This is a genomic window from Lactobacillus apis (genome assembly GCF_003150935.1).
Taxonomy (GTDB): domain Bacteria; phylum Bacillota; class Bacilli; order Lactobacillales; family Lactobacillaceae; genus Lactobacillus; species Lactobacillus apis.
This window is the reverse complement of sequence record NZ_CP029476.1, coordinates 1,187,335-1,245,005: the sequence shown is the minus strand read 5'-3', so window position 1 is coordinate 1,245,005 and position 57,671 is coordinate 1,187,335. Positions and strand designations below refer to the sequence as shown.

Genomic DNA, 57,671 nt, shown 5'->3' with positions numbered 1-57,671 from the left:
GTATGCAGATATTCCAATTTCAAATGGAATTGTGGTTAAGCTGTGGAAATTATTATTTGAATTGCAACCACATGACACTTTGGGTGGAAGTGTTACTGATAATGTTGCAGTTGACATGGAGCACCGGATTAAGCAAGCAAACGAGATTACTGATGGTGTGGAAAACTATATTAAGAAGAGAGTTGCACAACGGCTAAATCTGTCTGATCACGATGTTATTGTCTTTAATACTGATCCATACGAGTTTAATGGACGCAAAACAGTTGAAGTAGTTAGTCAAAGTAGTCAAGTTAAATTCCCAGCAGAGAATAAGGCTGTGATTGTGGGCAAAGAAGAAGTTAAATCGCGTCCACATATTATGCAGTTAACGCCAAACGGCTATGAATTTAAGGATGAACCAGGCTACTTTAAGCTCAAGGTCAGTCTAGAAGTAAAAATGGCTGGTTTAGGTTATCAAGTGCTGCATTTCGAGGATAGTGATCAGGCAGTAGATGAGTTCCAGAGCATAAGTGGAAAATCAATTGGTAATCATAGGGTTCAACTGGCCTTTGAAGATGGGGCTTTTTATTTAAGCACTAAATACAAGACATTCAATGATGTTATTAGTATTTATGATCAAGCTAATGATGGTGATACCTATGATTTCTCGCCACTTCGAGGGGATGAAGAGAAGCGACTTGATTGGAATGGAACAATCAAAAAAGAAGTTGCTGATGGAATTGAAAGATTGATTCTAACTGGCACATGGCAGTTACCGTTTGATTTGGAAGACCGGGTTGATGGCGAAGCGCCTAAAACAGCTGATGTCAGTTACCAATTAATTTTAACGATAGCAGCCATTTCGGATGTGATTTCAGCCAAATTAACGATTGATAATCAGGCTTTGTCGCACCGCTTACGCTTGCGTCTAAAAACTGGTATTACGACCAAGACGGCACACGCGCAGATTCAAGGTGGTTTTAGTCAAACAGAAAATGAAGCGATTGATGACAATTGGAACGATGAATTTGTTGAAAAACCAGTTAACATTTATATTTTTGACCGTGCAGTCGGGTTACATGATAAGCAAGACGGTCTCTATTTCTTTGGAACTGGTCAAAAGGAATATGAAAAAGTTGACGATTCCCTATATATCACGCTTATGGCAACTACGGGACAACTGGGTAAATCAGACTTATTGTGGCGTCCTGGACGTGCATCTGGAGACACAACTTCTGTTGGCCATATCATGATGCCAACGCCATTAGCTCAAGAAACTGGAATTAATGAGTTCTCGTTTGGTTTGTATGCCCCAAGTAATGCTGAGCTTGCAGAAAATAAACTGACAAAAGTAATCAGCGATTGGTATGCACCATCTGTTAGTTACCAGATGCAAAAATATAATCTCTTTGTTAATCGTCTTGATAACAAGTTATGGGATATTGAATTTTCACCAAAATTAACCAAGATTGAACAAACTGAATCTTGGCTAAATATCAAGCAAAATGTTGAAGTTTCAGCACTGTATCCTGCATACACAATTAAAAACAACTTGGTTCTCCGTCTTTCAAATCTGACAGCAGAAGTAGTTGATGTTTCTTATCTAAAGGACGCTGGCTTTACTGTAGTGAACGGTTTGGAAGAGATAATTGACCAGGATTACCAAATTGCCCCTTATGATATGTTGACCTTGATCAAGAAAATATAGCAGTTTGTAACTTATATAACTAAATGAGAAGAAGTGAATGTATGAAACTATCTTATAAACGATTGGGAATAATCCTCGAATTTTTATTAAATAATTCCGCCAACCGCTACGTTTCTGCCTCCTTTTTAGCTCAAAAGTGCAATGTAAGTACGAGGACAATTAGATCCGATATTCAAGCATTAAACCGTGAATTAAGCAGTTTGCAAGTTGAAATAAAAAATAAGCGAGGCGAGGGCTTTTACCTAAGTGATTTTGATAAAAAAACTGAGCAAAAGCTAACGGAATTAGCGCGAAGTGATTTGCCTGCCTCAAGTTCAGGTGAGCGAATTGCTGAAGTTGAGCAGTACTTATTGGTTAATAGTCGTGTTAAATTAGATGATCTGACAGAGAAGCTGTTTATCAGTGATAATACCTTCTTCACATACTTGGTAACAATTAAGAAAGAGTTCAGTGATTTTGGACTACGAGTTGTGAAAGATGGAGATGAGTATTATGTTGACGGCTCTGAATCTGCCAAACGCAATTTTATTATTAGTAAACTTATTAATAAGAAGTCGAATAGCTATATCGTTGACTTTACAGAACGCGAGAAGAGTATTTTTGCTAACTTAGATTTGAACTTGTTAAAAGAAACGGTGCATGGTTTTTTACGTCATTATAGTTACCACTTATCGGATATTAATACTAAAAACATTATCTTGCATCTTGCCTTAGCAATCTCGAGAATTAAGATGGGTTACCGGATAGAGACTGGTAATTCGGTGGAAATTAAGCCTCCGGCTCAGAGCGCTATTCAAAAACTGTTTCAAAAATTGGAAGCAGAATTCCAAGTGGAGTTCAATCAAGTAGAAGCCAATGACCTAATTTATCATTTTGCTTTGAATTATCCTGAATGTGTAAGTGAAAATGATCACGTTAGTATAAAGGACAATATTAATAGTGCCATTACGATTTTTTTGGAAAATATCAAAAAAGAGTTTGCAATCGATTTATTAGATGATCGTGAACTGCGGGTTAATTTGACGCAACACTTAACCAATCTAGTGAAAATTAAGACGGTTAATGGTAATCGGAAGAATCCGTTGTTAAACGTCATATTGTCTACTTTTCCCTATGCGTATGAGATTACGGCTTATTCAGCACCAATTTTGGAGCACATGCTCAATTTAAAATTGAATGACGATGAGCTATCCTTCATTACGCTACATATAGGTGCCTCGATTGAGCGGCAGGGAAATCTTTCGTCTCAAAAAAACGCTGCATTAATTTGCGGGAATGGAATTTCCACAGCTGCACTTGTACGCGCAAAATTGCAAACTCAATTTGCTTCCTTTTTAAACATTACGGGAACTTATACCTATGATGAGTATCTAGCAGGTAAAGCAAGTGGTAATGACTTTCTCATTTCGATGGTACCTTTGACTGATGCCAAGGTACCGGTGATTCAAATTGATTTAACTAATTTTCACAATGATATCTTACAACTGTCTGAATATTTGAAGTCACTTAATAATCCATACCGCGCGATTAATAAGCTGTTTGATGAGGAAAATATCTACTTAGTGCAAGAACCGTTATCCAAAGCGCAATTACTCGATATGCTAATTAAAAACTTAGAGCGTAAAAAAATTGTTAACAAAGATTTCAAACAACGTGTAGACGAACGAGAAAAGATGTATTCAACCGCAATTGGTGGAAAAATAGCTATCCCGCATTCCTTAGGCTATGCTACGAAAAAATCAAAGGTATCATTTGCTCGCTTAGATAAACCAATCAAATGGGACGAAAAAAATGAAGTTAAATATGTATTTCTCTTGGCAATTGCTCGTCAAGACTATCTAAGTGTCCAGAAATTATTTGACTTCATTGTTGATTTACAAACTAATCTGACTTTTCGCAAAATTATTGATAAGAGCTCGAGTCCCAAAGAAATTAAGCACGCAATTAGTTCATTAATTAAATCAAGTTACTGATAGTACAAAAATTAATTGATCAGCGAAACGAACTGTTTTAGCAGTTCGTTTTTTGCTAGTTTTAAGTCAAATTGTTCTATACTGAACTTGTAAATAAGCTTGAAGTTAAAGGGTTTTGTCATAGCAATCGGCCTCAACTAAGACTATATTTTTAAAAACTATAGCCAAACTAAATGCTCTTGAGTGAAGAATTACACAATGGTAGAATTGTGCGACAAGGAGATGAAGCAATGAAATTAGAAAAAGCAATGACAATTTTAGGATGGGTTGCCTCTGTGACGGCAATTATTATGTATGTGTCCTACATTCCACAAATTATTAGTAATCTGAATGGAGTTAAAGGCAATCCAATCCAGCCACTCGCTACAGCAATTAATACGCTACTATGGGTTATTTACGGGCTCTTTAAAGAAGAGCGTGATATTCCAATAGCTGCCTGCAATGCCATCGGCTTTGTTTTCGGCTTAATTGCGTTTTTCACTGCTCTATAAGAGTTTAAATATTGAAAGGTCATTCCTACTTTAGGGATGACCTTTTTTCATACTCATATATATACTATTGATAGGAAGTATTCATAGTGACATCACTGACTGAACATCAATACAAGAAAGGCATTTTTCAGTGAACATGTCAGTATTTTAATTATACCAATTGGTTAATATACTTAAAGCAAAGTAAACAAGTGTGTTATATTTTATATAAAGTTAAGAAAGAGACTATTCAGTTCCTAAGATTCTCATTTCTTCTTTGCTGAGGTTTTTTATGAAAAATATGGAAAAGGAAATCATAGAGCAAATTATTTCAAGTAATCCAGAGAAAAATACTGATAGTCACGTGAATATTAGAGAGCCGCTAGTTGATCAAACCGAGGAAAACGTCTCTGTAAATAATGATGTGCGAAAATCAATAGCATATAACGTAGCCTTGACAACACGCAAGGGTATAGTTTCTTACTTTGAAACTAATTCAATGGTAGAAGGAAGCAGGGCCGAATTGATAAGTTCAACTGGTAAAGGTGACGAAGACCATGACTTAAGTGGTTATGGGCTAGACCAAGAGAAACAATTGTCCACTTTCGATAGTCATTCAAAAGGAAGTGGCGAACAAAAAACTTCAGTTAATATTCAATCACCAAAACAATTAATTGATTTGGATAGATCAGTTCCTATAGAAGTTGATTCGTTTACTAAGTTAGCAGAGGTTTGGAATGATTCGAAAATTTGGTAGAGATATCAGCTAAGCACCTCAATTTTATTTTTGTAAAAATATATAAATTTAACATATAAAAGAAAAGCATCTAGCTAATTTAATGAAGTGCCCCTAGATTTGTCCTGATTTTGGGGTTCCTATCATAAAGTTCGGTGCTTTTTAGTTAAGTCCAATCTTTTAAATCACTACTTGTATAAAAGCTTGAACAATTATTTTATCGATTCACTTTTAAGTCGAAATTAAGTAACGCGGATAACTTTATCTGGAACAACAATAAAGTTATCGGTTATAAAACGCCTTTAATTAAGGATTATAATAAATAACAACTATATAAACTAATCATAAAATTTTGATTGGCATGTACTTGCTGAACTGACGGTTATTCTAACACTAACTGGTTTAAAAAACAGTTAATAAAAATACAAGAACTTCTTTATGTCGAACTATAAATATGATAAGCTATATTTGTTATATATTAATATAGGATAATTGGAGAGTATAATTTGAAAAGAGACTTAAAACTAGGTGAAGAGACTAAGAACACAAATTATAAGATGCACAAGAGTAAGAAGAGCTGGCTAGTCAGCTATTCCTTACTTACTTTTATGCTAGGTGGAATTTATCTGGATAGCCAAGCTGGCACTCCAGTTAAAGCGGCTGAAATTGACCCCCAAGTTGGACAAAAGGGAGTAGATCAAAATCTACAGCAGTCGGTGGAAGCAGAGTCTATTGACAGTGCAAAGCAAAATGCTGTAGCTACAATAGATGTGGCTGCAACTACTTCAAAGGATAAAATTAGTTCAGATCAGAATCTTTCGAGTAGTGACAAGGCTATACAGTTAAATAGGGTTGCTGTAGTTGTTGCTCAAGCAAAAGCTAGTGTGAAGGGGGCTAATAGTTTGGCAGATATTAATGCTGTCTTGACGCAAGCTACTAATGCCATTAGTGCATGTTATCGTGCTGGTGTTGCTAATACATCGATTAAGAAAACTAAACAGAGCCTCCAAAAAACACCGACTATTAATAAGGATAAGAAACCACTTGCTAAAAAAGTAAGTGTTTCAACATATGAAGGTTTAAATTCATTCTTTAAGTCAGGTGAAACACCAATTGTTACTAGCTCTGAAAAATCATCTTCAACTGACGAAGTGGTTAAGGATGAAAATGATGTGATTGCAAGTGATCAAGCTGAAGAAACAGCAGAAGTAGCTTCAAGCCCGATTGCATCTGATGCAACTGCTAATGCAAATGATTCTGTGTTACCAAAAAATGCAAATCAAAATGTTGCGCAGGCGGGAGTGACTCCAAGAGCTGATATAGCTAGTAAAGCAGGTACTTACGATAGTGCTCAACTTCTCTCGCAAGGTTACGAAAGCGGACAGTTTCCAACAATGGATGCCAATTATGCTTCATCAAGAACTGGAAAAAATAAAAAGGATAATGAAAAGTATATAGATACATCTAATGATATTTCTCTCCTTCCTCAAATAACAAATCCAGATGCATTTAAGCAAAAAGTTGCAACTGTTTCGACTTTTGAGGATTTGGTAGCGGCTTGGGCTGATAATAGGGTGACTTATATTGATATTGTTTCTGACATTGCTAATAAAGATAACAAATTCCAACTCGATAGGAGAAGCGGAAGAAGCGCAAATGTAATAGTAAATGGTAATGGACATAGAATTGATATGGGAGCAGCCTATTTCAATTCAGATGCAACTGAATATTCCTTTACATTTGTTTTAACAAACGCCAACTTCACTCAAAACGTAAGCGATGATCCATATAAAAGGGGATCTCTAGTTAAATTTTTGGGAGATTATAATTTGGGTGGAGCGCCTAATGGTACGCTCTGCTTTAATAATATTACATTGAAGTCTGGCAATATGGATCCTAAAAAGATGGCTTGGGATGTTGTAAAAGCCGAAGGAGCTACTGCTCACTTTTCTGGTAAAAATTATTTTGAAATTGGTGGCGTCATTAACCGCGATGGCCTTAAAAAAGTGGAATTTGCTAATGATGCTTCGGTAACCGTTAAATCCGGCAGCTCGCGGGATCTAGAACTAGGTGTATTTAATATGAGTTCTGGTGGTGCTGGTGAGTTTTCTTTAGGAGATAGATCTACATTCACAATTTACGATGAGGGAGCGAGTCTTAAAACATCACCTGTTCACGGTGCTACCAAAAAGTGGAAGGCTGGCAACGACGTTACTTGGAATCAACATGGTTGGGGAAGCTTTATTTGTGCAGAGGACTCAGGCAGATCAGATTTAGTTTTTGGAAAGAGATTCACCTTAAATCACGACATTATGACTACAAATCCAGTGTCTACAATTGATGGGTTTAGTTTGTACGAAAGTGAATTAATCCCAGGAGGTAGCCCAAGCCATGCACCAAAAATCTTCTTTAGTGAAGGGGCTTCCATAAATGTAAAGTCAAAGGCTGTTTCTGCTCCCATATTTAATCTTTACGGTGCTGCTGATCAGACGGTACACTCTAAACTGGATCTGAATATGCCGCAATACCCTAATCAAGATTTGGAGAACTATCCAAAAAATTATGATGTTAAGCTTAATATTGCTTTAGACTATATACCGGTATTAGAAATTAATAACCCACGGAATTTGAATTTATCTTATTGTGATGAAAATGGGAATCCGCTAACTCCTTCTGCACCAATAATCCGAACAACTATGGAAGGTCCAGGAGCACCAGGAGTATTTATACTGAATGGCGTGGCGCAACCTTTAAATATTTGGACCGGCAGTAATGTAAGTGCAACTCCTGATGACACCATTAATAAATTTGATAAGCTGAGAATGTGGAAAGATGCTACTCTATATGACGCCGCAGGGAGTGCAACTTCTGTTTCGAGTTTGTTCAAAAATACTCGAGCAATACGGCTTAATAATAATGATTTCTCTGATCTTGGATCAGCTGCTGTTCAATATGTCGATCAAAATGGAGCAGTAATTAAGACCGTGAATATGTCATTTTCGGATAATAATTATGTTGGTCAGAGGCTGCTTCTCCTAGATACTAAATACGTTGTAGATGAAATGCCTCAAGGCTATGTACTGCCCACTGCGGGGCAACTTTATCCAGGTGCTAAAGAAAAAGTAGACCGAATGATAACCGATAAAGACGGTCAAGGTTGGCTTGCATATGTTCCTGGAAGGACCCCAACCAGTGCAACAACTCCAGATCGAGTTTATACTATATATGTTTGGGGTGCTCCACAGACGGTGAATGTTCAGTTTGTGGATATCAATCATAAAGAACGCGGTCCACTTAGCCCCTCGAAGCGGTATTTGTCGTATAAAGACGTGACCCAATCTGCCAATACTGGCAACGTTATAGACTGGACAAGTGAATGGTCAGTTAGTCAACTCCAGTCTGTCTGTCCAAAGGGATATCATCTTTATATCGAAAAAGATGGGGAGGATGTTCAGCCCAAGAGTACCACTGTTGGTGTAGATAATCCAACTGTCACAATATATGTCGAAGGTGATGAAAAAACTGTAGATGTGACATATAGAGAACTAGTTGAAAAGATAAGCCTTTCCCCTTCAAATCCGGTTAAAATTACCGGAAGGGTTGGTGACACGATTGCCATACCTGATGCACCTGCCATGCCCGGATACATCTTTACTAAAGTTACGAATACTAATTCTAGTGGTCCAAATATAGAGACTATTGATATAGGTATAAGCAATCCACAAATTACATATTGGTATATTAATCTTGTACCGTATCAAGATAGCATCGCACAGGCGGGAGAAAATGCCAAAATTGCGATTAATAGTGATAATACTCTTACGCAAGATGAGAAAACTGACCACATTAGAGAGATTGATAAAATATATAGTAAGTACATTGATAAATTAAAAACTGTAAAAACAGTTGATCAGTGTGATCAAGCAGTAAGCGACGCAAAAAGCGAATTCCAGAATATTGTTGACCAAACAGGCTTACCGTTAGAAACCCAGAAGCAAAATGCTAAGGACAAAATAGATCAAGCTGTTGCAGCAGTTAAGGAAGTAATAGACACTGATAAAAACCTCACTTCAGCTGAAAAGGCAGATATATGGTCAGAACTAAGCGGATCAACGGCTACAAGTGCTAAAGATGCGATTGATGCTGCGACAAATGCGGATGAAATAATTGCAGCCTTAGAAAAAGGGATAAATGATGTCCAATCATATACGCCAGAAATGACACTGGAAAAGAGGAAGGAAAAAGCCAAAGCAGAACTGTCTGGATTGACACAATCGGTCAAGAACACAATTAACTCTGATTCTACTCTGTCTGCCGATGAAAAAGCAGCGCAAAAAGCAGCAATAGATAGTGATGTTCAACAAGGAACTGAAGAAATTGCTAATGCAAAAGATGCTGATGAGGTAGTTAAGCTTCTTGAAGATTGGATAAACCAAATTAAGTCAGAGTACAAACCAGGTGGTAATGGTTCTGGCTCCAATGGCTCCGGCTCCAATGGTTCAGACTCGAACGGCTCAGATTCGAACGGTTCCGGCTCCAATGGCTCCGACTCGAATGGTTCAGATTCCAATGGCTCCGACTCTAATGGTTCAGGTTCAAATGGTTCAGATTCGAACGGTTCTGGCTCCAACGGCTCCGGTTCGAACGGCTCAGACTCGAATGGCTCCGGCTCCAACGGCTCAGGTTCAAATAGCTCTGACTCCAACGGCTCAGAATCCAACGGTTCAGGTTCAAATGGCTCTGACTCAAACGGTTCAGAATCAAATGGTTCAGGTTCAAACGGCTCAGAATCCAACGGTTCTGACTCAAACGGCTCCGAATCAAATGGCTCCGGCTCCAACGGTTCAGGTTCAAACGGCTCAGAATCCAACGGTTCGGAATCCAACGGTTCAGGTTCAAACGGCTCTGACTCCAATGGCTCAGGCTCCAACGGTTCTGGTTCAAATGGCTCAAGCTCAAATGGTTCAGGCTCCAACGGTTCAGGTTCAAACGGCTCAGACTCGAACGGTTCCGGTTCAAATGGCTCAGGCTCCAACGGTTCCGGCTCAAATGGCTCAGACTCGAACGGTTCCGGCTCCAACGGCTCAGGCTCCAACGGTTCCGGCTCAAATGGTTCTGACTCGAACGGTTCCGGTTCAAACAGCTCAGACTCGAACGGTTCCGGCTCCAACGGTTCCGGCTCAAATGGCTCAGACTCGAACGGTTCCGGCTCAAATGGTTCTGACTCAAATGGCTCAAACGGTTCCGGTTCAAACGATTCTGACTCAAATGGCTCAGGCTCGAACAGCTCAGGCTCAAATGGCTCAGGCTCGAATGGTTCCGAATCCAACGGCTCAGACTCAAATGGCTCCGGCTCAAATGGCTCAGACTCAAACGGTTCAGGTTCCAACGGTTCCGGCTCAAATGGCTCAGACTCGAACGGTTCAGGTTCAAACGGCTCAGACTCAAATGGCTCAGACTCAAATGGCTCCGGCTCAAATGGTTCAGGTTCCAACGGCTCAGACTCGAACGGCTCAGACTCAAATGGCTCTGACTCCAACGGCTCAGGCTCCAACGGTTCTGACTCAAATGGCTCCGGCTCAAATGGCTCAGGCTCGAACGGCTCAGGTTCAAATGGTTCCGGCTCCAACGGCTCCGGTTCAAATGGTTCTGACTCCAACGGCTCAGGCTCAAATGGTTCCGACTCCAACGGCTCCGGTTCCAACGGTTCTGATTCAAGTGGTTCCGGCTCCAACGACTCAGGTTCCAACGGTTCTGACTCGAACGGTTCTGGCTCCAACGGCTCCGGTTCAAATGGTTCTGATTCAAACGGCTCAGGCTCGAACGGTTCCGGCTCAAATGGCTCAGGCTCAAATGGTTCTGATTCAAATGACTCAGGTTCAAATGGTTCAGACTCAAATGGCTCAGGCTCCAACGGTTCCAACGGCTCAGATTCAAACGGCTCAGGCTCAAATGGCTCAGGCTCAAATGGTTCCGGTTCAAATGGCTCTGACTCCAACGGCTCAGACTCAAATGGCTCAGGCTCCAACGGTTCCGGCTCCAACGGTTCTGACTCCAATGGCTCTGACTCGAACGGCTCAGGTTCAAATGGCTCAGGCTCCAACGGTTCTGACTCGAACGGCTCCGGTTCAAATGGCTCAGGTTCCAACAGTTCAGGTTCCAACGGCTCCGGCTCAAATGGCTCAGGCTCCAACGGTTCCGGCTCAAATGGCTCAGACTCAAATGGCTCAGGCTCCAACGGTTCTGACTCCAACGGTTCCGGTTCAAATGGTTCTGAATCAAACGGTTCCGGCTCCAACGGTTCAGGTTCCAACGGCTCCGGCTCAAATGGTTCAGGTTCAAATGGCTCAGGCTCCAACGGCTCCGGCTCAAATGGCTCTGACTCCAACGGCTCAGGTTCGAACGGTTCCGGTTCAAATGGTTCAGACTCAAACGGCTCAGACTCAAATGGCTCAGGCTCAAATGGTTCAGGATCCAACGGCTCCGGCTCCAACGGTTCCGGTTCAAATGGTTCAGGATCAAACGGCTCCGGCTCCAACGGTTCCGGTTCAAATGGCTCAAGCTCCAACGACTCTGACTCAAATGGCTCAGGCTCCAACGGCTCCGGCTCGAACGGCTCCGGCTCGAACGGCTCAAGCTCCAACGGTTCCGGTTCAAATGGCTCTGACTCCAACGGCTCAGGCTCCAACGGCTCAGGCTCGAACGGTTCCGGTTCAAATGGCTCAGGTTCCAACGGCTCAGATTCAAATGGATCTGGCTCGAACGGTTCAGGATCAAACGGCTCTGACTCAAATGGTTCAGGTTCCAACAGTTCCGGTTCAAATGGTTCCGGCTCTAACGGCTCCGGCTCCAACGGTTCCGGCTCAAATGGCTCAGGCTCCAACGGCTCAAGCTCCAACGGTTCAGGTTCAAATGGCTCAGACTCCAACGGCTCAGGCTCGAACGGCTCAGGCTCCAATGGCTCAGGCTCCAATGGCTCCAGCTCGAACGGTTCAGGTTCAAATGGCTCAGACTCAAATGGTTCTGACTCCAACGGCTCAGGCTCAAACGGCTCAGACTCAAATGGTTCAGGCTCAAATGGTTCTGACTCGAACGGTTCAGGCTCAAACGGCTCCGAATCAAATGGCTCAGGTTCAAATGGTTCCGAATCAAACGGTTCAGGCTCAAACGGCTCAGGCTCAAATGGCTCCGAATCAAATGGTTCCGGTTCAAACGGCTCTGACTCCAACGGCTCAGGCTCAAATGGCTCCGAATCAAATGGTTCCGAATCAAACGGTTCTGACTCGAACGGTTCCGGTTCAAATGGCTCCGAATCAAATGGTTCTGACTCAAACGGCTCAGGCTCCAACGGCTCAGAATTAAATGGTTCTGACTCGAACGGTTCAGGCTCAAACGGCTCCGAATCAAATGGTTCTGACTCGAACGGTTCCGGTTCAAATGGTTCCGAATCAAACGGCTCAGGCTCAAATGGCTCCGAATCAAATGGCTCAGGCTCCAACGGTTCTGACTCGAACGGTTCCGGTTCAAATGGCTCCGAATCAAATGGTTCAGACTCAAACGGCTCAGGCTCCAACGGCTCAGAATCAAATGGTTCTGACTCGAACGGTTCAGGCTCAAATGGCTCCGAATCCAACGGTTCTGACTCGAATGGTTCAGGCTCAAACGGCTCAGAATCAAATGGCTCCGGTTCAAACGGCTCCGAATCAAATGGCTCCGGCTCAAACGGCTCAGAATCCAACGGTTCTGACTCGAATGGTTCAGGCTCAAACGGCTCAGAATCAAATGGTTCTGACTCGAACGGTTCAGGCTCAAATGGCTCTGACTCAAATGGTTCCGGTTCCAACGGCTCTGACTCAAACGGCTCCGGCTCAAATGGCTCCGAATCAAATGGTTCTGACTCAAACGGCTCAGGCTCAAACGGCTCAGAATCAAATGGTTCTGACTCGAACGGTTCAGGCTCAAATGGCTCTGACTCAAATGGTTCCGGTTCCAACGGCTCTGACTCAAACGGCTCAGGCTCAAATGGCTCCGAATCAAATGGCTCAGAATCCAACGGTTCTGACTCGAACGGTTCCGGTTCAAATGGCTCCGAATCAAATGGTTCTGACTCGAACGGTTCCGGTTCAAATGGTTCCGAATCAAACGGTTCTGACTCGAACGGTTCCGGTTCAAATGGCTCCGAATCAAATGGCTCCGAATCAAATGGTTCTGACTCAAACGGCTCAGGCTCAAACGGCTCAGAATCAAATGGTTCTGACTCAAACGGCTCAGGCTCAAATGGCTCCGAATCAAATGGTTCTGACTCAAACGGCTCAGGCTCAAACGGCTCAGAATCAAATGGTTCTGACTCGAACGGTTCAGGCTCAAATGGCTCTGACTCAAATGGTTCCGGTTCCAACGGCTCTGACTCAAACGGCTCAGGCTCAAATGGCTCCGAATCAAATGGCTCAGAATCCAACGGTTCTGACTCGAACGGTTCCGGTTCAAATGGCTCCGAATCAAATGGTTCTGACTCGAACGGTTCCGGTTCAAATGGTTCCGAATCAAACGGTTCTGACTCGAACGGTTCCGGTTCAAATGGCTCCGAATCAAATGGTTCTGACTCAAACGGCTCAGGCTCCAACGGCTCAGAATCAAATGGTTCTGACTCGAACGGTTCAGGCTCAAACGGCTCAGGTTCAAATAGCTCAGAATCAAATGGTTCCGAATCAAACGGTTCAGGCTCCAACGGCTCAGAATCAAACGGTTCAGGCTCAAATGGCTCTGACTCAAATGGTTCAGGCTCTAACGGTTCTGACTCAAACGGCTCAGGCTCAAATGGTTCTGACTCGAACGGTTCAGGCTCCAACGGCTCAGGCTCAAATGGCTCTGACTCAAATGGTTCAGGCTCAAATGGCTCAGGTTCAAATGGCTCCGGCTCCAACGGCTCCGGCTCCAACGGCTCAGACTCAAATGGTTCAGGCTCAAACGGCTCAGGCTCCAACGGCTCTGACTCAAATGGTTCAGGCTCAAACGGTTCCGGCTCTAACGGTTCAGGTTCAAATGGCTCCGGTTCAAATAGCTCTGACTCAAATGGTTCCGAATCAAACGGTTCAGGTTCAAATGGCTCAGGCTCAAATGGTTCTGACTCGAACGGTTCAGGCTCAAATGGCTCAGAATCCAACGGTTCTGACTCGAATGGTTCAGGCTCAAATGGCTCCGGTTCCAACGGTTCTGACTCGAACGGTTCAGGTTCAAATGGCTCCGAATCAAATGGTTCAGGCTCCAACGGTTCAGGCTCAAATGGCTCTGACTCAAATGGTTCCGGTTCAAACGGCTCTGACTCAAACGGCTCAGGCTCAAATGGCTCCGAATCAAATGGCTCAGGCTCCAACGGTTCTGACTCGAACGGTTCCGGTTCAAATGGCTCCGAATCAAATGGTTCTGACTCAAATGGCTCCGAATCAAATGGCTCAGGCTCCAACGGTTCTGACTCGAACGGTTCCGGTTCAAATGGCTCCGAATCAAATGGTTCTGACTCAAACGGCTCAGGCTCAAACGGCTCAGAATCAAATGGTTCTGACTCGAACGGTTCAGGCTCAAACGGTTCCGGCTCTAACGGTTCAGGTTCAAATGGCTCAGGTTCAAATAGCTCTGACTCAAATGGTTCCGAATCAAACGGTTCAGGTTCAAATGGCTCAGGCTCAAATGGTTCTGACTCGAACGGTTCAGGCTCAAATGGCTCAGAATCCAACGGTTCTGACTCGAATGGTTCAGGCTCAAATGGCTCCGGTTCCAACGGTTCTGACTCGAACGGTTCAGGTTCAAATGGCTCCGAATCAAATGGTTCAGGCTCCAACGGTTCAGGCTCAAATGGCTCTGACTCAAATGGTTCCGGTTCAAACGGCTCTGACTCAAACGGCTCAGGCTCAAATGGCTCCGAATCAAATGGCTCAGGCTCCAACGGTTCTGACTCGAACGGTTCCGGTTCAAATGGCTCCGAATCAAATGGTTCTGACTCAAACGGCTCAGGCTCAAACGGCTCAGAATCAAATGGTTCTGACTCGAACGGTTCAGGCTCAAATGGCTCAGAATCCAACGGTTCTGACTCGAATGGTTCAGGCTCAAATGGTTCCGGTTCCAACGGTTCTGACTCGAACGGTTCCGGTGCAAATGGCTCCGAATCAAATGGTTCTGACTCGAACGGTTCCGGTTCAAATGGTTCCGAATCAAACGGTTCTGACTCGAACGGTTCCGGTTCAAATGGTTCCGAATCAAACGGTTCAGGTTCAAATGGCTCCGAATCAAATGGTTCAGGCTCCAACGGTTCAGGCTCAAATGGCTCTGACTCAAACGGCTCAGGCTCAAATGGCTCCGAATCAAATGGCTCAGGCTCCAACGGTTCTGACTCGAACGGTTCCGGTTCAAATGGCTCCGAATCAAATGGTTCTGACTCAAACGGCTCAGGCTCAAACGGCTCAGGCTCAAATGGTTCTGACTCGAACGGTTCAGGCTCAAATGGCTCAGAATCCAACGGTTCTGACTCGAATGGCTCAGGTTCAAATAGCTCAGAATCAAATGGTTCCGAATCAAACGGTTCAGGCTCTAACGGCTCAGAATCAAACGGTTCAGGCTCAAATGGCTCTGACTCAAATGGTTCAGGCTCTAACGGTTCTGACTCAAACGGCTCAGGCTCAAATGGTTCTGACTCGAACGGTTCCGGTTCAAATGGCTCCGAATCAAATGGTTCTGACTCAAACGGCTCAGGCTCAAACGGCTCAGAATCAAATGGTTCCGAATCAAACGGTTCAGGCTCCAACGGCTCAGAATCAAACGGTTCAGGCTCAAATGGCTCTGACTCAAATGGTTCAGGCTCTAACGGTTCTGACTCAAACGGCTCAGGCTCAAATGGTTCTGACTCGAACGGTTCAGGCTCCAACGGCTCCGGCTCAAATGGCTCTGACTCGAACGGTTCAGGCTCAAATGGCTCAGAATCCAACGGTTCTGACTCGAATGGCTCAGGTTCAAATAGCTCAGAATCAAATGGTTCCGAATCAAACGGTTCAGGCTCCAACGGCTCAGAATCAAACGGTTCAGGCTCTAACGGTTCTGACTCCAACGGCTCAGGCTCAAATGGTTCTGACTCGAACGGTTCCGGCTCAAATGGCTCTGACTCAAATGGTTCAGGCTCAAATGGCTCAGGTTCAAATGGCTCCGGCTCCAACGGCTCCGGCTCCAACGGCTCTGACTCAAATGGTTCCGGCTCCAACGGCTCTGACTCAAATGGTTCCGGCTCCAACGGCTCTGAATCCAATGGTTCCGGCTCAAACGGTTCCGGCTCAAACGGTTCAGGTTCAAATGGCTCAGGTTCAAATAGCTCTGACTCAAATGGTTCCGAATCAAACGGTTCAGGTTCAAATGGCTCAGGCTCAAATGGTTCTGACTCGAACGGTTCCGGCTCCAACGGCTCAGGCTCAAATGGTTCAGGTTCAAATGGCTCCGAATCAAATGGTTCAGGCTCCAACGGTTCCGGCTCAAATGGCTCTGACTCAAATGGTTCCGGTTCAAACGGCTCTGACTCAAACGGCTCAGGCTCAAATGGCTCCGAATCAAATGGCTCAGGCTCCAACGGTTCTGACTCGAACGGTTCCGGTTCAAACGGCTCTGACTCAAATGGCTCAGGTTCCAACGGTTCTGACTCCAATGGCTCTGACTCCAACGGCTCAGGCTCCAACGGCTCAGGCTCCAACGGCTCAGGTTCCAACGGTTCCGGCTCCAACGGTTCCGGCTCGAATGGCTCAGGTTCCAACGGTTCCGGCTCCAACGGTTCTGACTCAAACGGCTCAGGCTCAAATGGTTCCGGTTCAAACGGCTCTGACTCAAATGGCTCAGGCTCAAATGGTTCAGGTTCCAACGGTTCCGGTTCAAATGGCTCTGACTCAAACGGCTCAGGCTCCAACGGTTCCGGTTCAAATGGCTCTGAATCCAACGGCTCAGGCTCAAATGGTTCAGGCTCCAACGGTTCAGGTTCCAACGGCTCTGACTCAAATGGTTCCGGCTCCAACGGCTCAGGCTCAAATGGTTCCGGCTCCAACGGTTCAGGTTCCAACGGCTCTGACTCAAATGGTTCCGGCTCAAACGGCTCAGGTTCAAATGGCTCTGAATCCAACGGCTCAGGCTCAAATGGTTCAGGCTCCAACGGTTCAGGTTCCAACGGCTCTGACTCAAACGGCTCAGGCTCAAATGGTTCCGGCTCCAACGGCTCAGGCTCAAATGGTTCCGGTTCAAACGGCTCTGACTCAAATGGCTCAGGCTCCAACGGTTCCGGTTCAAACGGCTCAGGTTCGAACGGTTCAGGTTCAAATGGCTCAGGTTCGAACGGTTCCGGTTCAAATGGCTCTGAATCCAACGGCTCAGGCTCAAATGGTTCCGGCTCCAACGGTTCAGGTTCCAACGGCTCTGACTCAAATGGTTCCGGCTCCAACGGCTCAGGTTCAAATGGCTCTGAATCCAACGGCTCAGGCTCAAATGGTTCCGGCTCCAACGGTTCAGGTTCCAACGGCTCTGACTCAAATGGTTCCGGCTCCAACGGCTCAGGTTCAAATGGCTCTGACTCCAACGGCTCAGGCTCAAATGGTTCCGGCTCCAACGGTTCAGGTTCCAACGGCTCTGACTCAAACGGCTCAGGCTCAAATGGTTCCGGCTCCAACGGCTCAGGCTCAAATGGTTCCGGTTCCAACGGCTCTGACTCAAATGGCTCAGGCTCGAACGGTTCCGGTTCAAACGGCTCAGGTTCGAACGGTTCAGGTTCAAATGGCTCAGGCTCCAACGGTTCCGGTTCAAACGGCTCTGACTCAAATGGCTCAGGTTCAAATGGCTCAGGTTCAAATGGCTCAGGCTCCAACGGTTCTGACTCCAACGGCTCAAGCTCCAATGGCTCTGACTCCAACGGCTCAGGCTCCAACGGCTCAGGCTCCAACGGCTCAGGTTCCAACGGTTCCGGCTCCAACGGTTCCGGCTCGAATGGCTCAGGTTCAAACGGTTCCGGCTCCAACGGTTCTGACTCAAACGGCTCAGGCTCAAATGGTTCCGGTTCAAACGGCTCTGACTCAAATGGCTCAGGTTCAAATGGCTCAGGTTCAAATGGCTCAGGCTCCAACGGTTCTGACTCCAACGGCTCAAGCTCCAATGGCTCTGACTCCAACGGCTCAGGCTCCAACGGCTCAGGCTCCAACGGCTCAGGTTCCAACGGTTCCGGCTCCAACGGTTCCGGCTCGAATGGCTCAGGTTCAAACGGTTCCGGCTCCAACGGTTCTGACTCAAACGGCTCAGGCTCAAATGGTTCCGGTTCAAACGGCTCTGACTCAAATGGCTCAGGCTCGAACGGTTCCGGTTCAAATGGCTCTGACTCTAACGGCTCAGGCTCCAACGGCTCAGGCTCCAACGGCTCAGGTTCCAACGGTTCCGGCTCCAACGGCTCTGACTCGAACGGCTCAGGTTCAAATGGCTCCGGCTCAAATGGCTCTGACTCGAACGGCTCTGACTCAAATGGCTCAGGTTCAAATGGCTCTGACTCGAATGGCTCAGGCTCAAATGGCTCAGGCTCGAACGGTTCCGGCTCAAATGGCTCCGGCTCCAACGGTTCCGACTCAAATGGCTCCGGCTCAAATGGTTCAGGCTCAAATGGTTCAGGTTCAAATGGCTCAGGCTCAAATGGTTCAGGCTCCAACGGCTCAGGCTCCAACGGCTCTGACTCAAATGGCTCCGGCTCGAACGGTTCCGAATCCAACGGCTCCGGTTCAAACGGCTCTGACTCAAATGGTTCAGGCTCGAATGGCTCAGGCTCAAATGGCTCCGAATCCAACGGTTCCGGCTCGAACGGTTCCAACGGCTCTAACTCCAATGGCTCAGGCTCGAACGGTTCCGGCTCCAACGGCTCTGACTCAAACGGTTCCGACTCAAACGGCTCAGGCTCAAATGGTTCCGGTTCAAATGGCTCCGAATCCAACGGCTCAGGTTCAAATGGTTCAGGCTCCAATGGCTCAGGCTCCAACGGCTCAGGCTCCAACGGCTCTGACTCAAATGGTTCCGGCTCGAATGGCTCAGGCTCGAACGGTTCCGGCTCCAACGGCTCGGGTTCAAATGGATCTGGCTCGAACGGTTCCGGCTCGAACGGTTCTGACTCAAACGGTTCCGGCTCCAACGGCTCAGGCTCAAATGGTTCCGGCTCCAACGGTTCAGGTTCCAACGGCTCTAACTCCAATGGCTCAGGCTCGAACGGTTCCGGCTCCAACGGCTCTGACTCAAACGGTTCCGACTCAAACGGCTCAGGCTCAAATGGTTCCGGTTCAAACGGTTCAGGCTCAAATGGCTCCGGCTCCAACGGTTCAGGTTCTAACGGCTCAGAATCAAATGGTTCAGGTTCAAACGGTTCCGGCTCAAATGGCTCAGGTTCCAATGGTTCCGGTTCAAACGGTTCTGACTCAAATGGCTCAGCTTCAAACGGTTCCGGTTCAAATGGCTCCGGCTCCAACGGCTCAGACTCAAACGGCTCAGGCTCCAACGGTTCCGGTTCAAATGGTTCCGGCTCAAATGGCTCCGGCTCCAACGGTTCCGGCTCAAATGGCTCCGGCTCCAACGGTTCCGGCTCAAATGGCTCCGGCTCCAACGGTTCCGGCTCAAATGGCTCCGGCTCCAACGGTTCTGACTCCAATGGCTCTGACTCGAACGGCTCCGGTTCGAACGGTTCAGGTTCCAACGGCTCAGAATCAAATGGCTCCGGTTCCAACGGCTCAGGCTCCAACGGCTCAGGCTCAAATGGTTCAGGCTCAAACGGTTCCGGCTCCAACGGCTCAGGCTCAAATGGTTCCGGCTCCAACGGTTCCGGCTCAAATGGTTCAGGCTCAAATGGTTCAGGCTCAAACGGTTCCGGTTCCAACGGCTCAGAATCAAATGGCTCAGGCTCAAATGGTTCCGGCTCGAACGGTTCCAACGGCTCAGACTCGAACGGTTCCGGCTCGAACGGTTCCGGCTCCAACGGCTCAGAATCAAATGGCTCAGGCTCCAACGGCTCAGGCTCAAATGGCTCCGGCTCCAACGGCTCAGGCTCAAATGGCTCCGGCTCGAACGGTTCTGACTCAAATGGCTCCGGCTCAAATGGCTCAGGTTCAAACGGTTCCGGCTCAAATGGTTCCGGCTCAAATGGCTCAGGCTCGAACGGTTCCGGTACTACTACCGGTGAAGGTAGCGCAGCTGAAAACGCAAGTGAAGCAGTTGAAAGGAAACTTACTCACAATGCCTACTTCTATGATAAAGACGGTAAGCGTGCAAACCTACTAGTTGCAAAGAGAGGTTCATTAATTTCAACTTTTGGAACCAAAAAGATCGGCAAACGTGAATTCTACTTAACTAATAATGGAATGTACGTAGCTGTGAATAACTTTAGAGCACAAAAACGTACTTTGAAGAAACCAGCCTTTGTTTACAATAAAGATGGTAAAAGAGTAGGAACTAATGTACTCAAGAAGAACACTAGGATTGGTACATACGGAGATCCAGTGATAATTCATGGTAAGTCATACTTTATTGTTGATAATAATCGCTATGTTAAGGCAGCTAACTTTGGAACTATTACTTTGGAAGCAAGTAATAAACTAGCAGATGGAGTTACTTCAAATGCAGTGCTAGGACACGACGCATACATATACAATGGATCTGGTCAAAGAACTAACAAGATAGTATTGAAAGCAGGATCACAGGTTTCAACAGGTGAGACTAAGACAATCGATGTTCGTGAGTTTACTGAAATCGGTAAGGATCAATATGTTGCAAGCGATAATATCACTGGAACGACTAGAACAACCAAACGAAAAGCGTATATTTACAGTCAGTATGGTAATCGTATTGGCAAGACGACGATTGGTAAGGGCGAGAAAGTTCAAACATATGGCGATATTGTTGTAATAAAGGGTAAGGTATATTACTCTATTGGAAATAAACACTTCATTATGCAAACTGCTTTTAAGTAGAAGAAAGCTAAGAAGTTAAAAGTAAAAAGAAGCTCCTACGAAATGTAGGAGCTTCTTTTTATGTGGATATGATATTTGAAAAGTAGAAAAAGCACTTGATTAAACTTAATTTACACAGAATTTAGGTAATAGAAAATTCTAAGAGCGCAATAGTTTTTAGGTAAGTACAATCTTTTTAAATGAAAAAACTTGAGCGGTGCTTTATCAATTAACTTCTAAGTTAAAATTAAGTAACATTGATTACTCTTGTGGGGATAAGGAATAAAGAAATCGGTTATAAAACACTTTTAGTTAAGGGCTATAATAAATAACGACTATATGAACTAATTATAAAATGGTAATTGGCATGTATTTGCTGAGCTGACGGTTACTCTAACTCCAACCAGTTAATAAAACGGTTAATAAAAATACAAAAACTTCTTTATGTAATGCGTTGAATATGATAAACTACAGTTGTTATATATTAATAGGGTAAACGGAGAATATAATTTGAAAAGAGACTTAAAACTAGTCGAAGAGACTAAAAACACAAATTATAAGATGCATAAGAGTAAGAAGAGTTGGCTAGTCAGCTACTCCTTGCTTACCTTTATGCTAGGTGGAATTTATCTGGACAGCCAAGCTAGCGTTCCAGTTAAAGCAGCTGAAATTGACTCCCAAGTTGGACAAAAGGGAGTAGATCAAAATCTGCAGCAGTCGGTGGAAGCAGAGTCTATTAATAGTGCAAAGCAAAATGCTATTGCTACAATAGATGCAGCTGCAACTACTGCAAAGGATAAAATTAATTCTGATCAGAATCTTTCGAGTAGTGACAAGGCTATACAGCTCAATAGGGTTGCTGTGGTTGTTGCGCAGGCAAAAAATAATGTAGAGGGAGCTAGTAGTTTAGCAGATGTTAATGCTGCCTTGACGCAAGCTACTAATGCCATTAGTGCATGTTATCGTGCTGGTGTTGCTAATACATCGATTAAGAAAACTAAACAGAGCCTCCAAAAAACACCGACTATTAATAAGGATAAGAAACCACTTGCTAAAAAAGTAAGTGTTTCAACATATGAAGGTTTAAATTCATTCTTTAAGTCAGGTGAAACACCAATTGTTACTAGCTCTGAAAAATCATCTTCAACTGACGAAGTGTCTAAGGAAGAAAATGGTACGATTGCAAGTAATCAAGCAGAAGAAACTGAAACTGCAGAAGTAGCTTCAAGTCCGATTGCATCTGATGCAACTGCTAATGCAAATGATTCTGTATTACCAAAAAATGCAAATCAAGATGTTGCGAATGCAGGAGTGACACCAAGAGCTGATGTATCTGGTAGATCAAATACCGATTATAGTGTACAACTTAGCTCAATAGATGATGAATATGGTCACACTGTTGCAAAGGATGTTGAAAAAGCAAAGAAAAATACTGAGCTAAATGAACAGGATAACAAACAGTATAGAGACACATCTAACGAAGTTCCTATTCCTTCTCAAATAACAAATCCAGATTCCTTTAAGCTAAAAGTTGCAACTGTTTCAACTTTTGAAGATTTAGTAGCAGCTTGGGCTGATAATAAGGTAACTTATATTAATATTGTTGCTGATATTTCAAATGAAAAAAGCAATTTAAAACTTGGTCAAAGAACTGGGAGAGGGAATGTTGTAGTAAACGGCAATGGGCATAAAATAAATATGGGGGAGGCAGCTTTCGGTTATGTTTCCACCAATCTATCCGTGGAATTTGCTCTAACCAATGCCACCATCATTCAAACAGGAACCGTATATGATCTCATTGAATTTAAAGATGCCAACAGTGCGTCAAATAATAGCGGATCGCCTAATGCACAAATCTATATTGACAATGTTACAGCTGAAAAAATTGATGGTCCTTGGCCAATTGATTGGTATTTCGTGAGGGCCTATCAAGCTAACCTTGTATTATCTGGCAATAATCATATTGAAGGTGCTACTGCCTTTAATGATAGCTCTTTGGGCAATTTGAAATTTGCTAATGATGCCTCTTTAGTATTAAAAACAGTGCCTAGAAGTTCAAGTTGGGGAGAAACAAACACTCCATTTTCTCTATGGAATTTTAATGGAAAACAAGGCATTTTCTCAATGGGAGATAGATCTTCGTTAAACATTTACGAGGATCAAGATAATTCAACAAAAAAAGCAGCTTTTAGTGGTGTCGATAAGTTAATAGTTGGTAACGATGTTACCTGGACTCAGCATGGTTGGGGTGCTTTTATTGATACAGAGCGTTCTCAATCAACTATAAACGCCTTTTTGGGTGAAAGGTTTACTTTAAACCAGGACATTATAAGTGCTGAAGGAATTTCTTCAATTCGGTTACGTCATACTTTAGGGGGAATGCGCGGAGCAAAGGTTACTTTTAATGCAGGTACTACTTTAAACATAAAATCTAACTCTGCTGGAAATCCAATATTTTATTTGTATTCTGAAAATGAGAAATACGATGAAGATAATATAGGTACTCCAACGGTGACGCTTAACAGCCCTCGCGAGTTGAATATGTCTTATTGTGATGAAGACGGCGATCCACTCACCCCCACAGTACCAATAATTATGACTCATCTCCCCAATCGTACTGACAGGCTGAATGGTGTATTCAAAATAAACGGCTTGTCACAGCCCTTAAATCTCTGGACAGGGAATAATGTAAGCACTACTCCTGATAGATCAATCAACCAGAAATGTGATACGCTAAAAATTAGGGAGAGAACTAGCTTATATGATTCTGCGGGCAGCGAAACAGTTATCTCTGATCTTTTCCCTGAGAATATTAGAGCCATGCAACTTAAAAACAATGGTGTTGCTGAAGTCGGTTCTTCAATTGTGCAATATGTTGATCAAAATGGTAACGTATTGAAGAAAGTCAATCTCTCGTTTACAGATAAAGGTAATTTTGTTGGACAACGGTTTTACATGCTAGATGAGAAAAAGGTTGTAGATGAAATGCCTTCGGGCTATAACTTGGCTTATCAGTATAATACTTCCCAAATTTATCCTGGTGCCAAAATAGACCCTGAGGGAATGTTGACTAATCGTTTTGGTCAAGCACTTTATGGTTATGTTCCCGGGAAAACAGCAACTCAAGAACAAGTTTATAATATATACATCTGGGGAGCGCCCCAAACAGTTAAATATCAATATGTAGATATTAACCATAAAGAACGAGGAGCACTTCCAGCCCAGTCTCAAACTGTGAATTATAGTAAAAAAGACGAGGCAGCTAATACTGGTAACGTTATAGACTGGACGGCGGACAGATTCAAAGCACCTATCCCACGTGGATACCATTATTATGTTGAGAAAAATGGCGAGAATATTCAGCCAAAGAGTACAATTGTTGGTTCAGATAATCCTCTTGTCACAATATATGTAGAAGGTGATGAAAAAACTGTAGATGTCCAGTATCTAGATACTGTTAATATGGCGAATGTTTATCCTTCAACTCCTGTAAGTATCAGAGGGAGAGTTGGTGATACAGTTTATATACCTGATGCGCCTGATATTCCTGGCTATATCTTTGCTAGAGCTACAAATACTAACGCTAGCGGTCCTGCACTAACGACTATTGATATAGGCATAGACAATCCACAAATCACATATTGGTATACGAATCTTGCAAATATTCTAGGTAAGTATAAAGATATCATCAGAGATGCACAAGATATCGCAAAAAGTAAGATTAATGCCGATGATACTATTACTCAAGATGAAAAAACTGCCTACATTAGATCAATTGATAACATTTATGTTAAGTACATTGACAAATTAAATGCTGCAAAAACGCTTGATCAGTGTGATCAAGCGGTGAGTGATGCAAAAAGCGAATTCCAATATATTGTCGACCAAAAAGGGTTAGACTTGGAAACCCAGAAGGAAAATGCTAAAGCTAAAATAGATCAAGCACTTGCAGCAATTAAGCAGGCAATAGACGCTGATAAAAATCTTACTTCAGCTGAAAAGACAGATATATGGTCAAAACTAAGTGGACCAACGGCTACAAGTGCTAAAAATGCAATTGAAGCCGCAACCAATGCGGATAAATTGTCTACAGCTTTGGAAAAAGGTGTAAATGATGTCCAAACATATACGCCTGAGTTCACTTTAGCTAAGAGAAAGGAAAATGCTAAGGCGGATTTATCCGATAAGTTCAAGTTAATACAACCTATTAAGAACACAATTGATTCTGATCCAACTCTATCTGCTGACGAAAAAGCTGCACAAAAAGCCGCAATTGATAGTGACATTCAACAAGGTACTGCAGATATTGACAAAGCATGGAATGCTGATGAGGTAGTTAAGCTTCTTGAAGATTGGATAAATACAATCAAATCTGAATACAAACCAGGTGGTAACGGTTCCGGCTCAAATGGCTCAGGTTCAAACGGTTCTGACTCGAATGGTTCAGGTTCAAATGGCTCAGAATCAAACGGCTCTGACTCCAATGGCTCAGGCTCAAACGGTTCCGGCTCAAATGGCTCAGAATCAAATGGCTCAGGCTCAAACGGTTCCGGCTCAAATGGCTCAGAATCAAACGGTTCTGACTCGAATGGTTCAGGTTCAAATGGCTCAGAATCAAACGGCTCTGACTCCAATGGCTCAGGCTCAAACGGTTCCGGCTCAAATGGCTCAGAATCAAATGGCTCAGGCTCAAACGGTTCCGGCTCAAATGGCTCAGAATCAAACGGTTCTGACTCCAATGGTTCTGACTCGAACGGTTCAGGTTCAAACGGTTCTGACTCGAACGGTTCCGGTTCAAATGGCTCCGGCTCAAATGGCTCAGGTTCCAACGGCTCAGGCTCCAACGGTTCTGAATCAAATGGCTCCGGCTCAAATGGCTCAGGTTCCAACGGCTCAGGCTCCAACGGTTCTGAATCAAATGGCTCCGGCTCAAATGGCTCAGAATCAAACGGCTCTGACTCAAATGGTTCAGGCTCAAATAGTTCTGACTCGAACGGTTCAGGCTCCAACGGCTCCGAATCAAATGGTTCTGACTCAAACGGCTCCGGCTCAAATGGCTCAGAATCAAACGGTTCAGGTTCAAACGGTTCTGACTCGAACGGTTCCGGTTCAAATGGCTCCGGCTCAAATGGCTCAGGTTCCAACGGCTCAGGCTCCAACGGTTCTGAATCAAATGGCTCCGGCTCAAATGGCTCAGGTTCCAACGGCTCAGGCTCCAACGGTTCTGAATCAAATGGCTCCGGCTCAAATGGCTCAGAATCAAACGGTTCAGGCTCAAATGGCTCAGAATCCAACGGCTCTGACTCGAACGGTTCAGGTTCAAACGGCTCAGAATCAAACGGCTCTGACTCAAATGGTTCAGGCTCAAATGGTTCTGACTCGAACGGTTCAGGCTCAAACGGCTCCGAATCAAACGGCTCTGACTCGAACGGTTCAGGTTCAAATGGTTCAGACTCCAACGGCTCAGGCTCAAACGGTTCAGGTTCAAATGGTTCTGAATCAAATGGCTCAGGTTCAAACGGTTCTGACTCCAATGGTTCTGACTCGAATGGTTCAGACTCCAACGGTTCAGGTTCAAATGGTTCTGACTCGAACGGTTCAGGCTCAAACGGCTCCGAATCAAACGGTTCAGGCTCCAACGGTTCAGGTTCAAATGGCTCAGACTCAAACGGTTCAGGCTCAAACGGTTCTGAATCAAACGGTTCCGACTCAAATGGATCAGGTTCAAATGGCTCAGACTCAAACGGTTCTGAATCAAACGGCTCAGACTCAAATGGTTCAGGCTCAAATGGATCGGGCTCAAACGGCTCAGACTCCAACGGTTCTGACTCGAACGGTTCAGGTTCAAATGGCTCAGACTCAAACGGCTCTGACTCGAACGGTTCAGGTTCAAATGGTTCAGGTTCAAATGGTTCTGAATCAAATGGCTCAGGTTCCAACGGTTCTGACTCGAATGGTTCCGGCTCAAATGGCTCAGAATCAAATGGCTCAGGTTCCAACGGTTCTGACTCCAATGGTTCTGACTCGAACGGTTCAGGTTCAAATGGTTCTGAATCAAATGGCTCAGGTTCCAACGGTTCTGACTCGAATGGTTCCGGCTCAAATGGCTCAGAATCAAACGGTTCAGGTTCCAACGGCTCCGAATCAAACGGTTCAGGCTCCAACGGTTCAGGTTCAAATGGTTCTGAATCAAATGGCTCAGGTTCAAATGGCTCAGAATCAAATGGTTCTGACTCAAACGGCTCAGAATCAAATGGTTCAGGCTCAAATGGTTCAGGCTCAAATGGTTCAGGCTCAAACGGCTCAGAATCAAACGGTTCTGACTCGAACGGTTCAGGTTCAAATGGCTCTGACTCGAACGGTTCAGGTTCAAATGGTTCTGACTCGAACGGTTCAGGCTCAAACGGTTCTGACTCCAATGGTTCTGACTCGAATGGTTCCGGCTCAAATGGCTCAGAATCAAATGGCTCAGGTTCAAACGGTTCTGAATCAAATGGCTCCGGCTCAAATGGTTCAGACTCGAACGGTTCAGGTTCAAATGGTTCCGACTCCAACGGTTCAGGTTCAAATGGTTCTGACTCGAACGGTTCAGGTTCAAACGGTTCTGACTCAAACGGTTCAGGCTCCAACGGTTCTGAATCAAATGGCTCCGGCTCAAATGGCTCAGAATCAAACGGTTCAGGCTCCAACGGTTCAGGTTCAAATGGTTCTGACTCAAATGGTTCAGGCTCCAACGGCTCAGACTCAAATGATTCAGGTTCAAACGGTTCTGACTCCAACGGCTCTGACTCGAACGGTTCAGGCTCAAATGGCTCAGGTTCAAATGGCTCCGAATCCAACGGTTCAGACTCGAACGGTTCAGGCTCAAATGGCTCAGAATCAAATGGCTCAGGTTCAAACGGTTCTGACTCAAATGGTTCTGACTCGAACGGTTCAGGTTCAAACGGTTCTGACTCAAATGGTTCTGACTCAAACGGTTCAGGTTCAAACGGTTCTGAATCAAATGGCTCAGGCTCAAATGGTTCTGACTCGAACGGTTCAGGCTCAAATGGATCCGAATCAAATGGATCCGAATCAAACGGTTCTGACTCGAACGGCTCAGAATCAAACGGCTCAGAATCAAACGGTTCCGACTCAAATGGCTCAGGTTCAAATGGTTCTGACTCGAACGGTTCAGGCTCAAATGGCTCAGGCTCAAATGGCTCCGAATCAAACGGTTCAGGTTCAAACGGTTCTGACTCGAACGGTTCAGGTTCAAATGGTTCAGGTTCAAACGGTTCAGGCTCAAATGGTTCCGAATCCAACGGTTCAGGTTCAAACGGTTCTGAATCAAATGGCTCAGGCTCAAATGGTTCAGACTCGAACGGTTCAGGCTCAAACGGCTCAGAATCAAACGGTTCCGACTCAAATGGATCAGAATCAAACGGTTCAGGCTCAAACGGCTCAGGCTCAAACGGCTCAGAATCCAACGGTTCTGACTCCAACGGTTCCGGTTCAAATGGCTCAGAATCCAACGGCTCTGACTCGAACGGTTCCGGTTCAAACGACTCAGAATCCAACGGTTCCGGTTCAAATGGCTCAGGTTCGAACGGTTCAGACTCAAACGGCTCAGGCTCAAATGGTTCAGACTCGAACGGCTCTGACTCAAATGGTTCAGAATCCAACGGTTCAGGCTCAAATGGCTCAGAATCAAATGGCTCAGACTCCAATGGCTCAGGCTCAAACGGTTCAGACTCCAATGGCTCAGGCTCAAACGGCTCTGACTCAAATGGTTCAGGCTCCAACGGCTCAGAATCCAACGGTTCAGACTCGAACGGTTCAGGTTCAAATGGTTCTGACTCCAATGGTTCTGACTCCAACGGTTCAGGCTCAAATGGTTCAGAATCAAACGGTTCAGGTTCAAATGGCTCCGAATCCAACGGTTCAGACTCGAACGGTTCAGGCTCAAATGGCTCAGAATCAAACGGTTCTGACTCGAACGGTTCAGAATCAAACGGTTCTGACTCAAATGGATCAGGTTCAAATGGCTCCGAATCAAACGGTTCTGACTCCAATGGTTCTGACTCGAATGGTTCCGGCTCAAATGGCTCAGAATCAAATGGCTCAGGTTCAAACGGTTCTGAATCAAATGGCTCCGGCTCAAATGGTTCAGACTCGAACGGTTCAGGTTCAAATGGTTCCGACTCCAACGGTTCAGGTTCAAATGGTTCTGACTCGAACGGTTCAGGTTCAAACGGTTCTGACTCAAACGGTTCAGGCTCCAACGGTTCTGAATCAAATGGCTCCGGCTCAAATGGCTCAGAATCAAACGGTTCAGGCTCCAACGGTTCAGGTTCAAATGGTTCTGACTCAAATGGTTCAGGCTCCAACGGCTCAGACTCAAATGATTCAGGTTCAAACGGTTCTGACTCCAACGGCTCTGACTCGAACGGTTCAGGCTCAAATGGCTCAGGTTCAAATGGCTCCGAATCCAACGGTTCAGACTCGAACGGTTCAGGCTCAAATGGCTCAGAATCAAATGGCTCAGGTTCAAACGGTTCTGACTCAAATGGTTCTGACTCGAACGGTTCAGGTTCAAACGGTTCTGACTCAAATGGTTCTGACTCGAACGGTTCAGGTTCAAATGGCTCCGAATCAAACGGTTCCGGCTCAAATGGCTCCGAATCAAACGGCTCTGACTCAAATGGTTCTGACTCGAACGGTTCAGGCTCCAACGGTTCAGGTTCAAATGGTTCTGACTCAAACGGCTCAGGCTCAAATGGCTCCGAATCCAACGGTTCAGGTTCAAACGGTTCTGACTCGAACGGTTCAGGTTCAAATGGTTCAGGTTCAAACGGTTCCGAATCCAACGGTTCAGGTTCAAACGGTTCTGAATCAAATGGCTCAGACTCGAACGGTTCAGGCTCAAACGGCTCAGAATCAAACGGTTCCGACTCAAATGGATCAGAATCAAACGGTTCAGGCTCAAACGGCTCAGGCTCAAACGGCTCAGAATCCAACGGTTCTGACTCCAACGGTTCCGGTTCAAATGGCTCAGAATCCAACGGCTCTGACTCGAACGGTTCCGGTTCAAACGACTCAGAATCCAACGGTTCCGGTTCAAATGGCTCAGGTTCGAACGGTTCAGACTCAAACGGCTCAGGCTCAAATGGTTCAGACTCGAACGGCTCTGACTCAAATGGTTCAGAATCCAACGGTTCAGGCTCAAATGGATCAGAATCAAATGGCTCAGAATCAAATGGCTCAGGCTCAAACGGTTCAGACTCCAATGGCTCAGGCTCAAACGGCTCTGACTCAAATGGTTCAGGCTCCAACGGCTCCGAATCCAACGGTTCAGACTCGAACGGTTCAGGTTCAAATGGTTCGGACTCCAATGGTTCTGACTCCAACGGTTCAGGCTCAAATGGTTCAGAATCAAACGGTTCAGGTTCAAATGGTTCTGACTCGAACGGTTCAGGCTCAAATGGTTCAGGCTCCAACGGTTCAGACTCAAACGGCTCAGGCTCAAATGGTTCAGGTTCCAACGGCTCTGAATCAAATGGCTCAGGCTCAAATGGTTCAGACTCGAACGGTTCAGGCTCAAATGGCTCAGGTTCAAACGGTTCTGACTCCAATGGTTCTGACTCCAATGGTTCTGACTCGAATGGTTCCGGCTCAAATGGCTCAGAATCAAATGGCTCAGGTTCAAACGGTTCTGAATCAAATGGCTCCGGCTCAAATGGTTCAGACTCGAACGGTTCAGGTTCAAATGGTTCCGACTCCAACGGTTCAGGTTCAAATGGTTCTGACTCAAATGGATCAGGTTCAAATGGCTCCGAATCCAACGGTTCAGACTCGAACGGTTCAGGCTCAAATGGCTCAGAATCAAACGGTTCTGACTCGAACGGTTCAGGCTCAAATGGCTCAGAATCAAACGGTTCTGACTCAAATGGATCAGGTTCAAATGGCTCCGAATCAAACGGTTCAGGCTCAAATGGCTCAGGTTCAAATGGCTCCGAATCCAACGGTTCAGACTCGAACGGTTCAGGCTCAAATGGCTCAGAATCAAATGGCTCAGGTTCAAACGGTTCTGACTCAAATGGTTCTGACTCAAATGGTTCTGACTCGAACGGTTCAGGTTCAAACGGTTCTGACTCAAATGGTTCTGACTCAAACGGTTCAGGTTCAAACGGTTCTGAATCAAATGGCTCAGGTTCAAATGGTTCTGACTCGAACGGTTCAGGCTCAAATGGCTCAGAATCAAACGGCTCAGGTTCAAACGGTTCTGACTCCAATGGTTCTGACTCGAACGGTTCAGGTTCAAACGGTTCTGACTCAAATGGATCAGACTCCAACGGTTCAGGTTCAAACGGTTCTGACTCGAATGGTTCCGGCTCAAATGGCTCAGGTTCAAACGGTTCTGACTCGAATGGTTCAGACTCCAACGGTTCAGGTTCAAATGGTTCTGAATCAAATGGCTCAGAATCAAATGGATCAGACTCGAATGGTTCAGGCTCCAACGGCTCCGAATCAAATGGTTCAGGTTCAAACGGTTCAGACTCCAACGGCTCTGACTCGAACGGTTCTGACTCCAATGGTTCTGACTCGAACGGTTCTGACTCCAATGGTTCTGACTCGAACGGTTCAGGTTCAAATGGCTCCGAATCAAACGGTTCCGACTCAAATGGCTCCGGCTCAAATGGCTCCGAATCAAACGGCTCTGACTCAAATGGTTCTGACTCGAACGGTTCAGGCTCCAACGGTTCAGGTTCAAATGGTTCTGACTCAAACGGCTCAGGCTCAAATGGCTCCGAATCCAACGGTTCAGGTTCAAACGGTTCTGACTCGAACGGTTCAGGTTCAAATGGTTCAGGTTCAAACGGTTCAGGTTCAAACGGTTCTGAATCAAATGGCTCAGGCTCAAATGGTTCAGACTCGAACGGTTCAGGCTCAAACGGCTCAGAATCAAACGGTTCCGACTCAAATGGATCAGAATCAAACGGTTCAGGCTCAAACGGCTCAGGCTCAAACGGCTCAGAATCCAACGGTTCTGACTCCAACGGTTCCGGTTCAAATGGCTCAGAATCCAACGGCTCTGACTCGAACGGTTCCGGTTCAAACGACTCAGAATCCAACGGTTCCGGTTCAAATGGCTCAGGTTCGAACGGTTCAGACTCAAACGGCTCAGGCTCAAATGGTTCAGACTCGAACGGCTCTGACTCAAATGGTTCAGAATCCAACGGTTCAGGCTCAAATGGATCAGAATCAAATGGCTCAGAATCAAATGGCTCAGGCTCAAACGGTTCAGACTCCAATGGCTCAGGCTCAAACGGCTCTGACTCAAATGGTTCAGGCTCCAACGGCTCCGAATCCAACGGTTCAGACTCGAACGGTTCAGGTTCAAATGGTTCGGACTCCAATGGTTCTGACTCCAACGGTTCAGGCTCAAATGGTTCAGAATCAAACGGTTCAGGTTCAAATGGTTCTGACTCGAACGGTTCAGGCTCAAATGGTTCAGGCTCCAACGGTTCAGACTCAAACGGCTCAGGCTCAAATGGTTCAGGTTCCAACGGCTCTGAATCAAATGGCTCAGGCTCAAATGGTTCAGACTCGAACGGTTCAGGCTCAAATGGTTCAGACTCCAACGGTTCAGGCTCAAACGGCTCAGGCTCAAACGGTTCTGACTCCAATGGTTCAGACTCCAACGGCTCAGGCTCAAACGGTTCTGACTCGAATGGTTCAGGCTCCAACGGCTCAGAATCAAATGGTTCAGGTTCAAACGGTTCAGACTCCAACGGCTCTGACTCGAACGGTTCAGGCTCAAATGGATCAGGTTCAAATGGCTCCGAATCCAACGGTTCAGACTCGAACGGTTCAGGCTCAAATGGCTCAGAATCAAACGGTTCTGACTCGAACGGTTCAGGCTCAAATGGCTCAGAATCAAACGGTTCTGACTCAAATGGATCAGGTTCAAATGGCTCCGAATCAAACGGTTCAGACTCGAACGGTTCAGGCTCAAACGGCTCAGAATCAAACGGTTCCGACTCAAATGGATCAGGTTCAAATGGCTCAGAATCAAACGGTTCAGAATCAAACGGTTCAGACTCGAACGGTTCAGGTTCAAATGGTTCAGACTCCAACGGTTCAGGCTCAAACGGCTCCGAATCAAACGGTTCAGGTTCAAACGGTTCAGGTTCAAACGGTTCAGACTCCAACGGCTCTGAATCAAATGGCTCAGAATCAAACGGTTCAGGCTCCAACGGTTCAGGTTCAAATGGTTCTGAATCAAATGGCTCAGGTTCAAACGGTTCTGAATCAAACGGTTCCGACTCAAATGGCTCAGACTCAAATGGTTCTGAATCAAACGGCTCAGAATCAAATGGTTCAGGCTCAAATGGATCGGGCTCAAATGGTTCAGGCTCCAACGGCTCAGAATCCAACGGTTCTGACTCGAACGGTTCCGGTTCAAATGGCTCAGAATCAAACGGCTCTGACTCGAACGGTTCAGGTTCAAATGATTCAGACTCAAACGGCTCAGGTTCAAACGGCTCAGGCTCAAATGGCTCAGAATCAAACGGTTCCGGCTCCAACGGTTCAGGTTCAAATGGTTCAGACTCCAACGGTTCAGGCTCAAATGGCTCAGAATCAAATGGCTCAGGTTCAAACGGTTCTGACTCAAACGGCTCAGGCTCAAATGGCTCAGACTCCAACGGTTCAGGCTCCAACGGTTCAGGTTCAAATGGTTCTGAATCAAATGGCTCAGGTTCAAACGGTTCTGAATCAAACGGTTCCGACTCAAATGGCTCAGACTCAAATGGTTCTGACTCAAACGGCTCAGAATCAAATGGTTCAGGCTCAAATGGATCGGGCTCAAATGGTTCAGGCTCCAACGGCTCAGAATCAAACGGTTCTGACTCGAACGGTTCCGGTTCAAACGGCTCAGGCTCAAATGGCTCAGACTCCAACGGTTCAGGCTCCAACGGTTCTGACTCGAATGGTTCAGGCTCAAATGGCTCAGGCTCCAACGGTTCAGGCTCAAATGGCTCAGGCTCAAATGGTTCAGACTCGAACGGCTCTGACTCAAATGGTTCAGAATCCAACGGTTCAGGCTCAAATGGATCAGACTCGAATGGTTCAGGCTCCAACGGTTCAGGTTCAAACGGTTCAGACTCCAACGGCTCTGACTCGAACGGTTCAGGCTCAAATGGATCAGGTTCAAATGGATCAGGTTCAAATGGCTCCGAATCCAACGGTTCCGATTCGAACGGTTCCGGCTCAAATGGCTCAGAATCAAACGGTTCAGGCTCAAACGGTTCCGGTTCAAATGGCTCAGAATCAAACGGTTCTGACTCGAACGGTTCCGGCTCAAATGGTTCTGACTCGAACGGCTCCGGCTCAAATGACTCCGAATCAAACGGTTCAGGCTCAAACGGTTCTGACTCCAACGGTTCAGGCTCAAACGGTTCTGACTCAAACGGCTCAGATTCAAACGGCTCCGGCTCCAACGGCTCTGACTCAAATGGTTCCGAATCAAACGGTTCAGGTTCAAATGGTTCTGACTCGAACGGTTCAGGCTCAAATGACTCAGGTTCAAATGGCTCCGAATCAAATGGCTCAGGCTCAAACGGTTCAGGCTCAAACGGCTCCGGCTCAAATGGCTCAGGCTCGAACGGTTCAGAATCAAACGGTTCCGGCTCAAATGGCTCAGGTTCAAATGGTTCAGGCTCAAACGGTTCTGACTCCAACGGCTCAGGCTCCAACGGTTCCGAATCAAACGGTTCCGGCTCAAATGGCTCAGGCTCAAACGGTTCCGGTTCAAATGGTTCTGACTCAAACGGTTCAGGCTCGAACGGTTCAGGCTCAAATGGCTCAGGTTCAAACGGTTCCGAATCAAATGGCTCAGACTCCAACGGCTCTGACTCGAACGGTTCCGGCTCAAATGGCTCCGAATCAAACGGTTCTGACTCGAACGGTTCAGGCTCAAATGGCTCCGAATCAAACGGTTCCGACTCGAACGGTTCAGGCTCAAATGGCTCCGAATCAAACGGTTCCGACTCGAACGGTTCAGGTTCAAATGGCTCCGAATCAAACGGTTCTGACTCGAACGGTTCCGGCTCAAATGGCTCCGAATCAAACGGTTCTGACTCGAACGGTTCAGGCTCAAATGGCTCCGACTCAAACGGTTCCGACTCGAACGGTTCCGGCTCAAATGGCTCCGAATCAAACGGTTCCGACTCGAACGGTTCCGGTTCAAATGGCTCAGAATCAAACGGTTCTGACTCGAACGGTTCCGGCTCAAATGGTTCTGACTCGAACGGCTCCGGCTCAAACGGCTCTGACTCAAATGGCTCAGAATCAAACGGCTCAGGCTCAAATGGCTCAGGTTCAAATGGTTCTGACTCGAACGGTTCCGGCTCAAATGGCTCCGGCTCCAACGGTTCTGACTCAAACGGTTCCGGCTCAAATGGCTCCGAATCAAACGGCTCAGGCTCAAATGGCTCAGGCTCAAATGGCTCAGGCTCGAACGGTTCTGACTCAAACGGTTCAGGTTCAAATGGTTCCGACTCAAACGGTTCAGGCTCAAATGGCTCTGACTCAAATGGTTCCGAATCAAACGGTTCCGGCTCAAATGGCTCAGGCTCGAACGGTTCCGGCTCAAATGGCTCTGAATCAAACGGTTCAGGTTCAAATGGCTCTGACTCCAACGGCTCAGGTTCCAACGGCTCAGGCTCCAACGGTTCAGGTTCAAATGGTTCTGACTCAAATGGCTCAGGCTCAAATGGTTCAGGTTCCAACGGTTCAGGTTCAAATGGCTCAGGCTCCAACGGTTCAGACTCAAACGGCTCAGGCTCAAACGGTTCTGGCTCAAATGGTTCAGGCTCAAACGGTTCAGACTCAAACGGTTCAGGCTCAAACGGTTCAGGCTCAAATGGTTCAGGCTCAAACGGTTCCGGTTCCAACGGCTCTGACTCAAATGGCTCAGGCTCAAATGGTTCCGGCTCGAACGGTTCAGGTTCCAACGGCTCTGACTCGAACGGTTCCGGCTCGAACGGTTCCGGCTCCAACGGCTCTGACTCAAATGGCTCAGAATCAAACGGTTCAGGCTCAAATGGCTCCGGCTCAAACGGTTCCGGCTCAAATGGCTCAGGCTCGAACGGTTCCGGCTCAAATGGCTCCGGTTCCAACGGTTCCAGCTCAAATGGCTCAGGCTCGAACGGCTCAGGTTCCAACGGTTCCGGCTCCAACGGCTCTGACTCAAATGGCTCCGGCTCCAACGGCTCAGGCTCAAATGGCTCAGGCTCGAACGGTTCCGGCTCAAATGGCTCAGGTTCCAACGGTTCCGGCTCAAATGGCTCAGGCTCGAACGGTTCCGGCTCAAATGGCTCAGGCTCGAACGGCTCAGGTTCCAACGGCTCAGGCTCCAACGGTTCCGGTTCAAACGGCTCAGGCTCCAACGGTTCAGGTTCAAATGGTTCTGACTCAAATGGCTCAGGCTCAAATGGTTCAGGTTCCAACGGTTCAGGTTCAAATGGCTCAGGCTCAAACGGCTCAGGTTCCAACGGCTCAGGCTCAAATGGCTCAGGCTCCAACGGCTCTGACTCAAACGGCTCCGGCTCAAATGGCTCAGAATCAAACGGTTCCGGTTCAAATGGCTCTGACTCGAATGGCTCAGGTTCCAACGGCTCCGGCTCCAACGGTTCAGGTTCAAATGGCTCTGACTCAAATGGTTCAGGTTCAAATGGCTCTGACTCAAATGGCTCAGGCTCAAATGGCTCTGACTCAAATGGTTCCGAATCAAACGGTTCCGGCTCAAATGGCTCAGGCTCGAACGGTTCCGGCTCAAATGGCTCTGAATCAAACGGTTCCGGTTCAAATGGCTCTGACTCCAACGGCTCAGGCTCCAACGGTTCCGGTTCAAATGGTTCTGACTCAAATGGCTCAGGCTCAAATGGTTCAGGTTCCAACGGTTCAGGTTCAAATGGTTCTGACTCAAATGGCTCAGGCTCAAATGGTTCAGGTTCCAACGGCTCCGGCTCGAACGGTTCTGACTCAAACGGCTCAGGCTCAAATGGCTCAGAATCAAACGGTTCCGGCTCGAACGGTTCAGAATCAAACGGTTCCGGCTCAAATGGCTCAGGCTCGAACGGCTCAGGCTCAAATGGCTCAGAATCAAACGGTTCTGACTCCAACGGCTCAGAATCAAACGGTTCAGGCTCCAACGGTTCTGACTCAAACGGTTCAGAATCAAACGGTTCAGGCTCAAATGGCTCAGAATCAAACGGTTCAGGCTCAAATGGCTCAGGTTCAAATGGTTCTGACTCCAACGGCTCAGGCTCCAACGGCTCAGGCTCAAATGGCTCTGACTCAAATGGCTCTGACTCAAATGGTTCCGACTCAAACGGTTCAGGCTCAAATGGCTCAGAATCAAACGGTTCAGGCTCAAATGGCTCCGAATCAAACGGCTCAGGCTCAAATGGCTCCGAATCAAACGGTTCTGACTCAAACGGTTCCGAATCAAACGGCTCAGGCTCGAACGGTTCCGGCTCAAATGGCTCTGACTCAAACGGCTCAGGCTCGAACGGTTCCGGCTCCAACGGCTCAGGCTCAAATGGTTCAGGTTCCAACGGTTCAGGTTCAAATGGCTCTGACTCAAACGGCTCAGGCTCGAACGGTTCTGACTCAAACGGCTCCGGCTCAAACGGCTCCGGCTCGAACGGTTCCAGCTCCAACGGCTCCGGCTCAAATGGCTCTGACTCAAACGGCTCAGGCTCGAATGGCTCAGGTTCAAATGGTTCTGACTCAAATGGCTCAGGCTCAAATGGTTCAGGTTCCAACGGTTCAGGTTCAAATGGCTCTGACTCGAATGGCTCAGGTTCAAACGGCTCCGGCTCCAACGGTTCAGGTTCAAATGGCTCTGACTCAAATGGTTCAGGTTCAAACGGCTCAGGCTCCAACGGTTCCGGCTCAAATGGCTCTGACTCCAACGGCTCCGGCTCGAATGGCTCAGGTTCAAATGGCTCTGACTCAAATGGCTCAGGCTCCAACGGTTCTGACTCAAACGGCTCCGGCTCAAATGGTTCCGGCTCAAATGGTTCCGGCTCGAACGGTTCCGGTTCAAACGGCTCAGGCTCCAACGGTTCTGACTCAAACGGCTCAGGCTCAAATGGTTCAGGCTCCAACGGCTCAGGCTCGAACGGTTCCGGCTCAAATGGCTCAGGCTCGAACGGTTCCGGCTCAAATGGCTCAGAATCAAACGGCTCAGGCTCGAACGGTTCCGGCTCGAATGGCTCCGGTTCAAATGGCTCAGGTTCCAACGGTTCAGGCTCCAACGGCTCAGGCTCGAATGGCTCCGGTTCAAATGGTTCTGACTCAAACGGCTCAGGTTCAAATGGTTCTGACTCAAATGGCTCAGGCTCCAACGGTTCTGACTCCAACGGCTCCGGCTCAAATGGCTCAGGCTCAAACGGTTCAGGTTCAAATGGCTCTGACTCAAATGGTTCTGACTCAAACGGCTCAGGCTCGAATGGTTCCGGCTCCAACGGCTCAGGCTCGAATGGCTCAGGTTCAAATGGTTCTGACTCAAATGGCTCAGGCTCAAATGGCTCAGGCTCAAATGGTTCAGGTTCCAACGGCTCTGACTCGAATGGCTCAGGTTCCAACGGCTCAGGCTCCAACGGTTCAGGTTCAAATGGCTCTGACTCAAATGGTTCAGGTTCAAATGGCTCTGACTCAAATGGCTCAGGCTCAAATGGCTCTGACTCAAATGGTTCCGAATCAAACGGTTCCGGCTCAAATGGCTCAGGCTCGAACGGTTCCGGCTCAAATGACTCTGAATCAAACGGTTCAGGTTCAAATGGCTCTGACTCCAACGGCTCAGGTTCCAACGGCTCAGGCTCCAACGGTTCCGGTTCAAACGGCTCAGGCTCCAACGGTTCAGGTTCAAATGGTTCTGACTCAAATGGCTCAGGCTCAAATGGTTCAGGTTCCAACGGTTCAGGTTCAAATGGCTCAGGCTCCAACGGTTCAGACTCAAACGGCTCAGGCTCAAACGGTTCTGGCTCAAATGGTTCAGGCTCAAACGGTTCAGACTCAAACGGTTCAGGCTCAAACGGTTCAGGCTCAAATGGTTCAGGCTCAAACGGTTCCGGTTCCAACGGCTCTGACTCAAATGGCTCAGGCTCAAATGGTTCCGGCTCGAACGGTTCAGGTTCCAACGGCTCTGACTCGAACGGTTCCGGCTCGAACGGTTCCGGCTCCAACGGCTCTGACTCAAATGGCTCAGAATCAAACGGTTCAGGCTCAAATGGCTCCGGCTCAAACGGTTCCGGCTCAAATGGCTCAGGCTCGAACGGTTCCGGCTCAAATGGCTCCGGTTCCAACGGTTCCAGCTCAAATGGCTCAGGCTCCAACGGCTCAGGTTCCAACGGTTCCGGCTCCAACGGCTCTGACTCAACCGGCTCCAACGGCTCAGGCTCAAATGGCTCAGGCTCGAACGGTTCCGGCTCAAATGGCTCAGGTTCCAACGGTTCCGGCTCAAATGGCTCAGGCTCGAACGGTTCCGGCTCAAATGGCTCAGGCTCGAACGGCTCAGGTTCCAACGGTTCAGGTACTACTACCGGTGAAGGTAGCGCAGCTGAAAACGCAAGTGAAGCAGTTGAAAGGAAACTTACTCACAATGCCTACTTCTATGACAAAGACGGTAAGCGCGCAAACCTACTAGTTGCAAAGAGAGGTTCATCAATTTCAACTTTTGGAACCAAAAAGATCGGCAAACGTGAATTCTACTTAACTAATAATGGAATGTACGTAGCTGTGAATAACTTTAGAGCACAGAAGCGTACTTTGAAGAAACCAGCCTTTGTTTACAATAAAGATGGTAAGAGAGTAGGAACTAATGTACTCAAGAAGAACACTAGGATTGGTACATATGGAGATCCAGTGATAATTCATGGTAAGTCATACTTTATTGTTGATAATAATCGATATGTTAAGGCAGCTAACTTTGGAACTATTACTTTGGAAGCAAGTAATAAACTAGCAGATGGAGTTACTTCAAATGCAGTGCTAGGACACGACGCATACATATACAATGGATCTGGTCAAAGAACTAACAAGATAGTATTGAAAGCAGGATCACAGGTTTCAACAGGTGAGACTAAGACAATCGATGTTCGTGAGTTTACTGAAATCGGTAAGGATCAATATGTTGCAAGTGATAATATCACTGGAACGACTAGAACAACCAAGCGAAAAGCGTATATTTACAGTCAGTATGGTAATCGTATTGGCAAGACGACGATTGGTAAGGGCGAGAAAGTTCAAACATATGGCGATATTGTTGTAATAAAGGGTAAGGTATATTACTCTATTGGAAATAAACACTTCATTATGCAAACTGCTTTTAAGTAGAAGAAAGCTAAGAAGTTAAAAGTAAAAAGAAGCTCCTATGAAATGTAGAAGCTTCTTTTTATGTGGATATGATATTTGAAAACAGGTGAGTAAGCTGAATCTATAGGGTATTTAAAGGTACTAGGACTAAAATCATTCTTGTTTTTTATACTAGTAAATAATACAAGCGATTTAAAATAAAGAGTCTTAAAGAATAGGAAAAAGCAAAAAATGATGATGCTAATATAAAAATAATGCAAAAACGTCTTTATAATTTAATCTAAAAATGATACGATTTAGTTCATATAAGTAAAGTCGAAAATGTTGGGGATAAAAGCGATGACGGACAATAATAAACTAAATCCGATCGATAATACGGCGAGGGCCGGGAATGAAGAGAATGTAACTAAAGTAAGAGTTAATACTAATGAAATTGGCGAGGGCATGAAGACTAATCCAAATTATACTAATAACCGCAATCAAGTAGTGGTTGACCTTAAAGGAAAAAAGGGAATAGCACATAAACGTATCAATCAATTCGTTTTTGAAGTTAGCAACGAAATTGCAAATGACGTAACTTTAACTGTAGCTGACAAAAACAAGCAAAATAGAGATGTTAGTGTAGTTGCCGCAAAGATAAAGGCATCAATTGACAGTAAGCAAGATGTTGATGAAATTATCAAAACCCTTGAAGATGGTAATAGTGATATAAGAAAGCAACATGAACACGGTATTAATATAGTTACTCGAAAACAGTTGGCAAATGAGCAGCTGGCTAAAACGGCTAAAAGCACTTTTAATGCTATTGAAATGGATCAGTCAATAACTGAAGCTGAAAAGAGTGCTCAAGTACAAGGGTTAAATAGTGCTATAGCAAGTGCTAAGGGCACCATAGAGGCCGCAACGAATGCAGATGAAATTGACATTGCATTGACTGATGGACAGAGTGATATAAAAAAACAACATAAAGCTGGTATAGATTTATATTCGCAAAAAGCCAATGCACTTCGTTTGATTGATAGTATTGTCGCAAAAGTTTATAAAGCTGTTGAAAATGACAATAGTTTAAGTACTGATGAACGAGATATTCAGAAAGAAGATATTGACAGTGCTGTAGTTGAAGCTAGGAACGAAATTGAAATAGCAACTAGTGCAGATGAAATTGAAGTAGCTGTTACAACTGGAGAAACAAGTATAAACAGTCAATATCATATAGGAATCGACTTATATACGCAGAAACAGACTGCAAAACGACAAATTAACAAGGCTGCTTCAGATGTTGAGTGGAGCATTTCAAATGATAATACGCTTGTCACTGCTGAAAAAAATAGACAGAGGGACAATACTAAGAAGGCAGAAGACAATGCAATATCAGCCATTGAGCTAGCTAAAAATGCGGATGAGCTTAGGTATTTAGTTGAAGAAAACCAAGTTAATCTTAAAAGTCAACATCAAGTGGATGTTGACTTGGATATTCAAAAACAGAATGCTAAAGATGCGATTGATAAAGTTGCCGTTTCGATTAAAAACAGTATTAATGTAGATGAGTCTTTAACAAGTACAGAAAAAACGGCACAAAAACGTCAAGTAGATAAAGTTGCTGTTGAAACAAAATCTTGTGTTGAAAGTGGGACTAATGCTCAAAGTGTATTCGAAGAAAACGAAAAAGGACTTAAACAACTTAAAGAAACTCATCAATCTAATACATTTTCTTTGACAGATCAAAAACCCAATGCTAAAGATTTAATTAATCGAATTGCCATTAAAATCAAAAATGACATTGATGAAGATGTAACTCTAACGGATGCTCAAAAATTTGCTCAAAGACAAGAAGTAGATAAAGATGTTGTTGAATCTCGGAATAATATTGACGCTGCTCAGGATGCACAAAAAGTTGTAAATGAACGCGAAAAGGGCATTAAACGCATTAGAGATGAACATCAGACTAACATTGTCACTTTAATTGATCAAAAGCAAAATGCAATGGATTTTGTGGATCAAATTAAAGTTGAAGTCAAAAGTGTGATTGATGAAGATGAAACCCTTAAGAATTTTGAAAAATCTAATCAAAAGAATAGGGTTGATAGTGACGCGCTGAATGCAAAAACTGATATTGATTTAGCCACTGATGCTCAATGTGTTCTTGATGCCCAAAATAACGCAGTAAGGGCGATTAAGAGTGAGTATGTAGCAAGTAGTCTTTCACTATTAGATCAAAAGCAAAGTGCCAAAGAAGCAGTGCATCAAGCTGCTGTTGAGGTTAAACGCGAAATAGATAGTGATCAAACTCTAAGTAATGATGAAAAATTTGATCAAAAGAACAAAGTTGATCAAAACGTTAAACTTGCAAAGAGCAACATTGAAGAAGCAAATGATGCCCAAAGAGTTATTGACTCTCAAACAAATGGAATTAATTGTGTACGTGGTGACTACAACTCTGGGAGTGCTATAGTTGAACAGAAGAAATTGGCAAAAGCCAAAATTGTTCAAGTAGCTAAAGATATAAAAACTAGGATTACTGCTGATGTGACACTAGTTGATCTTGAAAAAACTGCCCAAAGAGCCAGAGTAGATTCAAGAGTGGTTGATGCGAAAGATGAAGTTGATGGTACGAATACTGCCCAGGGCATAATTGATGCAGTATCAGCTGCTATATTAACTATTAGTAATGAGTATCAGCCAAGTAACGATAGCTTAGAAAAACAACGTAATCTAGCTGAAGAAAAAATCAGTGATAAGGTAGGCAAAATTTCAGACCTTATTGACAAAGACCTCACATTAAATGATAGAGCGAAATCTATACAATTTGCAGCTGTAACTCTGGCTGAAAACGAAGTTGTAAGTAACATTAGTAAAGCTACAAATGCTCAAAGTATTAAAACTTCATTTGAAAGAGGTGTTGTTTTTGTTGAATCTAAGTACCGCCCTAATCCTATTTCACTTGATGAGCAAAAACAGTACGCAATTACTTTAATTACTGCGGAAGCAGAAATTGTCAAGAATGAGATTAAAAATGATGTAGATATAGATTTTGAGATAAAGAACTCGCAAACTAAAGCTGTTCAGCAACAAAAACAAGATGCAATAAGTAAAATGGTTTTAGTAACAAGTTCTCAGTTAATTGAGAACTTATATGTAGAAAGCGTGAATATTCTTCATGCTCAGCACCTAACTGGAAACGATTTAGCTTCACAAAAACTTGCAGCCAAAACTTTGCTTGCTAAAGAAGTTGAAACAGTCAAGGACATTATTACAAGTGATATTACTCTATATGATAGAGATAGGATTTCTCAGGTTGCTAATGTAGAAGCTAAACTAAAGATGAGTGAGGAAACAATTAACCAGTCTAATAGTACAGATTCGTTGAGTAATCAAGTTGCAATTAGTATTAGTTTAATTGATAATCAATATATTCCTGGAAAACCTATTAATGTGCAAAAAGCAGAAGCAATTAAAGAAATTGAAGATGCAGCTGCTTCGACTGATTACATAAGTACTGAAAATTTATCAACTGGCGAGAATAAAATAGATGAAGTAAAAATAAAACAGGCAGTTGATGCTGTTGTAATAGCGATAAAAGAGAATATTAATCGGGCTTCTTTTGCTGAAGACATAAATAGAGCAAAAAATGATGGTTTAGCCGGAATAGCAGCAGTTGAGAAAATAGATGTGACTCTGGATGATCACGAAGTTGATGAATCTATTGGAAAGGTTAATCAAGCGATAAGTGCCTATGAAACTAAAAAATCATTAGAAGAAGGCGTTTCGCAAATTGATCGAGCTATAGCTGAAATTGAATTTCAAGAAAGCAAAGCTCAAGCCAAGCGTATCATTAAAGACCACGGTGAAAAGGTTTATAATCACCTTAAGTACATATCTGATTTAAGTGATAGTGATAAACAATCATTTAGGGAAAAAGTAGATAGGATAGTACAAACTGGAAGTGCTAATATTGAAACAGTTAAATCCCAATCTGATATTTTGAAGATTATAAGCACTTCACAAAATAGCATAGACGAGCTTGATACAAACTCGGTCAGTTCAAAATTTACCGAAAAAGAGAACTCTGATTCTAAGACTCTAAGGAAAAATAGTGTCAACAAAATTGGATCAGATAGTAAAGCTTTTAGTTTGAATGGTTCATCGCCTGATAATTTCACTTTACCTGAAGCAAATAGTACGAGAAAGTCAAAACTCATTGAAAAGAAACTAAAGCATAGTGCATATTTCTATAACCAAGAAGGTAAGCGTGCTAATTTATTGGTTGCAAAAAGAGGCTCTATCGTTAATACTTTTGGCAGGGAGATGATTAAAAACCGTGAGTTTTATTTAACTGATAATAATCTTTATATTGCAGCTGAAAACTTTGATCCTCTAAAGCGAATCCTGAAAAAGAGATCATTTTTATATGATGAAAATGGCAGACGTAGTGGAAATAGCACTTTGAAAAAGGGAACCGAAGTTTCTACATATGGCAGTCCTGTTTTTATTTATGATAAGAAATACTACCTTGTAGATGATGGATACTATATTAAGACAATCAACTTTGGGTCTAACGAAGAAAGTGGCTATGCTAGCCTTGTGGATGGTCTAACTTCAAATGCCGTTTTGAATCATGATGCACTTATTTATAATAATGAGGGACAGCAGATTAGTAAGGTAATTTTGGAAGCAGGTTCTCGCGTAACCAAGGGAGAAACTAGAACAGTTAATGGCTATCAATTTACACGAATCGGTAAAAATCAATATGTAGCTAGTGATAATATTGTTGGTACTATGCGAACGGTATCTTCAAAAACTAGTGTTTATGACAAGTATGGTAACAAAGTAGGCAAGCAGGTATTTAAGAGTGGTGAAACCGTTAGAACTTTCGGAGATGTTGTTGCAATTAACGGATTAGCTTACTTTTCAATTGGAAATGGCCAGTTCATAAGCGAAACTGCTTTTGAATAACTAATCAAAATCGTAAGATAAAAGTCAATTAAAATAATAAAGTGAAAAGGAGCTCCTTTGAGCTCCTTTTTTGTATCACTAATTAAAGGGATCAAGGCTTTATACTTGGTTTAGAGTTAGTTCACCGTGGTCATAACGATTTCGCGTTTGGGAGTACTCAAAGGGGATACCATTAGTCAAATAACAAACTTGTTCAACTTCAAAAACCGGATCAGTTTTGCTGCACTTTAAATATAGCTGATCATAAGCATCAGGCTTATCAGCACGAAGAATTCTATTGGCCTTACCAACTTTTAAATGAAGCGTATTTTCAATATATCCATAAACTGACTTCCTAAGAACTTCTTCAGTAATACCTGGAATAACCTTTACAGGCATCACTGTATATTCAAGACGCACCGGAAAATCGCTTAACAAGCGTTGCCTAATTATGTCATATACTAAATCGCTGCGACTAATTTTTAAAAGAGCAACTTCTTTATCAGTTGGTTCGCGGAGGTCAAATGACACAATGTGATTGGTTAATAGAGCCGTGTTCTTGATTCGTTCGGTAAAGCCGACGTGCTCATTAGCATTATCCTTTTTGGCAATTTCAACTTCTTTTTCTGTCAAAATCAGGGTTCCGTGGCCACGAATCGGTTTGACAACGTTTTGATAGCTCAGAAAGCGAATGGCTTTTACAATTGTAACTTTACTAGTTGCATAATCTGTTGCTAGCTGGTCGATATGAGGTAGCTTTTTTTGATATTTATGCATTAGAATATCTTCTTCAATTTTGTTAGCAATTTTTATGTATTTAGGTCTTGTGATCATCATGCATCTCCAATTGTAAGTAAACTATTTACTTTACTTACAGCTTGCCAATCATTTACTTAAAAAGCAAGATGAAATATGATTATTTTTGAAAGCGCTTTTAATAAATAGAAAGAAGTTATGATAATGACAAAATTTTTCTGGGGCAATTCCAGTTCAAGTATGCAAACAGAAGGTGGGTGGAACGAAGGCGGTAAGAGTTTATCTGTTTATGATGTTCGTAAGTCCGGCCCGCATATTAGTGACTGGCACTTTGCAAATGATAATTACCATCACTTTGATGAAGACTTTGATTACATGAAAGATCTTGGAATGAATATGTATCGGTTCCAGATTTCTTGGTCACGCGTCATCAAGGATGGCGACGGTGAAGTTAATGAGGAAGGGCTTAAATATTATGACAAGCTAGTAGATGGTCTACTAGCACGTAATATTGAACCAATGATATGTCTTTATCATTTTGATATGCCTTTACACCTTGCAGAAGATTACAACGGTTTTATTAGTAAAAAAGTGTGTGAAGACTTTATTCGCTATAGCAAGATCGTGATCGATCACTTTGCAAATCGAGTTAAGTACTGGATTACTTTTAATGAACAAAATTTGTATCACACTTCGGGTGTATTTCAAATTGCTGGTTATTTAAAAGGTGATAAGACTTTAACCGATATTTATCAAATTGCTCATAATGTTATGTACTGTCATGCGGCGGTTGCTAATTATTTACATGATCAAACAGATGCAAAAATTGGTGGAATGTTAGCTTACAACCAAGTTTATGGTGCAACTGCAAATCCTGCTGATGTCTTTGCGGCACATCAAATAGACGAATTCCTGAACTTTGATTTACTAGATGCGTTTAGCTACGGTAAGTACTCGGATGCAGTAATTAATTTTGTTAAACAGAATAAGTTAGAACTTGATGTTAATGACAAAGAAATGGCAGAAATTTCACGCCTTAAGAGTGATTTTCTGAGTTTTAGTTACTATGCTTCCAGTACGATTGATGCAAGTAAGATACCTGCTGGCACAGCACCAAATCTCTACCAGGATTATGGCAAAAAGGACAATCCTTATCTCAAAACGACCGAGTGGGGTTGGCAAATTGATCCCTTAGGTTTCCGTGATGTTTTAAACAAGATCTATCTACGCTACCACTTACCTGTATTTCCAATTGAAAATGGGATTGGTGTGCGTGAGAAGTGGGATGGAGAACATCCTATTAACGATGACTACCGAATTGAATATCACCGCAATCATATTAAAGCAATGAAAGCAGCGATTGAAGAAGATGGAGTGGAAGTTATCGGCTACCTTGGTTGGGGACTAATTGATATTTTGAGTTCGCAAGGTGATATGGAGAAACGCTATGGCGTGGTGTATGTTAACCGAACGAATCATGACTTGCGCGATATGAAGCGTGTACCTAAGAAAAGCTATTATTGGCTCCAAAAAGTAATTAAGTCTAACGGACAAGACTTATCTTAAACATGTGAGGTGTTAAATATGAATGACGTTAGTAATACACAAGCTCATCCAAAACTGCAACGGTTTTTGGATAAGTTTACGGACATATCTGTAAAAATTGGAAATCAAGTTCATTTGCGTTCTTTGCGGGATGCCTTTGCCACACTGATGCCGATGTTTATCTTAGCTGGAGTAGCAGTATTTTTTAACAACGTATTATTTACTTGGGTGCTCAAGGGCGACATGTTAGCAAAGTTTCAAGTATTTGGAACATCTTTAACCAACGGAACGCTAAATGTTGCAAGTATCCTAATTGCGCCAATGATTGCATACTATTTGGCCAAAAATAAGTCTTACGATAGTCCAATTTCAGCAGCGGCAATTGCTCTTTCCGCAGTTTTTATCATGTTGGCTATCCACGTTAGTGTGACTCCAGATGGAGCTAAAAAGGCAGTAGAAGTTACAGGAGCGGTGTTATATTCTCAAGTTGGTACAACGGGGATGTTTGCAGGCATTATTATCGGTTTATTGGCAACTGAAATATACTTACGACTTTCAAAAGTTAAAGCTTTAAAGATTAACTTGGGGGATCAAGTTCCACCTGCCGTAGGTCAAAGTTTTTCTGTTTTACTACCATCCTTATTAACGCTGGGATTATTTGGTGTATTTGCAGCAGTATTGGCATACTTCAATGCTGACCTGGTAACACTTATTTCACGGTTAATTCAAGAGCCATTGCGTTCAGTTAATACGTCACTGCCAGGCTTCCTGCTAATCTACTCAACCGGTAATTTTTTATATACATTAGGAATTCACCAAACTGTAATTAATGGCTCCTTACTTGATCCGTTGAACTTGGTTAATATGAATGAAAATATGGCTGCTGTTCAAGCGGGCAAACAAGCTACACACATTATTAACACAGACTTTGTAACTGTTTATTCACAAATGGGTGGAACAGGTTTAACAATCGCCCTAATTATTGCCGTTTTGCTAGTTTCACACTATAAACCATATAAGGATGTAGTTAAATTGGCAGTTATCCCAGGAATTTTTGAAATCAATGAGCCAATTATCTTTGGTTTCCCAATTGTCTTTAACATTCCAATGATTATTCCATTTGTTTTGAGCCCTGTTATTGGTTCTTTAATCGGCTACTTTGCAACTGCAATTGGTTTTGTAAAACCTTTGGCATACTTAGTTCCTTGGACAACACCACCAATTTTAAGCGGTTTGTTGGCCAGTGGTGGGGACTGGAAAGTAGTGCTAGTTCAAATCGTTATTTTAGTGGTCTGCACCTTGTTCTATATTCCATTTATCAAGATTTCAGAACGTGTTGCATTGAAGCAGGCTGAGCTAAATAATCAGTAGATTGTCTCTAGTACTTGGCAAAAGAAACTAATTTCTTCCTTGTTACATAACAGAAAAAGGTTAATTATTAGAATTCTCAATGTTACAATAGTAAATGATATTTTTAGAACTAGTGAGGATAATTAACCAATGAAGAAGGGCGTAAAGCTACTTACAATTTCTGCAGCCATCGCACTGTTTTCAGTTGCAACTGGTACAATCGCAACATCAGTTGTTGACGCATCAACCAGCGAGGAAAGTAAACAAGAGGCAAAGACCGATGAAAAGGCGTCAATCCGATTAGCTAAAGCAGGTTATGTTTTTAGATTAAATCATGATGCCACTATTTCCCTAAAAGCACATCAAGCAGCGCACCTACCCAAAGCAGAAGTAGAGAAGTTGGTTAATGATCAGGTCCTCTTTAAGGTGGATCAGGTTAGTTCATTAAGAAATGGCGTACAGGTTCACATTGTTGATCAGACAGGTCAAGCAAAAGGCTGGGTTAACATTGTTAGTGACTTATACAATGTTAATGCTCAAAAAAAGAGCCTTAAAAAGTTAATTAAGGCCGAGCTAAAGGTGATGGATTATTGCGATATTATGCAAATGAAATCAGCTAAGAAGCAACTCAAAAAAGTAACTAAACTAGCAGACCAAGTAAAAGATCCAGAAGAGCGAGCAATTGCTAAAACCTCCGTTAAAGAATTGAAAAAATGGATGGGTCAACTTGAATATAAGGATATTCCAGCACTGCTAATCGGACTATATCCTAGATATTAGCTATGTTAATACGGGACTTAATAGGTAAAGTGAGAATTGATTTTTAGTTAACAGATTTTAAGAGCGTACTAATATAAGTCGACAGAAAAAGAAACGTGTATTCTTTTATAGATATATCCGTGCATACTTTTTATTTTGCTGATATACTATACGTAGCAATTGAACGCAAACGGCTTTGTTAGTAGATTGCTACACATACATTTTTCTTATAACTTTCAATACCGCCATGAATAATCATGATGTTTCAAAAATTTATGTACTCAAATTGCTACCTCGAATGAAGAACTAGTTTTGAGCTGATTTATGGAAAATCTCTCCTCCTTCGCCTCAAAATAATTTTTAATTTTTCGCTGTATAATTCCACCTTGCAATTTAAACCGGTATTGAGAGAGCACGTTGTAAAAAGATAGGATACTTTATGTCCTATCTTTTTATTTACCAATTTTTTGACTGAGAAGTTAATTCATTAAAAAAAGTTTAAATCAAACAGGTTTTATGAGTAGTTTTGTTAAACTTAAATTATTAGTTTGAAATTTTGTTTGTATTTAAGGAGACCACATATGCTAACAATTAACAATCTATCAATTAAAACACGCCAACCAATTTTATATGACTTTACTTATCAGTTTAAGCCAGGAGAATTTTATCAAATTGCTGCGGAAAATGGTTCAGGAAAAACAAGCTTTCTTCGTGCAATCACAAATTTAATTCCAATTTCGGCAGGAACCATTTTGCTAGATGGAGAGCCATATGCGAAGAAAAAGCAAAACTTCTTTTTCTTTGAAAGTAATGATTGGTTTAATGATAACCTCAACAGCTTGGATTATCTTAATTTTGTTAAAAAGCTATGGCACTCGAATGCAGACCTTGATCGAGAGATGGCCTTTTTGGGTGTTAATGAGTTTGCTAAGGTTCCAATTAAGAAATACTCCTTAGGGATGAAACAAAAGTTAATTGTAGCAATGTACTTTACAAGTGATGCTGATTACTATCTGATGGATGAAATAACTAATGGCTTGGATGAAGAAAGTCGTAATAAATTATATCAGCGACTAAATGATGAGATTACAAATAGGAATAAGTGTATTATTTTAACTTCGCATTATAGCAGTGAAGTTAAAGTTAATAATCTTCATCGGCTTGTTCTAGAAAAACAAATGATGCATGAGGTATAGACATGGGTACTTATTTTTCTTTACAACGCAAAAAAATCACTAAATCTAAGTTAACAGTAATCTCTGTAGTCATACTGCTCATCATTTCGCTTACTGTACTTTACTTAAATTCTAAAGATCTGAATAGTAACAATTCTTCCATTAAAGGCCAGCTACAAGGTAATATTATGTTGCAGAAAAATTTTGTTGCAGAAAGCAAGCGAAAACTCAGCGAGCTTAAACCTACGGATCACAGATACCAATCAACTAAGAAAGATTTGAAGGAAGTCGAGACTTCGTTAGCCAAAAAACAAAAATTGCTAGAGGATATCAACAATAATCATTGGGTGCCCGTATATGAAGAACAAATAAGGGCAACAAAAGAGTTGAAAAAAAATAATTCCGAAAGTAATTCGAAGAACTTTGTGAATGGCATTGAGCTGCGCTTTAAATATTTAAAAGCGCATCCGATGCCTTATGAAAGTGATACGCCAGTTTCAGGTATTCAAATTTTGCTAAATCTAAATGAAACATATTGGCCGATTTTGTTAACTTTAGTCATGATTTTTATTTTGACCTATCTATATACTGGTTCATATCGCAATGGAAAAGACATTACGATGGTTTTGCCAATAGGTAGAATCCAGAGTATTTTAACTAACGCAAGTATTGGCTGGATATGTGGAATTGTAATTTTGTTAGGAATGAGTTTATTAGTTTTTGCCTGTGCATCCTTGTTTTTTGGTACAGGTAATATTGCTTATCCATACATTATCCATCAGGTAGTAAACGGAAAGTTTGCCTTGGGAATTGTTCCAGTAAGTCAAATTGTACCCAACGCATTGATTTTACAAATTTTTGCAATTCTATTTATTGCAATTTTTACGCAACTTATTGCTAAAATTTTCCGTAATCAATTGCCGTCATTGCTGCTAACAATTTTATTGTTAATTGGTGGCTCCTTAATAACGATAGTGATACAGCCGTTAAACGCGATTGCTCAATGGCTTCCAAGCACTTATCTAAATCCACTTAAGACAGTTTCTGGTACTTTGGCATATGAGTTAGAGAATGTACAGGTTAATTTTGGAAACGGAATGCTTACATTGATTATTAGTTCCTGTTTTCTAATCGTATTACTGATTTTGGTCGATTATATTCAAACTAAGAAAAAGTCAAAGAGGTAAATGAATGAGTACGTATTTAGCTTTTCAATTAAAAAAGGTCTTTAAAAATATCCTAACTCCCATTTCACTTCTATTAGTTGTTGGTGCTTTAGCAGTCGTTGTGGTAATGAACAAGCGAACTGAATCTGATTTTAGACTCGAGCAAATGGCAAAGACTAGTATTGAATACTCTGAAAAAGAGATTGTTAAAGCAAAAAAGACACTGTTAACTTTCCCAAAAGATAGTAAAAAAGTTGAGCAGGCTAAATTTTCTTTAGCTGAAAACAAGAGAAGCGAGAAACAAGATAGGAACATAATAAAAGCAGTCAAAGCTGAGAATTGGAAAAAAGCGTACGAGATATTATGGCAAAAAAGTAAGAGATTTATAGCCGCAGACGAACAAAATATGGTGGGTGCAGAGAAGGAAATGGCTCTTTACGGCTATTTAAAGAATAACCCACTAAAGTATGAAACGCAGGAAATGCCAGTTACTGGTTGGCAAATTTGGATGCAAGTCAATGAAATGTACTTGCCATATCTTTTTGCCATAGTAGCACTCTTTTTGCTCAGCCTACTTTTAACAGATTCTTATCGTCAAAAATTGGCGACAGCTAAGTTGTTACCACTCAGCAATTGGCAACGGGCTACAAGTGAAAATTTTGCTGGCTTTTTGTTGATTGCTGGTAGTTTCTCCGTTGCTAACTTATTGCTATTTATTTTTGCATCAGTTTTTTCTGGTACGGGTAATTTGGCTTTTCCGACAATTATTCAGCAGTTTGTTAAGGGAAAAACTGTCATAAAATGTGTTCCAACAGGTGATTTGATCTTACCAATCATTATTTTGCAAATTATGTACATATTTTTTATAGTTGCTTTGACCAGATTATTGGCTTGTATTTTCCGTGATAAAATGCCGACTTTGCTTGTTGCACTACTAGTGGTTCTTGGTATTAACCTTGCGACAATGGTGGCGGATTCTTTAAAACGAATTAGTGCATGGCTACCAATGACCTATCTTAATGCAGTAGATGTTGTTAATGGTAAATTGGGCTTGCAGTATCAAAACGGACAGATTAATTTTCAAACAGGTTTGGTAGTTTTGCTTATTGGCACAGTACTTATGATAACTTTAACGGCAATCATTAGTAGTTTTCAAGAAAATAAAAAAAGTTTGACGCATTAGTATATAATGATGCATCTGCAAATTACGCTCACTGGGAACATTTGAAGAAGCCCAAGCTGCGCGCTATTGGAATTGGTTTAGCAACTTCTTATTATAATGGCTATTATAAAAATGGTGTTTCATTTATTGTAAGTGCAAATATATAAGTTAGGCTTTGCTGTAAATTTAAAAAGAACTATCTTTCCACTATTAAAAAGATAGTTCTTTTGTTTTTCATTTTCTTGAATAAATTAACTTAACTAATTAATTAAATGATACAATGTTACAGAAAATAGATTGATATTTAGGTATATTGCTAAAACTGCATATTGTATGATCTAGTAAAAAACTTTTTGTTAATTTAATGCTATGTTCCTAAAATTAGTTTAACGGGTCTAAAGATAAGTGAGGTGATAGCGTGCATGCTTATTTTTTATTTCAATTGAAAAAAATTGTTAAACAGAATCTAAAACCTATTATTTTTTGTACCCTACTAATTGCACTATTTATTTTTCTAGATTTGGACTTAAATATCCTAAAAAATGGTAGTTTTATTGAAAATCAAAATAATAGTGTAGTAACTGCTAGAAGTGTCGTCGTTTTGGATAGCGAACATCCTGAAGGCAAAGAAGGGGAGCTTCTAATTGATAAGAAGAGACCGCATAAAGATATGCAGTATAGCAAGCGTAAAGACTTAATCGCAAATGAAAATAGTGCTAAGCAATGGACTAAAGTGCCTAAGTCTAAGAAACATCATGGCAGTAAACTAGAAATTAGTTATCAAACCCCAGCAAAAAGAAGTTGGTTAAATCGGGCAAATAAATTTTTAAAAGCACTGCATGAAGCGAAAATCCCAAGGCGAAAGGATAATGCTCTGGCTGGCATTCAACTATTTCTAGCTCTGAATAATAAGTATTGGCTCACACTTTTCCTCTTACTAATTATTTTTATTTTGGCTAAGTTTTATACCAGTTCATATCAGAATGGCGAAGATCTTACACAGATTTTACCAGTTGGTCGAATGGGAAAAATAATATCTAACTTGGGTGTAGGGCTGCTGGTCATCTGCTCTACGTATTTGATAATTGCTTTTTCATTTTTTGCTAGTTCTATTCTATTTTTTGGCCAGGCTAGCCTAAGGTATCCGCTGATAGTTCACCAATCATGGGGATATAAAGCAACAGTAACTACTGCTCCGGCAGTTAAATTAGTACCAACAACAGTTGCTCTTCAAATTTTAAACATTTTAACATTAGTAATTTTTATTAACTTGGTGGCAAAAGTATGTCATAAATTATTAACAACGATTTTAGTTTCAAGTGTAACTATTGCTTCTCTTATTTTGGCAACAATGTTTCTAACACCCTTCCGCCGAATTGCGCAATGGCTGCCAACTACTTATCTTAGTTCATTAAGGATAAATACAGGCTCAATTTCTTATTATATGAACAATCTTTCGATTAATTTTGAGCACGGTGTGTTGACCTTAGTAATTAGTTCCTTGCTGATGTTGGGTTTAACCCTTATCGTTGATTATCGAAGCGAGTCTAGAATAAGACAAGCAAATATAAGCAACTAAAAAAGAAACATCATAGTGATGTTTCTTTTTAGTTTGGTGTTTTTTATAAGCTGTCCTTAATATTGTCAGCCAAGAAGTTATATAGCATACCTTCTTTTAGTGGTTTAGTATCAATACCTAGAGCATCTGCAATTGCATAGGCAAAGGCCCAAGCAGTGGCTGGACCACGACTAGTGATGATTTTGTGTTCATTATCGGTTACTGTGATTGTTTCCTTAAAATGACCACTAGGTGCATCCGCTTTTGTTTGCTCATCAAAGCCAGGATAGCAGGTATAATCTGCATCATTTAAAACGCCATAACGCGCTAATGCGATTGGAGCAGCACACATTGCAGCGTCCCATTTTCCCTCATTATGGCGTTTATTCATTAATTCAGCCAATTTGGAACTATCACGAAGGTTCTCCGCACCGGTTTTTCCACCGGGAAAAGCGACGAGATCATAATCTAGCAAACTGTCATCAACCACTTTGTCACAGGTCAATTTGATTTGATGGTCACCATTGATATCCTTCTTGTTCAGACCAACCATGTCCGTTTGAACACCCAAGCGGCGCAAAACATCAACCGTGCTAAGACCTTCAACTTCTTCACATCCGTCAGCAAAAACTACTGCAACTTTACACATTTTAAAAGACCTCCAATCTATTTCTTTTATTATAAACTAGTTTAATTCAAGATAAAAAAGCAAGTCACTGAGTTTAGTTAAATGCAGAGTAGGTCGAGGACTAATTGGCATTTTAACCTTTTTCGGTGCAATCCATAATGATTGCAAGCCAGCGTTTTCCGCTCCTTGAATTTCTTCAACTAAATCTGTGCCGATAACTAGGCAATTATCTGGATCTAATTCTTGCTCTTTTATAATTTGGAACAGGACATTTTTATTTGGCAAAGGATCAGCAAAATCTTCTTTAAAATAGGAAGCAGAAAAATAGTTAAGTAGTTCGCTATCAGATAGGCGAGCTGAGATTAGTTCACGTTCTTCTTTGGCAAGGAGAATTAGCTTAACTTGGTTTGTTATTTGGTCAAGAAATGGAATAGCATCTTTGACTAGTTGTCGCTGCCCTCCTAATTTTGTTTTGAAAATTTTTTCGGCCTCAGCCAAATCGTCGGCACAAAAATTTTGCAGGGTTAGTGCAATGCGCTCGCTGAACCCCATCATTTTAACTTGTCCTTGTAAGCTAGAATATTTTAGGCGTTCAGCAGGTCCAAAATCATGTCCGAGTTCTTTTAAAGTTTGTCTAAGTGCGACTTGTTCAGCTGTTTTTTCATTTAATAAACTACCTTCAGGAACAAAAATTAATGTTTGATATTTAGTCACTTGAAATTACCCTCTTAATTTACTCTTAACTGCATTATAATAGATATTAATGCTAAAAAGGAAGTGAAGTTTTATGCCATCAATTTTAACACTTGTTTTCCTACTAATCGGGGGAATAGCAGGTGGATTACTGTCCTCAGTTGCATCAATGGCATCCTTAGCGTCATATCCGGTACTACTTGCAGTGGGAATTCCACCGGTATATGCTAATGTGACAAATGATGCTGCTTTGATTTGGACTGGAATAGGATCGACTATTTCGTCACTCAAGGAACTAAAAGGACACTGGAAACAGGTTGTTTTTTACGGAACCTTTACAGTTATCGGGTCACTAGTGGGGTGCCACCTATTACTAGCTTTTCCCTCAGCTGTTTTTGAAAAAGTTGTGCCGTTTTTTATTGCCGGATCAGGAATCATGGTAATTGTATCGGCTAAGCATCATAGTTTGGAACCGCACAAAAGACCACTATGGCAAGAACTGCTTTCTATTGCAGCTCTTTTATTTATGGGTGTTTATACGGGCTATTTTGGTGCTGCGGCTGGCGTGATTGTGATAGTTTTGTTAACCTATGTAACAGATGAAAAATTCATTGTAGTCAATGCAATCAAAAACGTAATTTGCGGGTTGGCAAACTTAGTTGCCTTAATAGTTTTTGCTTTCACTTCGCATATCTATTGGATACAGGCAATCCCACTTGCAATTGGCATGTTTATTGGTGGCTACTTTGGTATGGATATTTTGCGTGTTGTTCCTGCTAAATATGTGCGCATTTTTATTGCTGTATTAGCATTTTTACAGGCGGGCTATTTCTTTTATAAAGCATATATGTTATAGTTTACCAACACTATTTGAATGAAGGGAGAATACAAAATGGCAACAGAAGTTTATCTAGTACGTCATGGCGAAACAATGTTTAACCAGTTGGATAAAGTACAGGGATGGTGTGACTCCCCTCTGACAATCAAAGGAATTGATGATCTTAAGTCAACCGCGCAGGCGCTTAGTCAGGTTCACTTTGATAACATGTATTCTTCTGATTTAAAAAGAGCAATTGACACAGTACACTTAATGAAAGATGCCAATCAAGTTTCTGAAATTGGCAAAATCAAAAAACTTCCGGAATTTCGTGAAGTCTTTTTTGGTTCATTTGAAGGCGATGATATCGCTACGACTTGGGAGCAAGTCAGTGAAGCAGCCGGAATTGGACCTGAAGATGATGTTACTAAAATCATCAATCAAGTTGGCATTTATGAGTTCCGTGAAGCAACAAAAAAGGCTGATCCACGTCATTTGGCGGAAAATAAACGTGAACTTGATGAGCGGATGGAGCGAGCTGTATCCGTTCTGGGTGAATTGACCAGAAATGAACAACGTGTGCTAATTGTTTCGCATGGTGATTTTATCAAAACGCTGGCCATCAAATACTGGAATCAGAGTGATGGCTTACATGACATTGTTTTTCCTAATAACGGTAGCGTTACACGGGGGATACTCCACGATAACGGTCGCTTTGAAATTGTGGATTATAATGTTAATGCAGAAGATATGTAGAGTCCTACTGTAAAGGTAGGACTTTTTATTAAGTTAAGATAATGAGGTAAATTAATGAAGGATCAAACAACTAAGCGCTATGCCTACGTAACGGCACTGAACGTAATTATTACAGTTGCGGAATTTATTGGTGGATTCGTTTCTGGATCTTTAT

The 57,671-nt window shown here is 43.0% G+C and carries 20 protein-coding genes (2 of these 20 only partly in view); 17 read left to right on the top strand and 3 right to left on the bottom strand.

Features of this window, described 5'->3' with window-relative positions:
- The 7 genes from DKL56_RS05910 to DKL56_RS05835 form a co-directional block, all read left to right on the top strand.
- Window positions 1-1,687 carry the 3' portion of a glycoside hydrolase family 38 N-terminal domain-containing protein gene (locus DKL56_RS05910; protein WP_109715742.1) on the top strand. 935 nt of this gene lie to the left of the window's left edge, so only the last 1,687 of its 2,622 coding nucleotides appear in the window; the start codon falls outside the window, past its left edge; the stop codon is at window positions 1,685-1,687.
- A gap of 41 nt (window positions 1,688-1,728) precedes the next feature.
- On the top strand, window positions 1,729-3,660 hold the full coding sequence (locus tag DKL56_RS05905) for a BglG family transcription antiterminator (protein WP_162542511.1): 1,932 nt from the start codon (window positions 1,729-1,731) through the stop codon (window positions 3,658-3,660).
- Between the two features lie 230 nt (window positions 3,661-3,890).
- The gene (locus DKL56_RS05900; RefSeq protein ID WP_046307494.1) at window positions 3,891-4,151 is read left to right on the top strand and encodes a SemiSWEET family transporter; all 261 of its coding nucleotides are present in this window, start codon (window positions 3,891-3,893) and stop codon (window positions 4,149-4,151) included.
- A gap of 271 nt (window positions 4,152-4,422) precedes the next feature.
- Entirely contained in the window at window positions 4,423-4,887 is a 465-nt protein-coding gene (locus tag DKL56_RS05895) for a hypothetical protein (RefSeq protein WP_109715740.1), read from the top strand.
- Between the two features lie 485 nt (window positions 4,888-5,372).
- Window positions 5,373-20,873: an SLAP domain-containing protein gene (locus DKL56_RS07870; protein WP_162542510.1), complete on the top strand. Its 15,501-nt coding sequence runs from the start codon at window positions 5,373-5,375 to the stop codon at window positions 20,871-20,873.
- Window positions 20,874-21,362: 489 nt separating this feature from the next.
- Complete coding sequence (locus tag DKL56_RS05845; protein ID WP_162542509.1) at window positions 21,363-40,241, top strand: SLAP domain-containing protein; 18,879 nt, start codon at window positions 21,363-21,365, stop codon at window positions 40,239-40,241.
- Between the two features lie 318 nt (window positions 40,242-40,559).
- Complete coding sequence (locus DKL56_RS05835) at window positions 40,560-45,173, top strand: SLAP domain-containing protein (RefSeq protein ID WP_162542508.1); 4,614 nt, start codon at window positions 40,560-40,562, stop codon at window positions 45,171-45,173.
- 99 nt (window positions 45,174-45,272) lie between these two features.
- Here the strand turns inward: DKL56_RS05835 and DKL56_RS05830 are convergent, their stop codons facing one another.
- A complete protein-coding gene (locus tag DKL56_RS05830) occupies window positions 45,273-45,929 on the bottom strand; it encodes a GntR family transcriptional regulator (RefSeq protein WP_239440577.1) in 657 nt (218 codons plus the stop codon).
- A gap of 183 nt (window positions 45,930-46,112) precedes the next feature.
- Between DKL56_RS05830 and DKL56_RS05825 the strand changes: the two genes are divergently transcribed.
- From DKL56_RS05825 to DKL56_RS05795, 7 genes are all read left to right on the top strand, one after another.
- Window positions 46,113-47,474 (top strand): glycoside hydrolase family 1 protein, encoded by a 1,362-nt coding sequence (locus DKL56_RS05825; protein WP_109715736.1) that lies wholly within the window; start codon window positions 46,113-46,115, stop codon window positions 47,472-47,474.
- An 18-nt stretch (window positions 47,475-47,492) separates the two neighbouring features.
- Entirely contained in the window at window positions 47,493-48,824 is a 1,332-nt protein-coding gene (locus DKL56_RS05820) for a PTS sugar transporter subunit IIC (RefSeq protein ID WP_046307477.1), read from the top strand.
- 129 nt (window positions 48,825-48,953) lie between these two features.
- Window positions 48,954-49,583 carry a hypothetical protein gene (locus DKL56_RS05815; RefSeq protein ID WP_109715735.1) on the top strand — a complete coding sequence of 210 codons (630 nt, stop codon included), beginning with the start codon at window positions 48,954-48,956 and terminating at the stop codon, window positions 49,581-49,583.
- A gap of 560 nt (window positions 49,584-50,143) precedes the next feature.
- Window positions 50,144-50,758, top strand: coding sequence for an ABC transporter ATP-binding protein (locus DKL56_RS05810; protein ID WP_074426315.1), 615 nt, complete (start codon window positions 50,144-50,146; stop codon window positions 50,756-50,758).
- Between the two features lie 2 nt (window positions 50,759-50,760).
- On the top strand, window positions 50,761-51,924 hold the full coding sequence (locus DKL56_RS05805) for a hypothetical protein (RefSeq protein WP_109715734.1): 1,164 nt from the start codon (window positions 50,761-50,763) through the stop codon (window positions 51,922-51,924).
- Window positions 51,925-51,928: 4 nt separating this feature from the next.
- Window positions 51,929-53,086, top strand: coding sequence for a hypothetical protein (locus tag DKL56_RS05800; protein ID WP_109715733.1), 1,158 nt, complete (start codon window positions 51,929-51,931; stop codon window positions 53,084-53,086).
- A gap of 397 nt (window positions 53,087-53,483) precedes the next feature.
- The gene (locus DKL56_RS05795; protein WP_109715732.1) at window positions 53,484-54,644 is read left to right on the top strand and encodes a hypothetical protein; all 1,161 of its coding nucleotides are present in this window, start codon (window positions 53,484-53,486) and stop codon (window positions 54,642-54,644) included.
- Between the two features lie 43 nt (window positions 54,645-54,687).
- On the opposite strand, the gene DKL56_RS05790 is transcribed toward DKL56_RS05795, so the two are convergent.
- Complete coding sequence (locus DKL56_RS05790) at window positions 54,688-55,272, bottom strand: DJ-1 family glyoxalase III (RefSeq protein ID WP_109715731.1); 585 nt, start codon at window positions 55,270-55,272, stop codon at window positions 54,688-54,690.
- A gap of 36 nt (window positions 55,273-55,308) precedes the next feature.
- The gene (locus DKL56_RS05785) at window positions 55,309-55,965 is read right to left on the bottom strand and encodes an HAD family hydrolase (protein WP_109715730.1); all 657 of its coding nucleotides are present in this window, start codon (window positions 55,963-55,965) and stop codon (window positions 55,309-55,311) included.
- A 73-nt stretch (window positions 55,966-56,038) separates the two neighbouring features.
- Here DKL56_RS05785 and DKL56_RS05780 point away from each other — a divergent pair, with 73 nt between their 5' ends.
- The 3 genes in view from DKL56_RS05780 to DKL56_RS05770 are tightly spaced (at most 54 nt apart) and all read left to right on the top strand, a layout consistent with a single transcriptional unit that may run on beyond the window.
- A complete protein-coding gene (locus tag DKL56_RS05780; protein ID WP_109715729.1) occupies window positions 56,039-56,800 on the top strand; it encodes a sulfite exporter TauE/SafE family protein in 762 nt (253 codons plus the stop codon).
- A gap of 36 nt (window positions 56,801-56,836) precedes the next feature.
- Window positions 56,837-57,517 (top strand): histidine phosphatase family protein, encoded by a 681-nt coding sequence (locus DKL56_RS05775; RefSeq protein WP_109715728.1) that lies wholly within the window; start codon window positions 56,837-56,839, stop codon window positions 57,515-57,517.
- 54 nt (window positions 57,518-57,571) lie between these two features.
- Window positions 57,572-57,671 carry the start of a cation diffusion facilitator family transporter gene (locus DKL56_RS05770; RefSeq protein WP_109715727.1) on the top strand. Its footprint extends 797 nt past the window's final position, so 100 of the gene's 897 nt are visible here — the first part of the coding sequence; the start codon lies at window positions 57,572-57,574; the stop codon falls past the right edge of the window.

Coding starts and splice junctions, on each gene's coding strand:
- DKL56_RS05800 (WP_109715733.1), top strand. CDS start 51,929: ATGAGTACGTATTTAGCTTTTCAATTAAAAAAGGTCTTTAAAAATATC.
- DKL56_RS05810 (WP_074426315.1), top strand. CDS start 50,144: ATGCTAACAATTAACAATCTATCAATTAAAACACGCCAACCAATTTTA.
- DKL56_RS05830 (WP_239440577.1), bottom strand. CDS start 45,929: ATGCATAAATATCAAAAAAAGCTACCTCATATCGACCAGCTAGCAACA.
- DKL56_RS05900 (WP_046307494.1), top strand. CDS start 3,891: ATGAAATTAGAAAAAGCAATGACAATTTTAGGATGGGTTGCCTCTGTG.
- DKL56_RS05905 (WP_162542511.1), top strand. CDS start 1,729: ATGAAACTATCTTATAAACGATTGGGAATAATCCTCGAATTTTTATTA.
- DKL56_RS05895 (WP_109715740.1), top strand. CDS start 4,423: ATGAAAAATATGGAAAAGGAAATCATAGAGCAAATTATTTCAAGTAAT.
- DKL56_RS05825 (WP_109715736.1), top strand. CDS start 46,113: ATGACAAAATTTTTCTGGGGCAATTCCAGTTCAAGTATGCAAACAGAA.
- DKL56_RS05805 (WP_109715734.1), top strand. CDS start 50,761: ATGGGTACTTATTTTTCTTTACAACGCAAAAAAATCACTAAATCTAAG.
- DKL56_RS05820 (WP_046307477.1), top strand. CDS start 47,493: ATGAATGACGTTAGTAATACACAAGCTCATCCAAAACTGCAACGGTTT.
- DKL56_RS05790 (WP_109715731.1), bottom strand. CDS start 55,272: ATGTGTAAAGTTGCAGTAGTTTTTGCTGACGGATGTGAAGAAGTTGAA.
- DKL56_RS05815 (WP_109715735.1), top strand. CDS start 48,954: ATGAAGAAGGGCGTAAAGCTACTTACAATTTCTGCAGCCATCGCACTG.
- DKL56_RS05780 (WP_109715729.1), top strand. CDS start 56,039: ATGCCATCAATTTTAACACTTGTTTTCCTACTAATCGGGGGAATAGCA.
- DKL56_RS05775 (WP_109715728.1), top strand. CDS start 56,837: ATGGCAACAGAAGTTTATCTAGTACGTCATGGCGAAACAATGTTTAAC.
- DKL56_RS05835 (WP_162542508.1), top strand. CDS start 40,560: ATGACGGACAATAATAAACTAAATCCGATCGATAATACGGCGAGGGCC.